Annotated in this window: 47 protein-coding genes (1 of these 47 cut by a window edge); 24 read left to right on the top strand and 23 right to left on the bottom strand. The window is 71.8% G+C overall.

Annotated elements, in window-relative coordinates:
• The 4 genes from ACWEN6_RS07465 to ACWEN6_RS07450 all read left to right on the top strand — a co-directional run.
• On the top strand, positions 1-1,326 hold the end of the coding sequence (locus tag ACWEN6_RS07465; RefSeq protein WP_452569420.1) for an AfsR/SARP family transcriptional regulator. 1,530 nt of this gene lie to the left of the window's left edge; only the last 1,326 of its 2,856 coding nucleotides appear in the window; its start codon lies beyond the left edge, outside the window; it ends in the stop codon at positions 1,324-1,326.
• Positions 1,327-1,391: 65 nt separating this feature from the next.
• The gene (locus tag ACWEN6_RS07460) at positions 1,392-2,111 is read left to right on the top strand and encodes a hypothetical protein (RefSeq protein ID WP_452569419.1); all 720 of its coding nucleotides are present in this window, start codon (positions 1,392-1,394) and stop codon (positions 2,109-2,111) included.
• A gap of 16 nt (positions 2,112-2,127) precedes the next feature.
• A complete protein-coding gene (locus tag ACWEN6_RS07455) occupies positions 2,128-2,799 on the top strand; it encodes a response regulator transcription factor (RefSeq protein ID WP_452569418.1) in 672 nt (223 codons plus the stop codon).
• Positions 2,796-3,854 (top strand): HAMP domain-containing sensor histidine kinase, encoded by a 1,059-nt coding sequence (locus tag ACWEN6_RS07450; protein WP_452569417.1) that lies wholly within the window; start codon positions 2,796-2,798, stop codon positions 3,852-3,854. Before ACWEN6_RS07455 ends, ACWEN6_RS07450 begins: the two co-directional genes overlap by 4 nt.
• Before the next feature lie 104 nt (positions 3,855-3,958).
• On the opposite strand, the gene ACWEN6_RS07445 is transcribed toward ACWEN6_RS07450, so the two are convergent.
• Positions 3,959-5,299, bottom strand: a complete 1,341-nt coding sequence (locus ACWEN6_RS07445) for an FAD-dependent oxidoreductase (RefSeq protein ID WP_452569416.1) — start codon at positions 5,297-5,299, stop codon at positions 3,959-3,961.
• Positions 5,300-5,400: 101 nt separating this feature from the next.
• Between ACWEN6_RS07445 and ACWEN6_RS07440 the strand changes: the two genes are divergently transcribed.
• From ACWEN6_RS07440 to aceE, 3 genes are all read left to right on the top strand, one after another.
• Positions 5,401-5,892 (top strand): MarR family transcriptional regulator, encoded by a 492-nt coding sequence (locus tag ACWEN6_RS07440; RefSeq protein WP_452569415.1) that lies wholly within the window; start codon positions 5,401-5,403, stop codon positions 5,890-5,892.
• A gap of 192 nt (positions 5,893-6,084) precedes the next feature.
• Positions 6,085-6,723 (top strand): GntR family transcriptional regulator, encoded by a 639-nt coding sequence (locus ACWEN6_RS07435; RefSeq protein WP_354915058.1) that lies wholly within the window; start codon positions 6,085-6,087, stop codon positions 6,721-6,723.
• A 328-nt stretch (positions 6,724-7,051) separates the two neighbouring features.
• A complete protein-coding gene (aceE, locus tag ACWEN6_RS07430; protein WP_452569414.1) occupies positions 7,052-9,721 on the top strand; it encodes a pyruvate dehydrogenase (acetyl-transferring), homodimeric type in 2,670 nt (889 codons plus the stop codon).
• An 81-nt stretch (positions 9,722-9,802) separates the two neighbouring features.
• Here aceE and ACWEN6_RS07425 read toward each other — a convergent pair whose 3' ends face one another.
• Positions 9,803-12,928, bottom strand: a complete 3,126-nt coding sequence (locus ACWEN6_RS07425; RefSeq protein ID WP_452569413.1) for a glycosyl hydrolase family 95 catalytic domain-containing protein — start codon at positions 12,926-12,928, stop codon at positions 9,803-9,805.
• A gap of 645 nt (positions 12,929-13,573) precedes the next feature.
• Here ACWEN6_RS07425 and ACWEN6_RS07420 point away from each other — a divergent pair.
• The gene (locus ACWEN6_RS07420; protein WP_452569412.1) at positions 13,574-15,094 is read left to right on the top strand and encodes a M1 family metallopeptidase; all 1,521 of its coding nucleotides are present in this window, start codon (positions 13,574-13,576) and stop codon (positions 15,092-15,094) included.
• A gap of 89 nt (positions 15,095-15,183) precedes the next feature.
• Here the strand turns inward: ACWEN6_RS07420 and ACWEN6_RS07415 are convergent, their stop codons facing one another.
• Together ACWEN6_RS07415 and ACWEN6_RS07410 are read right to left on the bottom strand one after the other, a co-directional pair.
• Positions 15,184-16,104: an SAM-dependent methyltransferase gene (locus ACWEN6_RS07415; protein WP_452569411.1), complete on the bottom strand. Its 921-nt coding sequence runs from the start codon at positions 16,102-16,104 to the stop codon at positions 15,184-15,186.
• Positions 16,105-16,220: 116 nt separating this feature from the next.
• Entirely contained in the window at positions 16,221-16,700 is a 480-nt protein-coding gene (locus ACWEN6_RS07410; protein ID WP_452569410.1) for a pyridoxamine 5'-phosphate oxidase family protein, read from the bottom strand.
• 346 nt (positions 16,701-17,046) lie between these two features.
• Between ACWEN6_RS07410 and ACWEN6_RS07405 the strand changes: the two genes are divergently transcribed.
• Entirely contained in the window at positions 17,047-19,113 is a 2,067-nt protein-coding gene (locus ACWEN6_RS07405) for a hypothetical protein (RefSeq protein WP_452569409.1), read from the top strand.
• Positions 19,114-19,168: 55 nt separating this feature from the next.
• On the opposite strand, the gene ACWEN6_RS07400 is transcribed toward ACWEN6_RS07405, so the two are convergent.
• Positions 19,169-20,029 (bottom strand): aldo/keto reductase, encoded by an 861-nt coding sequence (locus ACWEN6_RS07400; RefSeq protein WP_452569408.1) that lies wholly within the window; start codon positions 20,027-20,029, stop codon positions 19,169-19,171.
• A gap of 106 nt (positions 20,030-20,135) precedes the next feature.
• Between ACWEN6_RS07400 and ACWEN6_RS07395 the strand changes: the two genes are divergently transcribed.
• The 3 genes from ACWEN6_RS07395 (at position 20,136) to ACWEN6_RS07385 (ending at position 22,920) form a co-directional block, all read left to right on the top strand.
• Positions 20,136-21,050, top strand: coding sequence for a LysR family transcriptional regulator (locus ACWEN6_RS07395; protein WP_452569407.1), 915 nt, complete (start codon positions 20,136-20,138; stop codon positions 21,048-21,050).
• A gap of 123 nt (positions 21,051-21,173) precedes the next feature.
• Positions 21,174-21,608 carry a Fur family transcriptional regulator gene (locus ACWEN6_RS07390; RefSeq protein WP_354834730.1) on the top strand — a complete coding sequence of 145 codons (435 nt, stop codon included), beginning with the start codon at positions 21,174-21,176 and terminating at the stop codon, positions 21,606-21,608.
• A 124-nt stretch (positions 21,609-21,732) separates the two neighbouring features.
• Positions 21,733-22,920, top strand: a complete 1,188-nt coding sequence (locus tag ACWEN6_RS07385) for a VIT1/CCC1 transporter family protein (protein WP_452569406.1) — start codon at positions 21,733-21,735, stop codon at positions 22,918-22,920.
• Between the two features lie 31 nt (positions 22,921-22,951).
• On the opposite strand, the gene ACWEN6_RS07380 is transcribed toward ACWEN6_RS07385, so the two are convergent.
• The 3 genes from ACWEN6_RS07380 to manA form a co-directional block, all read right to left on the bottom strand.
• Positions 22,952-23,689 (bottom strand): sulfite exporter TauE/SafE family protein, encoded by a 738-nt coding sequence (locus ACWEN6_RS07380; RefSeq protein ID WP_452569405.1) that lies wholly within the window; start codon positions 23,687-23,689, stop codon positions 22,952-22,954.
• Positions 23,690-23,851: 162 nt separating this feature from the next.
• Positions 23,852-24,373 carry a hypothetical protein gene (locus tag ACWEN6_RS07375; RefSeq protein WP_452569404.1) on the bottom strand — a complete coding sequence of 174 codons (522 nt, stop codon included), beginning with the start codon at positions 24,371-24,373 and terminating at the stop codon, positions 23,852-23,854.
• Positions 24,374-24,385: 12 nt separating this feature from the next.
• Positions 24,386-25,471 (bottom strand): mannose-6-phosphate isomerase, class I, encoded by a 1,086-nt coding sequence (gene manA / locus ACWEN6_RS07370; protein ID WP_452569403.1) that lies wholly within the window; start codon positions 25,469-25,471, stop codon positions 24,386-24,388.
• Positions 25,472-25,916: 445 nt separating this feature from the next.
• On the opposite strand from manA, the gene ACWEN6_RS07365 reads away from it, so the two are divergent.
• A complete protein-coding gene (locus ACWEN6_RS07365; protein ID WP_452569402.1) occupies positions 25,917-26,960 on the top strand; it encodes a DUF2293 domain-containing protein in 1,044 nt (347 codons plus the stop codon).
• Positions 26,961-27,082: 122 nt separating this feature from the next.
• On the opposite strand, the gene ACWEN6_RS07360 is transcribed toward ACWEN6_RS07365, so the two are convergent.
• The 3 genes from ACWEN6_RS07360 to ACWEN6_RS07350 all read right to left on the bottom strand — a co-directional run bounded on the left by ACWEN6_RS07360 (position 27,083) and on the right by ACWEN6_RS07350 (position 28,553).
• Positions 27,083-27,676, bottom strand: a complete 594-nt coding sequence (locus tag ACWEN6_RS07360; protein ID WP_452569401.1) for a TIGR03086 family metal-binding protein — start codon at positions 27,674-27,676, stop codon at positions 27,083-27,085.
• 92 nt (positions 27,677-27,768) lie between these two features.
• Entirely contained in the window at positions 27,769-28,215 is a 447-nt protein-coding gene (locus ACWEN6_RS07355) for an SRPBCC family protein (protein WP_354834751.1), read from the bottom strand.
• The gene (locus ACWEN6_RS07350) at positions 28,212-28,553 is read right to left on the bottom strand and encodes an ArsR/SmtB family transcription factor (RefSeq protein ID WP_452569400.1); all 342 of its coding nucleotides are present in this window, start codon (positions 28,551-28,553) and stop codon (positions 28,212-28,214) included. Before ACWEN6_RS07350 ends, ACWEN6_RS07355 begins: the two co-directional genes overlap by 4 nt.
• 518 nt (positions 28,554-29,071) lie before the next feature.
• Here ACWEN6_RS07350 and ACWEN6_RS07345 point away from each other — a divergent pair.
• Positions 29,072-31,099 carry an N-acetylmuramoyl-L-alanine amidase gene (locus ACWEN6_RS07345; protein ID WP_452569399.1) on the top strand — a complete coding sequence of 676 codons (2,028 nt, stop codon included), beginning with the start codon at positions 29,072-29,074 and terminating at the stop codon, positions 31,097-31,099.
• 133 nt (positions 31,100-31,232) lie between these two features.
• On the opposite strand, the gene ACWEN6_RS07340 is transcribed toward ACWEN6_RS07345, so the two are convergent.
• Positions 31,233-32,621: a glycine--tRNA ligase gene (locus tag ACWEN6_RS07340; protein ID WP_452569398.1), complete on the bottom strand. Its 1,389-nt coding sequence runs from the start codon at positions 32,619-32,621 to the stop codon at positions 31,233-31,235.
• A gap of 190 nt (positions 32,622-32,811) precedes the next feature.
• Positions 32,812-33,096, bottom strand: coding sequence for an antibiotic biosynthesis monooxygenase family protein (locus ACWEN6_RS07335; protein WP_354834763.1), 285 nt, complete (start codon positions 33,094-33,096; stop codon positions 32,812-32,814).
• Between the two features lie 80 nt (positions 33,097-33,176).
• Here ACWEN6_RS07335 and ACWEN6_RS07330 point away from each other — a divergent pair, with 80 nt between their 5' ends.
• On the top strand, positions 33,177-33,635 hold the full coding sequence (locus ACWEN6_RS07330; RefSeq protein WP_354915103.1) for a DUF6703 family protein: 459 nt from the start codon (positions 33,177-33,179) through the stop codon (positions 33,633-33,635).
• Positions 33,636-33,652: 17 nt separating this feature from the next.
• Here the strand turns inward: ACWEN6_RS07330 and ACWEN6_RS07325 are convergent, their stop codons facing one another.
• The 4 genes from ACWEN6_RS07325 to ACWEN6_RS07310 form a co-directional block, all read right to left on the bottom strand.
• Entirely contained in the window at positions 33,653-34,033 is a 381-nt protein-coding gene (locus tag ACWEN6_RS07325) for a Fur family transcriptional regulator (RefSeq protein WP_452569397.1), read from the bottom strand.
• 79 nt (positions 34,034-34,112) lie between these two features.
• The gene (locus ACWEN6_RS07320) at positions 34,113-34,946 is read right to left on the bottom strand and encodes a metal ABC transporter permease (protein WP_452569396.1); all 834 of its coding nucleotides are present in this window, start codon (positions 34,944-34,946) and stop codon (positions 34,113-34,115) included.
• Positions 34,943-35,782 (bottom strand): metal ABC transporter ATP-binding protein, encoded by an 840-nt coding sequence (locus ACWEN6_RS07315; RefSeq protein WP_452569395.1) that lies wholly within the window; start codon positions 35,780-35,782, stop codon positions 34,943-34,945. Before ACWEN6_RS07315 ends, ACWEN6_RS07320 begins: the two co-directional genes overlap by 4 nt.
• Positions 35,773-36,765 (bottom strand): metal ABC transporter substrate-binding protein, encoded by a 993-nt coding sequence (locus tag ACWEN6_RS07310; protein ID WP_452569394.1) that lies wholly within the window; start codon positions 36,763-36,765, stop codon positions 35,773-35,775. The genes ACWEN6_RS07315 and ACWEN6_RS07310 overlap by 10 nt, the downstream gene beginning before the upstream one ends.
• A 208-nt stretch (positions 36,766-36,973) precedes the next feature.
• Between ACWEN6_RS07310 and ACWEN6_RS07305 the strand changes: the two genes are divergently transcribed.
• The gene (locus tag ACWEN6_RS07305) at positions 36,974-37,522 is read left to right on the top strand and encodes a CGNR zinc finger domain-containing protein (protein ID WP_452569393.1); all 549 of its coding nucleotides are present in this window, start codon (positions 36,974-36,976) and stop codon (positions 37,520-37,522) included.
• A gap of 64 nt (positions 37,523-37,586) precedes the next feature.
• On the opposite strand, the gene ACWEN6_RS07300 is transcribed toward ACWEN6_RS07305, so the two are convergent.
• Positions 37,587-38,360 carry an isoprenyl transferase gene (locus ACWEN6_RS07300; RefSeq protein WP_452569392.1) on the bottom strand — a complete coding sequence of 258 codons (774 nt, stop codon included), beginning with the start codon at positions 38,358-38,360 and terminating at the stop codon, positions 37,587-37,589.
• Positions 38,361-38,458: 98 nt separating this feature from the next.
• The gene (gene recO, locus ACWEN6_RS07295; protein ID WP_354834783.1) at positions 38,459-39,187 is read right to left on the bottom strand and encodes a DNA repair protein RecO; all 729 of its coding nucleotides are present in this window, start codon (positions 39,185-39,187) and stop codon (positions 38,459-38,461) included.
• A gap of 302 nt (positions 39,188-39,489) precedes the next feature.
• Here recO and ACWEN6_RS07290 point away from each other — a divergent pair, with 302 nt between their 5' ends.
• Together ACWEN6_RS07290 and ACWEN6_RS07285 are read left to right on the top strand one after the other, a co-directional pair.
• Positions 39,490-41,067, top strand: a complete 1,578-nt coding sequence (locus tag ACWEN6_RS07290) for a CDP-alcohol phosphatidyltransferase family protein (RefSeq protein WP_452569391.1) — start codon at positions 39,490-39,492, stop codon at positions 41,065-41,067.
• Positions 41,064-41,783: a DUF5941 domain-containing protein gene (locus ACWEN6_RS07285; protein WP_354834789.1), complete on the top strand. Its 720-nt coding sequence runs from the start codon at positions 41,064-41,066 to the stop codon at positions 41,781-41,783. The genes ACWEN6_RS07290 and ACWEN6_RS07285 overlap by 4 nt, the downstream gene beginning before the upstream one ends.
• 159 nt (positions 41,784-41,942) lie before the next feature.
• Here ACWEN6_RS07285 and ACWEN6_RS07280 read toward each other — a convergent pair whose 3' ends face one another.
• A complete protein-coding gene (locus ACWEN6_RS07280) occupies positions 41,943-42,668 on the bottom strand; it encodes an ABC transporter permease (protein ID WP_452569390.1) in 726 nt (241 codons plus the stop codon).
• Positions 42,665-43,426, bottom strand: a complete 762-nt coding sequence (locus ACWEN6_RS07275; RefSeq protein ID WP_452569389.1) for an ABC transporter ATP-binding protein — start codon at positions 43,424-43,426, stop codon at positions 42,665-42,667. Before ACWEN6_RS07275 ends, ACWEN6_RS07280 begins: the two co-directional genes overlap by 4 nt.
• A 93-nt stretch (positions 43,427-43,519) precedes the next feature.
• Between ACWEN6_RS07275 and ACWEN6_RS07270 the strand changes: the two genes are divergently transcribed.
• On the top strand, positions 43,520-43,987 hold the full coding sequence (locus tag ACWEN6_RS07270) for an Lrp/AsnC family transcriptional regulator (RefSeq protein WP_354834798.1): 468 nt from the start codon (positions 43,520-43,522) through the stop codon (positions 43,985-43,987).
• Between the two features lie 24 nt (positions 43,988-44,011).
• On the opposite strand, the gene ACWEN6_RS07265 is transcribed toward ACWEN6_RS07270, so the two are convergent.
• Positions 44,012-44,665, bottom strand: a complete 654-nt coding sequence (locus ACWEN6_RS07265) for a hypothetical protein (RefSeq protein WP_452569388.1) — start codon at positions 44,663-44,665, stop codon at positions 44,012-44,014.
• Between the two features lie 470 nt (positions 44,666-45,135).
• On the opposite strand from ACWEN6_RS07265, the gene ddaH reads away from it, so the two are divergent.
• Positions 45,136-45,936 (top strand): dimethylargininase, encoded by an 801-nt coding sequence (gene ddaH / locus ACWEN6_RS07260; protein ID WP_354834804.1) that lies wholly within the window; start codon positions 45,136-45,138, stop codon positions 45,934-45,936.
• Entirely contained in the window at positions 45,933-47,201 is a 1,269-nt protein-coding gene (gene rocD / locus ACWEN6_RS07255; RefSeq protein WP_452569387.1) for an ornithine--oxo-acid transaminase, read from the top strand. Before ddaH ends, rocD begins: the two co-directional genes overlap by 4 nt.
• Before the next feature lie 54 nt (positions 47,202-47,255).
• Here the strand turns inward: rocD and ACWEN6_RS07250 are convergent, their stop codons facing one another.
• Positions 47,256-47,450, bottom strand: coding sequence for a hypothetical protein (locus ACWEN6_RS07250; protein WP_452569386.1), 195 nt, complete (start codon positions 47,448-47,450; stop codon positions 47,256-47,258).
• Between the two features lie 104 nt (positions 47,451-47,554).
• On the opposite strand from ACWEN6_RS07250, the gene ACWEN6_RS07245 reads away from it, so the two are divergent.
• The 3 genes from ACWEN6_RS07245 (at position 47,555) to ACWEN6_RS07235 (ending at position 57,373) form a co-directional block, all read left to right on the top strand.
• Positions 47,555-47,731: a hypothetical protein gene (locus ACWEN6_RS07245; RefSeq protein WP_452569385.1), complete on the top strand. Its 177-nt coding sequence runs from the start codon at positions 47,555-47,557 to the stop codon at positions 47,729-47,731.
• Positions 47,732-47,838: 107 nt separating this feature from the next.
• Positions 47,839-47,982, top strand: a complete 144-nt coding sequence (locus ACWEN6_RS07240; protein ID WP_452569384.1) for a hypothetical protein — start codon at positions 47,839-47,841, stop codon at positions 47,980-47,982.
• Between the two features lie 730 nt (positions 47,983-48,712).
• Positions 48,713-57,373, top strand: coding sequence for a DNRLRE domain-containing protein (locus ACWEN6_RS07235; RefSeq protein WP_452569383.1), 8,661 nt, complete (start codon positions 48,713-48,715; stop codon positions 57,371-57,373).
• Positions 57,374-57,505 lie beyond the last annotated feature (132 nt).

Here is a 57,505-nt window from a genome sequence, read left to right as displayed (position 1 = left end):
GACGAGCTGCGCGACGAGCGCGGGCGGCTCGACCTGCTCAGCGCCGGTGACGAGGCCGGCGAGGTCCGGGCGGTGCTGTCCTGGTCGTACCGCACGCTGAGCCCCGCCGCGGCGCGCATGTTCCGCCTGCTCGGGCTGAGCGCGGGGGCCGACATCGCCACGGCGGCCGCGGCGAGCCTCGCCGGCCTCACCCCGGGCAAGGCGCGCGCCCTGCTGGCCGAACTGGCCCTGGCGGGGCTGGCCGTCGAGCACCGGCCGGGCCGGTTCACCTCGCACGACCTGCTCCGCGCGTACAGCGCCGAACTCGCCCGGCAGGACGACGCTCCCGAGGGGTACGCGGCGACGCGGCGGCTGCTCGACCATTACCTGCACACCGCGCAGGCGGCGGCCATGTCGCTCAACCCGCACCGCGACCCGGTGGTGGTGGCCGAGCCCGGACCGGGAGTGACCCGCGGCGAGGTGCCGGACGCCGAGCGGGCGGCGCGATGGTTCACCGCCGAGCACCAGAACCTGCTCGCGGCCGTGCGGCACGCCTACCGGTCGGGCCTGGACGTCCATGCCTGGCAGCTCGCCTGGACCGTGGCGGAGTTCCTGGAGCGCCGCGGGCACTGGACCGACCGCATGGCCGTCCAGGGCGTGGCGCTGGAGGCGACCAGGCGTCTGGGCGACCGGTCCGGCCAGATCCGAGTGCTCCGCGTCCTCGGCACCGCCTGCGCGCAGCTCGGCCGGTTCGGCGAGGCGCGGGCCCACCTCGGGGAGGCGCTGGAGCTGGCCGCGAGCCACGGCGACGACGGCGTCCGCGCCAACGTGCACATCAGCCTCGCGCTGGCCCTGGAGGGGCAGGGCGACTACCGCACGGCGCTGGAGCACGCCTCGCAGGCCCTGCTGCTGTTCCGGTCGGCGGGCCACGTCACCGGGCAGGCCAACGCCCTCAACATGATTTGCTGGTGCCGCACCCGGCTGGGCGACTACGCCGAAGCGCTCGCCGCGGGCGAACAGGGGCTCGTCCTGCAGCGGCAGATCGGTTCGCGGTACGGCCAGGCGGGCACGCTGGACAGCATCGGCTACGCCCGCCACCATCTCGGCCACCACGACCAGGCGGTCGACTGCTTCGAGCAGGCCCTCGCCCTGTTCCGCGAGCTCGGCGCCCGCTCGTTCCAGGCCGCCGCCCTGACCCACCTCGGCGACACGCACGCCGCGGCGGGCGACCCCGACCGGGCGCGCGAGCGGTGGCGCTCCGCGCTGACGATCCTCGACGAGCTCAACGACGCCGACGCCGCGGCACTGCGCGAACGCATCCGCCACTTCGGCAGCGCGACCGCCTGAGACGCGCCGGGGCCCGCCGGGTCCGTTCACATCAGGTTCGCAGGGACGTCCGTACGGTCGCTCGCATGAACAAGTCGTGTGTCACATCACTGGCGGTCGCGGTGGTGGCCCTGTGCGTGGCGTGTGGCGCTCATCTGAGCATGCCGGGAGGCGGATCCGCCACGCCCGCCGCGGCCGGCGCCGACCGGACGGGCGCGGCGGGCGCGGCGGGCGCGGCGGGCGCGGCGGCTATGGTCGGAACCTACGCGCTGGACACGGGAGGTCGGTTCGACGTGAGCGCGACCGGCGGCCGGCTCGTGATCTCGGCGAGGGGCGCGGACGCCGTCGCGGCGCTGTTCCCGCCCCGAGGTGTTCCCGCCGCCGAGCTGCGGGCGAACGAGCGGCGCGTGCTGGCGCTGCTCAACGGGCGTACGAAGCAAGGGCGCGAAGAGCGCGCGGGCATCGAGCGGGCGTTCGGGCCGATCAGCGGTCTCACGCTCGGCGGAACGGCCGCCATCGGCGGTGACGTGCGCACGTATGTCGCCATCACCGCGAGGGACAGGGTGCTGACCGGCTGGTACTCGGTGAACGAGGAGGGCGGCGTCCGGGCGGCGGAGCTCCCCTCCGGGCCACCGGCGCTGACGCTGGCCCCGTCCGGCGACGGTCGTCACCACCCGGACGGTCCCACCGGCGCCGCCCCGCAGGTGACCGTGGAGGTCGAGGCGGGTCGCCTCACCATCTCCGGACCGGCAGGGGCCACCAGCGCCCGCCCCACCAGGGCGGCGACCCCGCCGGCAGCCGGGTGAGCTGGGGGGACCGGTCATGCGCATCCTGCTGCTGGAGGACGACCCCGACCTGGCGGAGGTCGTCGCGCTCGGCCTGCGCAACGAGTCGTACGCCGTCGACGTCGTCGGCACCCGCGTCGGTGCCGAGGAGGCGCTCGGGACGACCGAGTACGACGTCGCCTGCCTGGACCTCGGCCTGCCCGACGGCGACGGGCTGACCCTGGTCCGCCGCCTGGCCGGAGACCCGGGCCTGCACCGGCCCGGACGCCTGCTCATCCTGACCGCGCGCGACGCCGTCGCCGACCGGGTCGCCGGGCTCGACGCCGGGGCCGACGACTACCTCGTCAAGCCGTTCCACTTCGCCGAGCTGGTCGCCCGGCTCCGCGCTCTGGCGCGCCGTGGCGACCAGCACGGCTCGACGCTGCGCGTGGGCGAGCTGGCACTGGACCTCACCGCGCACCGCGCGTGGCGGTCCGGAGCCGAGCTGCGCCTGACCGCCCGGGAGTTCTCCTTGCTGCGGTACTTCATGCGCCACCCCGGCCGGGTGCTGTCGGCCGAGGACCTGCTGGAGCACGTGTGGGACGCCAACGCCGACCCCTTCACCTCCTCGGTGCGGGTGATCCTGAGCCGGCTGCGCAGGAAGCTGGGCGAGCCGCCGCCCATCGTGACGATCACCGGCGCCGGCTACCGGCTGACGGACCCCGCGTGACCCGCGCGCGCGGATCGCTGCGGGTGCGGCTGGCGGCCCTGGGATTCCTGGCGATCTACGTGCCGGTGCTGCTGCTGTTCGGCGTGATCCTGCTGACCGACGACGAGACGGCCGCGAACGCGGTCAACGGCGTCGAGACGATCAGGCGCACCTCCGTCCACCACTCCGCGTGGGTCACCTGGACGATCGTCGCGCTCGGCCCGGCCGCCGCCGGCCTGGCCTGGTGGTGGGCGGGCCGGGCGGTGCGTCCCATCGAGCGCGTGCGCGAGGTCGCCGAGGACATCGAGGGCACCGACCTCGGCCTGCGCATCGGGCTGGACCACGGCCCGGCCGAGGTCGTGTCGCTCGCGGCGAGTTTCGACGCGATGCTCGACCGGCTGCAGCTCGCCGCCGAGACGCAAAGGCGGCTCGTCGAGGAGACCAGCCACGAACTGCGCACGCCGCTGTCGGTGCTGATGACCAACACCGAGGTACTCCTGGCCCACCCGGCCCCCACCGTCGAGGTGTACCGGCAGGGCCTCGAACGGTCCCGGAAGGCGATCGCCCGGCTGGAGACGACGATCGGCGAGCTCCTCGTCGAGGCCCGCGGAAGGGCACGGGTCATCGAACGGCGCCCCGCCGACCTGACGGCCATCGTCCGGGACGTCCTGGACGAGGCGCGGGTGCCGGCGGCGGCGAAGGGCATCTCCCTGGAGCTGACCGGCCCGCCGTCCGCCGCCTGCTCGGTCGACGGACCCACCGTGCGACGGGCGGTCGCGAACCTGGTGGACAACGCGGTCAGATACGCCCCCGCCGGCTCGGCCGTCGAAGTGGACGTCGCGCTCACCAGGCCGATGGCCGTGGTCACCGTCACCGACCACGGCCCGGGCATCCCCGCCGACCAGCGCGAGCGCGTCTTCGAACGCTTCTGGCGCGGCCGCAGCGACCTTCCCGGCACCGGCCTCGGCCTCCCCATCGCCCTCCAGATCGCCCAAGCCCACGGCGGCACCCTCACCGTCCACTCCCCCACCCCTGCGGGCAGCGGCAGCGCCTTCCGCCTGACCCTCCACCGCTGAACCCGGCCGTATCTCAAAGCGCCGTTCCCCCGCGACGGCGCGGAGGGGCCAGCGGCCTTCCGGCGAGGCGGCGCGAAACTCCGTCCGCCGCTCCCCGCACCGCCTCAGAGGGCGGGGGCTTCGTCGCCGCCCCGGTAGGTGTGCAGGTCGGTGAGGAACTTCTCCCGCAGGGGCGGGATGCGGCTGCTGAGGAAGAAGTACGTGCGGGTCAGGGCGAGGACGGCGCGGCCGATCACGGGTCTGTGGAGGGGGTCGTGGCCGCTGGTGCCGTTCTGGGCCAGCGAGTCGGCCACCCGGGCGAAGCCGTAGGGGATCATCTCGGCCTCGTAGGCGCGGAGGGCGTCCAGCAGCGGTTTGGCGGCGTTGTGCGCGGCGGTCAGTTCCCGGCACAGCAGGGAGGCATCACGCAGGGCGGTGTTGGCGCCGACGCCGTGGCCGGGGGTCATGGTGTGGATCGCGTCGCCGAGCAGGGTCACCGTGGTGGTCTCCCATGGCTCGACGGGAACCGAGGTGCGAATCTTGATCGGGAAGCAGCTCCCGGGGTCCGCCAGGGCGAACAGCCTGCGCATGTCCGGATGCCAGCCGGTGGTCATGCCGAGGGTCAGCCGCATCAGCTCCTCGCCGCGCATCTCCATGACGTTCCCGGGGAACCTGCCGGCCGCGGCGGAGAAGCCCCAGTTGATGTAGTCGCGGGTGTTGTCGTACAGCAGGCCGGGCCGGCGCTCGATGAGATCGGCGTCGTTCCCGCCGACGCCGGTCCCGGCGGTGTCGTGCCGGTCGAACTCCATGACGTGCCAGACGCAGAACCCGCCCTTGGGGGCGAAGACAAGGGAGATGCCGTGGAACGCCTCGCGTGGCAGCAGGGCCCGGGTCTCCTCGTTGACGGGGACCTTGGCCGAGATCGCGATGACTCCGGCGTCCTTCACCTCGGCGTGCGGGAGGTACTGCCGGCGGACCCGGGAGTTGGTGCCGTCCGCGGCGACGAGCACGTCACCGGTGGCGGAGGTGCCATCGGCGAAATGGGCGGTGACCGTGCCGTCGGCGTGCCGTTCGTAGTGGGTGAAGGTCTTGCCGAACCGGACGACGTCCTCCATGCCGGTGAGGAGCACCCGGCGGAGGGTCATCCGGGACACCGACCGCTCGCTGTTCACCGGGTCGGTGTCCTGGCGAAGCGGGAAGGACGCGGTCCGCTTCAGGTGCTCGGTGAACACGTTGAAGTACCTGGGCGGTCGCGCGCAGGTGGCGGCGAAGGCGTCGAACAGATCGGGCGGCAGGCATTCCTTCAGCGCGCGGTTGCCGGTGGGGTCGATGCCGACTCGGTAGCCGTGCAGGCCGTCGGCGCGCGTGCGGTCGCGCTCGTACACCTCCACCGGGACGCCGGCGCGTTTCAGGCCGTGGGCGAGGCACATTCCGCCCGTACCGGCCCCAATAATGATCACCTTCATGAGACGCTCTCCTCCGGCAACGAACAGGCGGGCAGTGTTCCTTGGACGTCGACTATCTTGATGTTCAAGGGGAATATTAGCTTGATAGTCGAGGTACTTGAATGTCAAGGGAAAATCCGGACCGTCTGAGAGAGCGGCTCGGCGCGGAGTCGCAGGCGCACCAGTCGGCCGTCGACGCGCTGGACGACGCGGCGGCCGCCTGCCTGGGCGTCAACCGCACCGACCTGCGCTGCCTGGAGTACCTGATGCAGCGGGAGATGGCGGCGCCCAGCGAGCTGGGCTCGGCCCTCGGGCTCACCACGGGCAGCGTCACCGCGATGCTCGACCGGCTGGAGAGGCTCGGCTACCTGACCCGCTCCCCCGATCCCACCGACCGCCGCAAGGTCGTCGTACGGGTGACACCTGACGCGACGCGCCGAGGCCGCGACATCTACGGGCCGATCGCCGAGGAGGGCGCCCGGTCCATCGCGGCCTCCTACACCGCCGACGAGCTGGAGCTGATCATCGGCTTCCTCGCCGGCTCGCGGGAGCTGTACGAACGGCATCTGGACCGCGTCCGCGGCATGCCCCAGGCCGGGCGGCGCGTCCGTTGACCCGGCGCCGGCGGCGGGCCGGCGGCGCACGGTGCGGCTCGCGCCTGGCCAGGGGGGCGGGGCGTACTAGTCTTTTGGGCAGATGACCGCTCACCGATCCCCATCGGCCGGGCCGCCGGTACGGACGCCGGCGCGACGGTGCGAGTCCCGGGCACACGGACCGGGCGGGCGGCGATCTTCCAAGGAGCACTCATGGCCTCGCCCGTCGTCCACTCGCTGCGCGAGCAGATCCGCGAGTACATCGTGGAGGGCATCGTCAGTGGACGCTGGAAGCCGGGCGAGCGCATCGTCGAACGGCGGGTCGCCGTCGAGCTCGAGGTCAGCCAGACCCCCGTCCGGGAGGCGCTGCGGGAGCTGGAGGGGCTGCGGCTGATCGAGTCGGCGCCGAACAAGGGGGTCCGGGTGCGCGACCTCACCGTGGCGGACCTGGAGGAGATCTATCCGGTGCGGGCGGGGCTGGAGCAGATCGCCGCCGAGTTGGCCGCGCCGCGGCTGGGCGAGGACGTCTCGGTCCTCGAGCCGCAGGTGGCCGCGCTGTACGAGGCCGACCGCGGGCGCGACGCGGAGGCCCAGGTGCGCCACACGGTCGCCTTCCACCGGGAGCTGGTGCGGGCCTCGGGGAACGCCGTCCTGCTGCACACCTGGGAGTCGCTCGGCATCGAGGTGTGGACCGCGCTCTCCATCCGCTGGCTGGGCACCCACCAGCAGTCCTACGCGGAGGAGCACGAGGCGGTCGTCGCGGCCTTCCGGCGGCGCGATCCGGGGGTGGGCCGGCTGGTCAAGGAGCACGTCCTGGCCTGCGCGCCGCGCCGCCCCTCCCCTGGGGACTGAGGCCCGTCCCCGACGGCGGCGGCCGCCGGCACGGCCGGGACCGTGACACCGAACTCAGACGCCGCATCATGACACCAGACCTGGACACCGAGTTGTGACACCGAACCCAGACGCCGCACCGTGACGCCGGAGCCCCGCGCCGGGCGGCGATGGTAAATATCGCTTTCCTTTCGTTTAGCGAAAAATGGACCCCCTGTTTTGATCGATCATCGATCAGTCGTACAGTGGTCCGCGAGCTCACCTGCTCCTCCGCCCTGTCCGGCCGGCAGGGCCCTTTCTCACCGTCTCGTCCTCCACCGAGGTGCGGGCCACTTGGAAGGCGACCCCCATGAGCGATCCCCTGCGTGACCAGCGGAGCCCTCTCGACCAGCTCCCCGACCGCGACGCGGAGGAGACCGCCGAGTGGGCGGCCTCACTGGACGCCGTCACCGAGGCCGCCGGGCCCAGCCGCGCCGCCTACCTCCTGCGCCGCACGCTCGAGCACGGCGAGCGGGCCGGTCTCGCGCTGCCGCATCTGCTGGAGACCGACTACCTCAACACGATCCCCACGGCGGCCGAGCCGGAGTTCCCCGGCGACGAAGCCATGGAACGGCGGATCACCGCCTGGAACCGCTGGAACGCGGCCGCCATGGTGACCCGGGGCAGCCGCCTGGGCCTCGGCGGCCACATCGCCACCTTCGCCTCCGCCGCGTGGCTCTACGAGACCGGTTTCCAGCACTTCTTCCGCGGCAAGGAGGCCGACGGCTCGGGCGACCAGCTCTTCATCCAGGGCCACGCCTCCCCCGGCATCTACGCCCGGGCCTTCCTCGACGGACGGCTCACCGAGGAGCACCTCGACCGCTTCCGGCGGGAGACGGGCGGCGACGGCCTGCCCTCCTACCCCCATCCCCGCCGGCTGCCGTGGCTGTGGGAGTTCCCGACCGTCTCGATGGGTCTGGGTTCGCTGGCGGCGATCTACCAGGCGCGGTTCAACCGCTATCTGCAGCACCGCGGCATCAAGGACACCTCCGGCTCGCACGTGTGGGCGTTCCTCGGCGACGGCGAGATGGACGAGCCCGAGTCGACCGCGGCGCTCGCCCTGGCCGGGCGCGAAGGGCTCGACAACCTCACCTTCGTGATCAACTGCAACCTGCAGCGGCTGGACGGGCCGGTACGCGCCAACTTCAAGATCGTCCAGGAGCTGGAGGCCCAGTTCCGCGCGGCGGGCTGGAACGTGGTCAAGTCCCTCTGGGGCTCGGCCTGGGACGAGCTGTTCGCGCTGGACACCACCGGCGCGCTCGTACGCCGGCTGCGCGAGGTGCCCGACGGCCAGTTCCAGACGTACGCGACCCGTGAGCCCGCCTACATCCGCGAGCACTTCTTCGGCGCCGAGCCCGCCCTTGCCGAGATGGCGAAGGTGCTGACCGACGCGAAGATCGCCGAGTGCTTCCGCACCTCCCGGGCGGGCCACGAACCGCGCAAGGTGTACGCCGCCTACCGCGCCGCGGTCGAGCACCGCGGCGCGCCCACCGTGATCCTCGCCCAGACGGTCAAGGGCTACACCCTCGGCGCCGGCTTCGAGTCGCGCAACGCCAACCACCAGATGAAGAAGCTGACCGGCAAGCAGTTCCGCGAGATGCGCGATCTACTCGAACTGCCCATCCCCGACAGCAAGCTGGACGAAGAGGTGGTCCCCTACGTCCACCCGGGCGCCGACTCTCCGGAGGTGCGCTACCTCCAGGAGCGCCGGGCCGCCCTGGGCGGCCCCGCCCCGGCCCGCAGGGTCCACGCGGTGGCGTTGCCCGAGCCGGCGGCCAAGCCGTTCGAGGCCCTCGCCAAGGGGTCGGGCAGCCAGGAGATCGCGACGACGATGGCGTTCGTCCGCCTGGTCAAGGACCTCATGCGCGAGAAGGAGACCGGCAGGCGCTGGGTGCCGATCGTCCCGGACGAGGCGCGCACCTTCGGCATGGAGTCGCTGTTCCCGAGCGCCGGCATCTACTCCCCGCTCGGCCAGACCTACGATCCGGTCGACCGCGACATGCTCATGTACTACAAGGAGGCCGCGGACGGCCAGATCCTCAACGAGGGGATCACCGAGGCCGGCTCGATGGCGGACTTCACGGCGGCCTCCACCTCCTACGCCACCCACGGCGAGCCGATGATCCCGTTCTACATCTTCTACTCGATGTTCGGCTGGCAGCGCACGGCCGACCAGATGTGGGCGATGGCCGACCAGCTCGGCCGCGGTTTCCTCATCGGCGCGACGGCCGGCCGCACGACCATGACCGGCGAGGGCCTGCAGCACGCCGACGGCCACTCCCACCTGATCGCCTCCACCAACCCGGCGGCGCTGGCCTACGACCCGGCCTTCGCCTACGAGGTGGCAGTGATCGTCCGCGACGGCCTGCGCCGGATGTACGGGCCGGACGCGGAGGACGTGTTCTACTACCTGACGGTCTACAACGAGCCGAAGGTCCAGCCCGCCATGCCCGAGGGGGTGGAGGAGGGCATCCTCAAGGGGCTCTACCGCTTCCAGCAGGCGCCGAGCCTGGCCGAGGACGCCCCGCGCCTGCAGCTTCTCGCCTCCGGGACCGCCATTCACTGGATCCTCGAGGCCCAGCGGCTCCTCGCCGACGACTGGGGCGTGGCCGCCGACGTGTGGTCGGCCACCTCCTGGAGCGAACTGCGCCGCGACGCGCTGGCCTGCGACGAGGCGCAGCTCAGGGGCGAGGACCACCTTCCGTACGTCACCCGCGCGCTGGACGGCGCGCCCGGGCCGGTGCTGGCCGTCAGCGACTGGATGCGGGCCATCCCCGACCAGATCAGCCAGTGGGTGCGGCAGGACTGGCACTCGCTCGGCACCGACGGCTTCGGCCTGTCCGACACCCGCGAAGCGGCCCGCCGTCACTTCGGGGTCGACCCTGAGTCGATCGTGGTCGCGGCGCTCGCGGCGCTGACCCGGCGCGGCGAGGTCAAGCCGGAGACCGTCCAGGAGGCCCGCGCCCGCTACGGGCTGTGACGCGGGGCGGCTCGCGCCGGTCGGGGCGACCGTCCCGCCGGCCGGGGCCGGCCGGCGGGACGGTCGCGGAGGCAGGGCGGGTCAGGTCGTCACCAGGTCGAAGGACTCCCAGGCGCCGACGGCGTCGCGGTTGGCGATGAGGGGGGCGGCTCCGCCGTTGTCGGCGCAGACGTACCTGCCGTTGGCCTGGGCGCGCAGGCTGATGGTGCCGTCGGAGTTGGCCACCTGCTGGAAGGTCTCCCACGGGCCGATGGCGTCCCGGTCGGCGACGAGAGGGTCGGCGCCGCCGTTCTCGGCGGTGACGTACCGGTTGTTCGACCTGGCGCGCAGGGCGATGCCGCCGTTGCCGAGGTCCACGCGCTCGAACTGCTCGCCGGTGCCGGCGCTGGAGGCGCCCGCGATCAGCGGGGAGCCGTCCACGGCCGTCACGAACTTGCCGTTGGCGCGGGCGCGCAGGCTCACCGAGGGCGTCCCGCCGGCCTGGGTGCGGACGCGCAGGGCGTCGACCATGCCGACGGAGGTCGCCTTGTTGACGATCTTGATGGTGTGCTGCCCGTTGGACAGGCCGGTCTTGCTGTAGACGACCTGCTGTGCCTGGCGGGCACCCGCGGCGTACAGGGTGACGTTGGCCTGGAAGACGTTGTCGAGGTACACGTCCACGTTGCCCATGTCGCCGTTGCGCTCGGACAGGTAGTCGATGCCCGTGCCGGTGAAGGTGTACTGGGCGGTGGCGCCCACCGTGGTCGTGTGGTGGGTGTCGTCGTTGTAGTCGCCGTAGCCGCGGCCGGTGGTCTGGTACCAGTTCGCGTCATAGGTCAGCTCGGTGTCGTTGACCAGGCCGCCGCTCTGGCCGGGGGCGCCGAGGCCGAGGGTGGAGGCGGTGTTGCGCAGGGTCTTGACGCCCTGGTTGGCGGCGCCGGTGAGGCGGGCGGAGGTGTAGGAGCCGAGCGGCTTGGCGGTGCGCTCGACCACGTACACCGCGCCGGATGCGGTGGCGAAGGTGATCTCGGCGGCCGAGCTCGTCGTGATGACCGCGTTGTCGGAGGTCCGGCGGACGCGCATCTGCTGGCCGCTCCACGGGTTGACCACGGTGGCCTGCTTGCCGTAGAGGCTCTTCAGCCCGACGTACTTGGTCTCGCCCCCTTCGCGTTCGGAGCTGACCAGGAAGCCGTCCTTGGCGAGCAGCGTGAACTTCCCGGCGAAGGAGGAGTCACCCGGGACGGCCGGGAAGACCCGCACCTTGCCGTTGTAGCTCTGCAGCAGGGACTCGTTGAGCGCGGTGAGGTGGACGCCGAGGTACTCGAAGACGCCGTTGGTGTTGGCGGTCATGCCGTTGGGGTAGTTCTGGTACTTCTGCAGCATGGTCTTCATGCCGTTGTAGGCCTGGTCGCCGAGGCCCAGCCGGGCCGCCTGCACCGCGTCGTTGGACCAGACGTTGCCGTAGGGGAAGGGCCGCTGGTTCCAGGTGTTCACGGCGGTCTGGTAGTCGGGGTAGCCGATGCCGGTGAGGTCGTAGGGCCAGATCAGCTCGGCCGAGACGTTCTCGTTGTTGCGGGTCTGGGAGATCGGCGGCTGGTGCGGCTGGTAGGCGCCGTTGGAGACGACGTAGGGGGTCAGGTGGTCCACGACGTTCTGCCACCCGGCGCGCAGCCCGCCGTCCACGCCGAGCTGCTGGCTCACCTGGATGGTGAGCGGGAAGATGCCGCGCACGGCGGCCAGGTCGGTGATGGCGTTGCGGACGTTCCAGTACGTCTCGTGCGAGTTGGAGTTGGCCATGTAGTACGTGCCCGTGCCGCTGTCGTAGGACAGCATGGCCGAGTAGAACTTCGCGGTCTCGCGCATGAACGGGTAGGCCACGTCGCGCAGGTAGGTCGCGTCGTTGGTGTACCGGTACCGCATGTACATGCTGTAGGCGGCCTCGTACCCGGTGGACAGGATGTTCTTGGTGTAGTCGCTGCCGACGGTGCCGCGCGCGTTGCCGTCCCAGCCCATGGTCTCGGGCACCCACAGGCCGTCCACGCCGTACCGCGTCTGCGTGTAGGACTTCAGCGCGTTGTAGTTACGGCTGTAGAGGTTGTTGTGCCGGTCGACCAGCTCGGCGTGGTTGGCCGCCAGGAAGGACAGATACACGTCGCGCTGGTTCCAGTACCAGTAGGCGTTGCTCCACTTGGTGTTGTCCTGCGTGGCGCGGAAGACGCCGTTGATGAAGTGGGCCGGGTAGGTGCCGTAGCCGGCGGCGGCGATCATGTAGGTGGACAGGTAGTAGAGGTTCTCCAGGTAGTCGGCGTCGCCGGACAGGCCCGAGTACTGGACGAACGACCTGGCCCAGAACGCGTGCCACCAGTTGCGGTAGTTGTTCAGCGTGGTGGAGTACCCGGTCGACTTGACCGACGAGAGCTGGCTTCTGGCCTGAGTGACCGAGTCGCGGTTCGGCGCGTTGATCCGGCTGGCCGCGGTGAACCAGATCGTGTAGCTCGAGGACGGCGTGATGGTCAGCCGGACCGTCCGGGAGTCGACCACCTGGGTCGCGTACCCGGCGCCCTCGACCGTGGCGGCCAGCGTGTAGCCGAAGCCGTTGGGGTCGGCCTGCCCCCGGCTCAGGCCCGCGCCGGCGGCGTCGGCGAAGGTCGAGACGGTCTTCCAGGTGGTCAGGTCCGGGACGTCCGCGCTGTTGGTCACGGTCGCCGGATCCCACATGCTCAGCGTGAGGGCGATGCTGGAGACGCCGCCGCGCGTGTCGTCCACGTGGATGCCCATCACCTCGGAGTTCGGCGACCCGAGGACGGTGACGGTGCGGTTGGCGTCGTACTTGGTGACGAGCGTGCCGTCGTACAGCGAGAGCCGCTGCTGGAAGGTGGTGTAACCCGACTCCATGCTCGGGGTGGTCGCCAGGTTCACCAGCCCGGCCGCGTACGCGGACTGCTCGGACAGGTCCACGCCCGAGGTCTGCATGGTGAGGCCGTTCTGGCTCCAGGCCATGGCGCCGGTTCTGCCGTTCCCCACGGTCAGGCCGTACAGGGGGTTGGTGTTGGGCCGGTTGTAGACGACGTCGTGCTTGGCGAGGTAGCTCGCGTAGTCGACGTTCAGCGCCCCGGCCGTCTGGTCGAAGGCGGCGTCGGTCGTCGAGGCCGCCGCCGGCGCGGCCGGCGTCCCGGCGAGCAGGCCCGCGGCGAGCGCGAGCAGCGGCAGCGAACGTAGGAACCTCATCACCATGATCACCCTTTCTCGGTGTTCTCCTGGTGGTGGTCGCCGCCCCTCGTTTCCTCGGGTGGACGCATCGCGGCATGGTCGATCGTCACGCGGCCGGGTTCCGGCCGGTGATGGGGGGTGGTGGTGCGCGGTCAGGGGGAAGGATCGCAAGGTCGCCGGTGGGAGAGGCCCGGACGTGCACGCCGGTGATCGGCGACCGGCGATGCACGCCGCGGGCCTGTTCCACAGCGCGGCCCTGTGGAGGGGGTTTCCATGCGCCGCCTCGGCACCAGGCGGTGCACAGCCCCTCCCTCAGAACCGTTAGGCGCAGTTAACATCGGATGAATTTCCCCGTCAATAGGGTCTCGCGAGATTCGTGCATGCACATCCCGGACATGCCGTCCCATGCCACCACGCTTCCTGGGCGTTTTAGGGCTATAAATCCAAACAAGTAGGCGAACGTCCGGATTCAGAGAGATCCGATGTGTCTGGCTCGACTTTCGCCCGCCCCGACGCATCACCAGGCCGGTCCGTCGGCCGGTACACGGTTGATACACGGCTGAGCGGCGGTGAAGGCCGTGCTCCGACGGGCCGGACATGTGTCTCGCCCAAAGTGGTCCGAGCGCGCCGGAAGCGGCGCCCCGACACCCCGAAGGCGGTCCTTTGTCCTCCAGCATCAACCCCCAGCTCACCAGACGGTTCACCAGGCTCACCAGGCTGACCGCCGCGTCGGCGCTGACGCTGGCGATGTCCACCGCGCTCTCCCCCGCCTGGGCGGCGGGTCCGGGCCGCGAGGCGCCGAAGCCCGGAGCGCACACCGCCGGCGACCCGCTCTTCACGTACCTGGGGAACGGCGGGTACGACGTCGAGTCCTACGACATCCGGTACGACTACCGGCCCGGCACCCTGAAGATGGACTCCTCCGTCCGCATCACCGCCACGGCGAAGCAGGCCCTGTCCGGCTTCAGCCTGGACTCGGCGGTGGAGCACGTCGGCTCGGTCTCCGTGCAGGGCGAACCGGCCGCTTTCAGGGTCTCCGGCGAGAAGCTGCTGATCACTCCCAGGCACGCGCTGCGCGAGGGACGGCGCTTCCGCGTCGAGGTCTCCTACCGCGTCGACCGGGGCCAGAACCCGCCGTCGCCGTCCTATCCCCCGGGCACGCACATCATCGACCACTGGATCAACAAGCCCGACGGGTTCGCGCTCATGGGCCAGCCGGACCGGGCCCACGTGTTCTTCCCGTGCGACGACCGGCCGAGCGACAAGGCCCGGTTCACCTTCCGCATCACCACGCCGAAGGACCTGCAGGCCGTCGCCATCGGAACCCTGCGATCACGTGTCACGACCGGGGACCGCACCACCTCCACCTACGCCGGCCGCGACCTGGTCCCGACCCACGTCGTGCAGGCGGCCGTCGGGCATTTCACGATGACGACGGGGCGCGGCCCGCACGGCCTGCCGATCCGCAGCTACATCGCGACCGATCGGTACAAGGCGGCCAAGCCACGGGTGGACGACATCCCCGGCCAGGTCGCGTGGATGGAGAAGCGGCTCGGCCGCAGGTTTCCCTACACGGCCTACGGGGTGCTCGGGGTGCCGGGGGGCTACGACGGGGTCGCCCTGGAGTCGGCGACGCTGTCGACCTTCAGCGTCGAAGGGCTGACGCGCCCGGCCCCCGACATCGCCCCGACGATGATCCACGAGCTGGCCCACCAGTACTTCGGCGACGCCGTCTCGGTCCGGAACTGGAACGACATGTGGATCAGCGAGGGTCACGCCGACTACTACCAGTTGCTCTATTCGGTGGACAAGGGCTATCACCGGCTCGACGACATCCTCAAGCAGCGGTATGAGTTCGAGTTCGGCAAGCGGCTGGAATCCGGCCCTCCCGCCCGCCTGAAGACGGCGGCGGACGTGCTGACCGGCGGGAACAACGGAGGGCTGCTGATGCTCGCGGGACTGCGCCACCAGGTCGGCGACGCCGTCTTCACGCGCATCGAGCGCGCGTTCTTCGACCGGTACCGCGGCACGTCGGCGACCACCCGGGACTACATCGACATGGCCAACAAGATCAGTGGGCGCGACCTCACCGCCTACATCGAGGGGTGGCTCTACAGCGACAAGGTGCCGCCCATGCCGGGGCATCCGGACTGGACGGCGCCGCAGGCCCAGAAGACCTCCTGACACCTCCTGACACCTCCCGAGACCTCCTGACACTTTCTGAGCCGCACCGCCGCCCGGGACCGCGCACGCCGGCCGCCGGTGCGGCCGGCTCACTTGCGGCCGAGCGCGCAGAACTCGTCCATCTCGGGGAGGCCGTGGAGGGAGATCAGGTCCGGGCGCCACCGGGGGCAGGAGACGATGCCCGGGTCCAGCAGCGTGAGGCCGTCGAAGAAGCCCGCCATCTGGCCGGGGGTGCGCAGGTGATAGGGGGCCGGCGCGACCGCGTTCCACTGGCGGACGGCCTCGATCACCCGGTCGCCGGTGACGGCGCTCGTGCTGTGGGTGATGGCCAGGTGGCTGCCCTCGGGCACGGCGTCCAGCAGGCGGGTGACGATCGACCTGGCCTCGGCGTCGTCGCCGATGAACGGCAGCACGCCCAGCATGATCACAGCGACCGGCCGGGTGAGGTCCAGCGTCGCGGCCGCGGCCCGCAGGATCGCCTCCGGGTCGCGCGCGTCGGCGTGGACGTAGCCGGTCATGCCCTCGGGAGTGCTGGTCAGCAGCTCCTGGGCGTGCGCCAGCACCAGCGGGTCGTTGTCGACGTAGACGACCCGGCATTCGGGCGCCACCCGCTGGGCCACCTCGTGGGTGTTGTCGACGGTCGGCAGGCCGGCGCCCACGTCGAGGAACTGGCGGATGCCCGCCTCGGCGACCAGGTAGTGGACGGCCCGTTCGAGGAACGCCCGGGAGTGGCGGGCGATGTCCACGATCTCGGGCAGCACCCGCATGGTCTGCTCGCCGGCCGCGCGGTCGACCGGGTAGTTGTCCTCGCCGCCCAGCCAGAAGTTCCAGATGCGCGCCGCGTGCGGCACCGAGGTGTCGACCCCGGCCGGCGCCGCGCCGGGGGCCCCAGGGGCCCCCGCGGCCCCGGGCCGCTCCGCCGGCCCGCCGGAGGACACGGCGACCTCGTCGAGCGCGGTGTCGCAGGAAGGGGGCCGGGGCCGGTCGAAGGGCGTCGCGTGGTCTGTCACCGGGCACTCTCCTGCACTGCGGCTACGCGACGTCCGCCGGCGCGTACCCGAGATCATCGCACCCGGCCCCGCCCGCCGGAAGGGCGACGGCGGCCCGGCGGCCCCGCGCACCGGGATCATTCGCGGCGCACGACGCGGTGGCCGGTGGCCTCGTGCCACATCTCGATCACCAGATGCCGCCCGTCGGCGTCGACGCGGGTGAAGACGACTTCGGTGACCTCGACGCGGAACAGGTGGAAGTCGTGCTCGGGCGGCGCGCCGTACGCCTCGCGGACCCGTTCGTCGGTGATCTCGACGGCCTTCCCGGCGAGCTTGGCCTCACCGCTCCAGCGCCCCGGATCGGCCTCGTCGGGATCGCTGGTAGGGCTGTGGATCGCCACGCGGGGGTCTCTGCGCAGGTCGAGGGCCTTGACGGCGCCGAGCATGGAACCGAGCCACACCTGACCCTGCTTGAACTCGACCTCGATGCCGCTGATGCGCGGCGAGCCGTCCTTGCGGAGGGTGGCCATCGTCTTGTGCTTGCCCTTGCCCATGACCTCGGTCACGCGGGCGGCCAGTTGGGGGACGGCCTTCTCGATCTCCTGCCATGAAGCCATGCCTCCCATCGTGCCGAGCGGCACCGACAGTTCTCTCTTCTGGCGTTTCCCGCCCAGGCATCACTCTCCGGAGTGAACATGTAGGCCGTGCGTGACATCCGGCGCGGCGGTGCTCGCGTCCAACAGGAACGGGGGACCTGGCCGTACCTTTCACCATTGACCGACCGAAGGGCAGACAGTGGGGTCCACGACACGGCTGTACCAGGCTGTACTGCGAGACGGCGCGAGGCCCATCTGGGTCCGGCTGCATCGCACCTTTTCGCGGTGGGGAGAGGAGAAGGGCTTTCCGGCCGCCGACGCCGCGCGGCAGCGGACGCGGCACGAGGTGGGCGGGGCGCGGCTGACCATGGAGCGTCGTGACGAGTGCGGCCGGTATGTCCTTGAGGAGCCGTGCGACGGCGGCGCGCTGCGCACCGAAGCCGTCTTCCTGGACGGGACCGACCGGGTGCCGGGGTGGGTCGTGGTGACCGTGGAGCGAAGCGGCGGCGGGCATTCGGGGACGGCGCACGCGCCGGGGTTCCTCCCTGCCTACCTGCGCACCCATCGCATCACCGACGGCGCGATCCACCTGGAGGACGCGCCGGTCGTCCTGGCCGAGCAGGAAGTGTCGCACTTCGTCCACATGCTCACCGAGCCGCGCCGTCGCGTGCCCATCGCCGTGGTGACCCCCGACCCCGGCAGCGCCGGGCGCGCGGAGTGGCTGGCGGCCGCGGTCGCCGGCGCCGGGGTGGTGGTACGGCTTGCCGACAAACCCACCGAAGACCTGTTCAACCAGGCAATCGGCCGGGACCTCGGGGTGTACGGCGGGGCGATCCGCACCTACGCCGCGCCGTTCGATCCGGCCACCGAGCGCCACAGCTACCGTCATCCGCCGATGCGCCCGGCCAAGCTGCGCGAGGAAGGGGAGGCGGCGCTCGGCAAGATCGTCGAGGGCATGATCGGCCGGTCCGCGGGCGCCGACCTGCCCGAGGAGGTGCGGCGTGCCCTGCCGGTGGTCCACCGGGTGCTGGTGGGGCGCTCGCCGTCCGGCGACCTGGCGGGCGCGCTGGACCCCCGCCTGGCGCCCTCCGGGCCGGCGCGCGAGGAACTGCGGCGCCGGCTGATGTCGCCGCCCGCGCGTCCCGGACCGGCGGGCGGGTCTTTCCCGCCGAGTCCCGGCTCAGCGGCCACGCCCCTTCCCCGTCCCGGCGCCGGGCCCATCCCCGGCGCCGCGCCCATCCCTGGCGTCGCGCCCGCCCCCGGACCAGGTGGCACGCCCGTGCCGGGGCCCGGGGCCGTCCCGGCGCCCCGGCGTCCCGGCGTGCCGCCGCCCCCCTCGGCCGCGCCGGACGCCTCACCCGCCCACGCGGCCGGACAGGCGCCGGCGGCAGGACGCGCGGGCGAGGCGACCGGGCCGGACGCGAGCGGGGAACCGGCGGCGAACGCGAGCGGAGAGGCGGCGGCGGGCGGCAGCGGGAAAGCGGCGGCGGACGCGGGCGGGGAGGCAGGGGCGGACCGGCGCGCGGACGAGGGCACGCGGGCGGGCGAGGGTGTACGGGCGGAGATGAACGCGCCCGGGGAGGCGCCCCCCGGGCTGGCGTACGAGGTGGCGGAGCTGGTGGTCAAGGAGGTGCGCGAGGAACTGGAGACGGCACTCGGGCTGGCGGCGGGCATGGACACCGGCCAGCGGCTCCTGCGCGAGGTGCGCACGCTGGGCCTGCGGCTGGACGCCCTGCGCGACCTGGTCATCGACGACCCGGCCCCGCCGGACGAGCCGGAGGACCCGCGGGTCGCCTACCGGCTGCTGCAGGAGGAGTACGCCGACGCGGTGGACTCGGCGCGCACGCTCGCCGAGCGGGTGCGCTGGCTGGAGGGCGCGCTGGCCGCGCTCGGCCACCCGATGTACGGCGTCGCCGTCCCCGAGGAGGTGTTCCAGCCCGGCAGCCTGGCCGAGGCGCTGGTCGAGGCCAGGTCCCGGCTCACCCACGTGGTGATCGGCGACACCGACTCCCCCGCCGCGCGGCTGGACGTCGTCTACCCGGGGCTGCGCCGAAGCTGGGCCGGCAAGGCGTGGGACGCGCTGCACGCGCTGAACGACTTCGCCCGCGCCCGTTCCAGCGGGGAGTTCGCCGGCGGGTTCTACGACTGGTGCGCCGTCGGGGAGCCCGGACGCTACACGGTGCCGACCGGGATGCTGGTCATGCGCGAGTCCAAGAGCGTCACCAGCCGCGACAAGTTCCGCGACCCGCGGACCTTCCCCGTGCCGACCGAGGTCGACCCGCGCGGCGAGATCCTCATGGAGGCCCACATCAAGCTGCGCGCGGTCGGGTACCCGGCGCCGCGCATGCACTTCCACGACGACTCGGGAGGCGCCACGGGCAAGGTCTACGTCGGCTACCTCGGCGCGCACCTGCCCAACACCCGGACCAACTGACCGCGCGCGCCCGGGTGGCGTCCATCGTCGGACGGCCACCCGGGACCGCTCGCGGTCAGGCCGCGTCGAGGCGGGACAGCTCCTCGGGCGACAGCTTCAGGTCGACCGCGGCGGCCGAGTCGCGGATGGTCTCCGGACGCGAGGACCCGGGGATCGGGATGACGACCGGGGCCTTGGCGAGCATCCACGCGAGGCAGACCTGCTGAGCGCTGGCGCCGTGCTCGCGCCCGATCTCGGCGAAGACGTCGAATCGCGAGCCGAGCTCCCCTGCCCGGGCGATGCCGCCGAGCGGGCTCCACGGCAGGAAGGCGATGTCCATCTCGGCGCACAGTTCGAGCTCGGGATCGCTGGAGCGGAAGGCGGGCGAGAACTGGTTCTGGACGCTCACCAGCCGCCCGCCCAGGATCTCGTTCGCCTGGCGGATCTGGCCGGGGTCGGCGTTGGAGATGCCGGCCATCCGGATCTTCCCGGCGTCCAGCAGGTCGCGGACGGCCCCGACGGAGTCGGCGTAGGGCACGCGCGGGTCGGGCCGGTGGAACTGGTAGAGGCCGATGGCCTCCACGCCGAGCCTCTGGAGCGACGCCTCGCAGGCGCTCTTGAGGTAGTCGGGCGAGCCGTTCAGCGTCCAGGAGCCGTCGCCGGGGCGCAGGTGGCCGCCCTTGGTGGCGACCAGCACGTCGGAGGTGTCGCCTCCGTAGCTCGCGAGGGCGCGGGCGATCAGCGCCTCGTTGTGGCCCACGTCGTCGGCGAGCAGGTGGTAGGCGTCGGCCGTGTCGATGAGCGTGACGCCGGCGTCGAGCGCGGCGTGGATGGTCGCGATGGAACGCTGCTCGTCGGGGCGCCCCTCGATGGACATGGGCATGCCGCCCAGACCGATCGCGCCGACCTGGACGTCGCCGATGCGGCGAGTCTGCATGAGAGTTCCTCCTCGGAGATGTCTTGTCCTTCGCAGTCTCCTCTGCCCACGATTAAGCTGTCCAACAGAAGAAACTGATCTCATTGAGCAGCGATGGTGATAGATCATGGAGCTTCGGCAGCTCGAGTACTTCGTGGCCGTCGCCGAGGACTGCCATTTCACCCGGGCCGCCAAGCGGCTGCGCGTCGCCCAGTCGGGCCTGTCCGCCTCGATCCGGTCGCTGGAGCGCGAGCTGGGCGCCCCGCTGTTCCTGCGCAGCACCCGGCAGGTCGAGCTGACCCCGGCGGGCCGGGCGCTGCTGGTGGAGGCCCGGCGGGCGCTCGCGGCGACCGGCGCGGCCGTGGACGCCGTGGCGGCGGTGCAGGGCCTGCTGCGGGGCAGCCTCGCCATCGGCTCGTTGCAGTGCCTGCACGTGGTACACCTGCCGGCGGTGCTCGCCCGGTTCGTGGCCGCGCATCCCGGCCTGGAGGTCAGCCTGCGGCACGGCGGTTCCGGCGAGCTCGTCGAGCAGGTGCGGACGGGCCGGCTGGACGTGGCGTTCGTCGCCCGCCCGGCCCGGTGCCCCGGCGACGTCGTGGCCACGCCCCTCGCCGGCGAGCCGCTCGTCCTGGCCTGCCCATTGGACCACCCGCTGGCCTCCCGCGCGGAGGTCGGCCTGGCCGAACTGGGCGCCGAGCGGTTCGTGGACTTCCCCGCCGACTGGGTCAGCAGGAACCTGGCCGACAGCGTGCTGGCCGGCGCGGGGGTGGAGCGCCGGGTGGCGCTGGAGGTGACCGACGTGCACTCGCTGCTGGACCTGGTGACCTTCGGGCTCGGCGTGGCGCTCGTACCGCGGTCGTTCTCGGCGAAGACCGACCGCGTGCGGTTCGTCCCGCTCGCCGGCGCGGTGCCGCCCTGGGAGATCGTCACCGTCACCGGCGACCCGACCAGCGCCGCCGCCGCGGCCCTGCTTCGCGAGGTCGCGGCGGAGGGCTCCCCCGCCGCTCCCGCCGTTCCTGTCGTCTCCGTCGCCGCCGGCTGACGGCATACGGCCGGCCGGGCCGGCGGCGGACGCCGTAGGACCGGCATACCGGCACTTGTACCGGCGATGTAGACTTATTTGCACAACATCCATATAAGACTGGGCCGATGGCCGGAGGAGCCGGTGGGTGAGTTCGCCGACGACACCGTGGCGTCGCTGCGGGCGTCCGGGCTGCGGGCGACGCGGCCCCGCCTCGCCGTGACCGAGGCGCTGCGCTCGATGGGCGGGCACCGCACGGCCGACGACGTGCACGCGCACCTGGCGGGGCGCGGGATCACGCTGCCGCGCACCAGCGTCTACAACTCGCTGGTCACGCTCGCCGAGCTCGGGGTCGTGCTGCGCGCCGACGTCGGGCCGGGCGCGGCGGTGTACGAGGTGGCCGACCGGTGGCACCACCACTTCGTCTGCCGCCGGTGCGGGAAGGTCAGCGACGTCGCCTGCGTCGTGGACGCGAAGCCCTGCCTCACCCCGGGTGACGACATGGGCGAGGTGGACGAGGCGCAGGTCATCTTCCGCGGGGTCTGCCGCGCCTGCCTCGGCGGGAGCGCACCGGACTGAGCGCCGCGCCCGGCGCCCCAGAGCCCTGGAGACGAGCGGGTCCTCCTGCGGCGACCGGACCTGGACCAGTGATGATCGGCGCCGCGTGGTCGGACGCGCGGTGACCGGGCAGGAGACGTGGACGATGAGCGCCGAGACCGGCAACACCCGAAACCAGCCCCGGGGCGCCCGCGGGGACCGGCAGGCCGCCGCCCGCTACCGCGGCGCCCTGGAGGCCGAGCGGCAGAGCGCGGTCCTGTACCGCGGGCTCGCCGCCGGCGCCGAGGGAGAGCGGCGCGAGGTCTTCCTGCAACTGGCCGCCGTGGAGGAACGGCACGCCGCGCACTGGGCCGGCAAGCTCGCCGGCCTGGGCGAGAAGGTGCCCGACCCGAGCCGGCCCAGCCTGCGCACGCGGGCGCTGTCCTGGCTGGCCCGCCGGTACTCCGTCGACGCGGTGCTGCCGTTCGTCGAGCGCGCCGAGCACGCCGACGCGGGCCTGTACGACGCCGACCCCGACGCCGACCCCGGCATGGCCGTGGACGAGCGCTCGCACGCCCGCGTGCTGACCCGGCTGCGCCAGGGGGAACGGGCGGACGCCGGGGAGGGCCTGCCGGTGGTGGGCGGCCGGGGCGTGGCCCGGCGCGAACGCTGGCACCGCAGCGACCGGTCGGGCACGCTGCGCGCGGCCGTGTTCGGCGTCAACGACGGCCTGGTGTCCAACACCTCCCTGGCCATGGGGTTCGCCGGTTCGGGAGCCGCCGGGCACACCATCCTGTTCGCCGGGCTCGCGGGACTGCTGGCCGGCGCGTTCTCCATGGCCGTCGGCGAGTACATCTCGATGCGCAGCCAGCGCGAGGCCTACGAACGGGAGATCGCGCTGGAGGCGGAGGAACTGCGCGACGATCCCGAGGCCGAGGAGGAGGAGCTGGCGCTGATCTACCGGGCCAAGGGCCTGGACGCCGAGGAGGCGGAGCGCGTCGCCAAGACGATCATGAAGGACCACGACACCGCGCTGGAGACCATGGCCCGCGAGGAACTGGGACTGGATCCGGAGGAGCTCGGCTCGCCGTGGTCGGCGGCGCTGTCGAGCCTGGTCGCCTTCGCCCTGGGAGCCGTCGTGGTCGTCATCCCGTACCTGTTCGCGGACGGGACGGCCGCGCTGGTGACCGCGGTGCTGCTGGCGGGGCTCGCCCTGTTCGCCGTGGGCGCCTTCCTGGGCCTGCTCAACGGCAGACCCGCCCTGCGCACGGGCGGCAGGCAACTGCTCGTCGGCGGGGGCGCGGCCGTCGTCGTGTACGTCATCGGCCACGCCATCGGCGCCACAGGCGCCTGACCCTCCGGGGCCGCGCGCCGGTCGCGGGAGGTCAGAACATCAGGCGGACTGCGGCCAGGAAGGTGAGGGCCAGGGTGATGCGCTCGAACCAAGTCCGGTTGATGTGCCGGACGACCACGCGCCCTGCCACGCCTCCCGCGACGACGGCGGCGGCGGTGGCCGCGGCGAAGACCAGCGTGGCCGGGGTGATCAGGCCGAGCGCGACGCTGAACGGCACCTTGAAGGCGTTGATCGTCAGGAAGAACCACGCGGTCGTGCCGAGGAAGCCGAGCATCGGCAGGCCCGCCGCCAGGAAGTACAGGGCCATGATCGGCCCGGCGGCGTTGGCCGTCATCGTGGTGAAGCCGGCGAACACTCCCGCGAACGCGGCCACCGCGGGCCGGTTGGCGAGCGAGGCGTCCGATCCGCGCCGCCGGTTCCACAGGCTGAGCGCGATGATCACCAGCAGGATCCCCCCGATGATCCGCCGCATCTGCGCGTCGTCGACCCAGCGCACCACCACGGCGCCGACCAGCACTCCGGCGGCCACCCAGGGGAACAGCTTGAGCAGCCTCGGCCAGTCGGCGTGCCTGCGGTAGGAGACCACGGCCACCACGTCGCCGACCAGCAGCAGGGGCAGGAGCATCCCCGTCGAGCTCTTCGTCGGCAGGACCAGCGCGAACAGCGCGACCGCCACCGTCCCCGCGCCGGAGATCCCGGTCTTGGAGAAGCCGACCAGGACGAGCGCGAGCACCAGCACCGCCCACTGGGCCAAGTCGAGCGCCGGCATCAGCCCCGTCTCCGGCCCGCGCGCCGCACGGTGCGCGGAAGGTGGTGGGTGCGAGGCATCGGCCTTCCGCGGCCGGGCGCCGCGGCTTCCAGTCTGAACTCCAGCACCACGGCAGAATACGGGCAGGTGCGGATCTGTCGGGCGGCGGGCGGCGAGTCGCGGTCAGCCGGAGAACAGTTCGTCGGGGTGGGGGTCGAAGCAGACCAGGTCGTGCCGGTCGGCGAGGCGCAGGACGGTGCGGCACACCTCGGCGGCACGGGGGAAGACGATGGACATCACGACGAACTCGTCGCCGACCGTCAGCGGCGTCGCCCACGGCGAGGTCGCGTAGTCGCCGTCGGTCAGGTCGGGGAACTCCTCGGTCAGAGCGTCGTAGAAGGCGGCCACCTCCGGGACCGGCTCCGAGACCCGTTCAGGGACCGGCTCGGGGGCTGGTTCTCGGACGGGATCCGGGACCGGCTCGCGCACGAGGTCCGGGACCGGCTCCGGAATCAGCTCCAAGGTCGCCTCGGCGACCGGCTCCGGGATGAGCTCCAAGGCCGGCTCGGATACCGGCTCAGAGGCCGGTTCCCGGGCGTCCGAGGCGGGCGTGGTCCCGCCGGCGCGCCAGGCCGCGTACCTGCGCGCCGCCTCCTCGGGCGTGAGCGGGGGACGCGCGTACCAGACCCCGAGGTCGACGCTCATGGCCTCCTCGTCTCAGGTGCCGGGTTCGGCGACGAAGACGGTGCCGGTCGTGCGGACGGTGAGCGCGGGCCCGGCGGCCGGGACGAACACCGACTCGCCCTGGCGCAGCTCGGTCGTCCCGGCCGTCGCCGTCCCCTCGGTGACCAGCAGGATGCGCGGCACCCCGGCGGGAAGGCTCGGCTCGGCGCCCGCGCCGTCGATCCGGCGCAGGCGGAACTCCGGGCTCGGGGTGTCGTACACCCCGCCGGGACCGGCCGCGAGGGCCAGCGGCGCGGTGGCGGGGTCGGTGATGCGCAGCAGTTCGGCGACGTTGAGCGGCTTGGGGGTGAGACCGGCCCGCATCACGTTGTCGGAGCTGCCCATGATCTCCACGCCGAAGCCCTTGAGGTAGCAGTGGAGCACGCCGGCGCCGAGGAACAGGGCCTGGCCGGGGGCCAGCTCGTGCCGGCGCAACAGCAGCGGGGCCAGGCACGCGGGGTCGCCCGGGTAGCGCCTGGCCAGGCGAACCACCAGCTCGTAGTCGGGGTGGTGCACCGCCGAGGCGGCCCACACGATCTGCTCGGCGGCCTGCCGCTTGCCGAGCAGGGCCTCCAGCGCTCCGAGCGACTCCCCGCCCTCCAGCAGGGACACGACGTCCTTCAGGTCGGGCACGCCGAGCCGGTCGACGAGCATCGCGGCCTGCTCCGGCGGGCGGAACCCGGCGAGCGCGGTGAACGGCGTGAGCGCGCACACCAGCTCCGGCTTCGGCCACGGGTCGCCGTAGACCCCGCGGGCGTGGCCGTCGACGGCCTGCTCCGCGGAGGGATGGACCTGAAGCGACAGCGGCTGGGCGACGGCGATGAGCTTCAGCAGGTACGGCAGGCGCTCGCCGAACGCCTCCAGCGTGGCATCGCCGAGTCCGGCACGCGGGTCGGCCCCGATGAGGTCGGCGAGGGTGCGGCCGTCGTCGCCGCCGAGGCGCGACGGGCCGGAGGGATGGGCACCGAGCCACATCTCCGCTTCAGGACCCGGCGCGGGGACGGGCCTGCCGGTGAGCTCGGCGATGTCCGTGCGCGATCCCCACGCGTAGTCCTTGACGGGGTTGGTCAGCAGGTGCACATGTGCTCCTCGGTCGGATGCGGGCGCCGCGCGGCGGCGCCCTCGGCCTGGTGCCCGATCGAGCCCGGCGGCGACCCGTATGAGCACGGCCGACCCGGGGGACGCGTCCGAACTCCAACGGGCGGAACGTGGTGGGCCCGCCCGCATCATTTCACCCTTCGGGGACATCGAGGTGACCGCCCCTCGAATGTCAATGGCCCTCCCGGCCGCGATGCGCCGCTCACACTGCCCACCGCTCCCGGCACCCCGCAGGGCTCCATGGGCGGCGCCGGCCCGGTCGGGCTCGGCCGCCGGCCCGTGAGCCCGCGGGTCCCCCGGCCGCCGGGACGAGACACGGCGAGCCGAGGCCGGAAGGCCGCGGGCCGGGCGCCCGGAGCACGACCGGGACGACCCGAGAGCGGCGAACCGGCACACGCACGTGCCCGCGTGCGGCAGGGTTGGACGCGTGCGCAGCAAGCTCGGCGGCCGGGTGGCCCAGGCGGCGGAGGTCGCCCTCGCCACCCGCCGGCACGTGACCGCCATCGACGTCCTGACCGGCCTGGGGTGGCTGGCGGTCCGCCACGTCGAGACGTGGCGGCAGGGCCGCGCCGACAGCCTGGAACGGCTGGCGCCCGTGGACCGCCCCAGAATGGAGCAGGCCCTTTCCCACCTGCGCGAATGGGCCCTCGCCCGCGGCCTGGTCGAGAGCGAGGCGGCGTACGCGGCGGCCGGCCGCGACCGGCGGCCGTTGCGCTTCACCACCGACGGCGACGAGGACACCGAGCGCCGGTTCCGCGTCCACTGGATCTCGCCGGAGCTCAGCGAACCGCGGCGCAGGCAGATCGAGGAACGGCACAACAAGGCCCCCGACCTGGTGGCCGTGGTGCCGGAAAAGGAGTGGTCCTGCGCCGGATGCGGGGACACCGGGCCCTACCTGATCATGGAAGACGAGCAGCCGCACTGCCTGACGTGCGTGGACATGGATCATCTGGTCTTCCTTCCCGCAGGCAACGCCGCGCTGAGCCGCCGCGCGAAGAAGGCCAGCGGCCTATCGGCCGTCGTCGTCCACTTCAACCGGCGGCGCAAGCGGTACGAGCGGCTCGGCGTGCTGGTCGAGGAAGAGGCCCTGGCACGCGCTGAGGAGCAGTGCCTGGCCGACGAGGAGGTGCGGCTGCGCCGACGCGAACGCGACCGCGAGCGGCGGGCCGGCGAGGACGCCGACTTCCAGGCGAGGATGGCCGAGGAGATCCGCCGCCTGTTCCCCGGCTGCCCGGCCGAGCGGGCGAGCGCCATCGCCGGCCACGCCGCGGTGCGCGGCAGCGGCCGGGTGGGACGCACCGCCGCCGCCCGCGTGCTGGACGAGAACGCGATCACCCTGGCCGTGGTCGCGAGCGTGCGCCACCTGGACACCGACTACGACGAGCTGCTGATGTCGGGCGTCCCGCGCATGACCGCCCGCGAGCGCATCCGCTCCCGCGTCGACCAGGTCCTGACCACCTGGCGCCCCTGACCACCCACGCCCCCGCCGCCCCACCGCCCTGTTCCCGGCCGCCCGTGACCATCCCCTGGTCGCCGAGGCCCGTCCCAGCCCGTCCGGGCCGTCCGCGGCCGTCCGCGGCCGTCCGCGGGACGTCAGGGGCGGCGTCCGGTGAAGCAGAGGAACGCGGTCTGCGGGTCGGCGTCGCCGGGGGGCGTGACCTCCCCCTGGAAGGCGCCGGTGCTCTGCAGGGCGGCGTAGTGCGGGCGCAGCCTCTCGTGCGTTTTGACGACGGCGTCCCGGTCCAGGGTCTCGTCCCCGCCCACGGCGCGGGCCAGGTCCCAGGTGTGGACGAGCAGTTCCATGGCCCCCACGCTGTCGGCCGCCTCCGCCACCGCGACCGGTCCGATCGGGCTGTAGGGCAGGGGCGTCGCGGCCAGCTCCGGATCGGTGAGGACGGCGCGCAGTTCCGCCCGGGCCTCGGCGTAGGCGGCGGCGAGGTCGGCGTCCGGCTCGATCCGCGGCGCGTCGGCCATGCCGGACACGCCCACGCCGTGGGAGGGCCGGGGCGGGGTGCCGCGGACGACCGCGATGATGCCGCGGTGCCCGTTGACGACGTGCCCCACCAGGTCGCGGGCCGTCCAGCCCGCGCAGGGCGTGACCCGGTCCCATCGGTCAGCGGGCGTCGCCTCGACGCGTGCCAGGAAGTCGCCCGCGAGGCGATCGAACCGCTCGACGATCTCGGACATAGGTGGATCCAATCGTTGGCATCGGGATGAGAGAGAGCTTTCGAGGTCGTGGCCTGCACCACGGTCGGGGATCTCACCGACGGCCGGGGGCTTCACATGCGGTCGAGGACGGCTCGCAGGCCGCGCAGGACGCCCGATCGCCAGCCGCCGCCCATGATCCGGCGGGCGCGCTGCTGGAGCGGGTTCCCTGGGTCGAAGCCCTCGTGCAGGAGGAACAGCCGGGTGCCCCTGCCCTCCGGCTCCAGCGTCCAGGTGATCGTCCAGTCGGCGTCGTTACCGGGGTCGGCGTCCCGCCAGCCGATGCGGAGCATCCTGCCGGTCTCGAAGGCGAGCACTTCGGCCAGGACCGTGCCGGAGAAGCCGGTGCCCGGCATGGGAACCGCTCGCATGGTGTACCGATGGCCGACCTGGAGCCGGAAGTCGCCGGGCATCAACCACCGGGCGAGCAGGTCGGGCTCGGTCAGGGCCCGCCACACCTTGGCGGGCGGATGCGGCAGGAACTCATCGAGGTGGACGACGGCCGGGTCGTCGCCGGTCATCGCTCGTCGTCCATCTGGTCGAGCAGGTCGCGCAGCCCGGCGAGCCGCTCGCGCCAGAACCGCTCGAAGGGGCTGAGCCACTGCTGCACCTCGTTCAGCGGCACCGCTTCGAGCCGGTAGAGCCGCTGGCGGCCGACCTTACGCTCGGCGACCAGCCCCGCCTCGCGCAGCACCCGCAGGTGTTCGGAGAAGCTCGGGCGGGCCATCGTGAAGTTCCCGGCCAGCCGCTGCACCGGCTGCGGCCCCTCGTCCCTGAGCAGCCGCAGCACCTGGCGCCGCACCGGGCTGGCCAGCGCGGCGAAGACCAGATCCTCCGCTGAAGCGTGTGTGGGTGGCATGCACCCCACTATACGTAGGAGATTTCCTACCTGTCATCCCGGCCCGCCGCGACGTCTCCGGCGTCGCCGTAAGCGCCGTGGCGCTGGGCCGCGTTCGGGCGAACGCCAGTCCGGCGGGCGATCAACGCGACGGCCATCACGGCCGACCCTTCTCCTGTCATTTCACCGCTCCACGCGGTTTGTCTCGACCGGACGTTTTCCGCATGCTCCACCGGTCGACAGGAAAGCGATATTCGCGCGCACCTCTTTCGGCGAGGACCGTCCCGCAGGACATGAAAGCGTCACTTAGCCAAATAAGCGGCCGACGGTACGACCGGCCGACAATGCCGCCAGCGGCGCATGAACGGCGCACAGGCCGACAGAAGACCGCGTCATGAGAAGGCGGTCTTTGACACGCCGCATGACAAGCAGTGGATCGGGCGACGGCAAGTCGTAAGGTGACCGTCGATATCCCGGGCTCACGCAGTCCCGCAGGAGCGTTCGCACTGCCCGCGTGACTGCCTGAGAAAGGGTCCTCCATGCGCAGAACGCCGGCCGCCGCCGTCCCGCTGGCGGCCTCGCTGATCCTCGCCGGCCCCGCCTCCCCACCCGCCTGGAGCGCTCCGGCGCCCGCGTGGTCCCGGCATCAGGCCTCCGGGGCCACGCCTGCCCGGTCCCAGCAGGAGCCGTCCGTAGCCGCACCCGCCCTATCCGGACAGAAGGCGTCCGTAGCCGCACCCGCACCCGCCCTGTCCGGAGAGAGGGCGTCCGGGGCCACGCCCACCCGGTCCCGGCAGGAGGCGTCCGGGGCCGCGCTGTCGCGGCAGCGGGCGTTCCAGGTCGCGGCGGCCAGGTACGGCGTCCCGGAGCAGATCCTGCTCGGCGTCTCCTACCTGGAGTCACGCTGGGACGCCAACCAGGGACTGCCCAGCACCTCCGGCGGATACGGGCCGATGCACCTCACCGACCCCCGCCTCGCCCTGCACGGCCGTCACGGACCCGGGACGGCCGAGCGGGCCGCCCGGCTCACCGGCATCCCGGCCGACCGGCTCGTCCGCGACCCGGACGCCAACGTGCTGGGCGGCGCCGCGCTGCTCGCCCGCCACCAGAAGGCGCTCGGCCGGTCCGCGGGCCGCGACCCGGCCGGTTGGTTCGACGCCGTCGCCCGGTACTCGGGCGCCACCGAGCCCGGCAGCGCCCGCCGGTTCGCCCGAGAGGTCTTCGCCCTGATCGAGCGGGGCGCGGGCCGGGTCACCAACGACGGCCGGCAGGTTTGGCTGCCCGCCGCACCGGAGATCGCTCCGCGCATGGAGCACGTCGAGCGCGAGGGGCCGCCCGAGGCCGGGGCCGGGAGGGCCGAGTGCCCGAAGAGCCTCGCCTGTGAGTGGCTGCCGGCGCCGTACCGCGAACTGCCCGGCGGCGGCTACGGCAACCACGACCGGTCCGACCGGCCGCGCCGGCACCGCATCGACTACATCGTCATCCACGACACCGAGGAGACCTACGGCAAGACGCTGCGGCTGGTGGACGACCCGGCGTACGTGAGCTGGCACTACACCATCCGCTCCTCCGACGGGCACATCGCCCAGCACGTCCGCGCCCGGGACGTCGCCTGGCACGCCGGGAACTGGTACTTCAACGCCAAGGCCATCGGCATCGAGCACGAGGGGTTCATGGCCAAGGCGGGCGCCTGGTACACCGAGGCGATGTACCGCGCCTCCGCCCGGCTCGTGCGCTACCTGGCCCGCCGGTACGGCATCCCGCTGGACCGCGCGCACATCCTCGGCCACGACAACGTCCCGGGCACCGTGCCGGGCACGGTCGCCGCGATGCACGTCGACCCCGGGCCGTACTGGGACTGGGGCCATTACTTCGAGCTGCTGGGCAGCCCGATCAGGTCCACCGGCGGCGACCGCGGCGGCCTGGTGACGATCAGGACCGACTACGCGCGCCACCGCCCGCGCTACACCGGATGTGCGGAGCCGGGCGAGCCGTGCCCGCCGCACGGGTCGTCGTCGGTCTGGCTGCACACCGCGCCCAGCGACGACGCCCCCCTGGTCAGGGACGCCGGCCGCAGGTCAGACGGCGCCTCGACCCACGACGTCCACGACCACGGCGCGCGGGCGGCCACCGGCCAGCAGTTCGCCGTGGCGGGTCGCAGCGGCGACTGGACGGCCATCTGGTATCTCGGCCGGCGCGCGTGGTTCCACGACCCCGACGACGCGCCGACCGCCGTCAACGCCACCGGGCTGGTCGTCACGCCCGGACCCGGGCGCGCGAGCGTGCCGGTGTACGGCAGGGCCTACCCCGAGCCCCAGGCGTACCCGAAGGGCGTGCCCGTGCAGCCCATCGTGCCGTTGCAGTACACCATCCAGCAGGGGCAGCGGTACGCGGTCGGCCTGGCGACGCACGGCGAGTACTACCACTCGACCTCCTTCGACGAGAAGGCCCACCGGCTGGTCCGCGGCCGCACGATGTACTACCAGGTGCAACTCGGCCACCGCGTGGCCTTCGTCAAAGCCGACGACGTGGAGATCATGCCTTCCACCACCGACCTACCGGGCTGACGCGTCACACCAGGACGCGCGCCTCCGCCGATCTCCCGCGGGTGTCCGCCGGCACGCGGGAGCCCCTGGACCGACGCATCCCCGGAGGCGGCCGCCGCGGGGGCGGCCACCATGCTCGGGCGTGCGGGCGGGGTCAGTCGTTGAGGTGCTGGCGGAGGTAGGAGTCGACCTGGTCGAGGGCGATGCGCTTCTGGGCCATGGAGTCGCGTTCGCGGATCGTCACGGCGTGGTCTTCCAGGGTGTCGAAGTCGACGGTGACGCAGAACGGCGTGCCGATCTCGTCCTGGCGGCGGTAGCGGCGGCCGATCGCCCCGGCGTCGTCGAACTCGACGTTCCAGCGGCGGCGGAGCTGGGTGGCCAGGTCACGGGCCTTGGGCGACAGGTCGCTGTTGCGCGACAGGGGCAGCACCGCCACCTTGACCGGCGCGAGGCGGTGGTCCAGCCGCATGACCGTGCGCTGCTCCATGACGCCCTTGGCGTTCGGGGCCTCGTCGACCGTGTACGCGTCGATCATGAAGGTGAGCGCGCAGCGGTCGACGCCGGCGGCCGGCTCGATGACGTACGGCACGTAGCGCTCGCCGCTGTCCTGCTCGAAGAACGACAGGTCGGTGCCGGAGGCCGCGGCGTGCGTGGTGAGGTCGAAGTCGGTGCGGTTGGCCACGCCCTCGAGCTCACCCCACTCGGAGCCGGTGAAGTTGAAGCGGTACTCGACGTCCACCGTGCGCTTGGAGTAGTGCGACAGCTTGTCCTTGGGGTGCTCGTACAGCCGCAGGTTGTCGCGGTTGATGCCCAGGTCGATGTACCACTGCAGGCGCGTGTCGATCCAGTACTGGTGCCACTCCTCGTCGGAGCCGGGCTTGACGAAGAACTCCATCTCCATCTGCTCGAACTCGCGCGTGCGGAAAATGAAGTTGCCCGGGGTGATCTCGTTGCGGAACGACTTGCCGATCTGGCCGATGCCGAACGGGATCTTCTTGCGGGACGACTGCTGCACGTTGAGGTAGTTGATGAAGATGCCCTGCGCGGTCTCGGGGCGCAGGTAGGCGAGGCCCGAGTCGTCCTCGACGGCGCCGAGGAAGGTCTTGAGCAGGCCGTTGAACATGCGCGGCGCGGTGAAGGCGCCCTTGGTGCCGCAGTTGGGGCAGGTGAGGTCGGCCAGGCCGTTCTCGGGGGCCCTGCCGCCGTGCTTCTCGGCGTAGGCCTCCTCGAGGTGGTCGGCGCGGAAGCGCTTGTGACACGACTGGCACTCGGTGAGCGGGTCGACGAACTCCCTGACGTGGCCGCTCGCCTCCCAGACCTCGCGCGCCAGGATGACCGAGGAGTCGAGGCCCACGACGTCCTCGCGGCCCTGGACCATGGACTTCCACCACTCGCGCTTGACGTTGTTCTTGAGCTCGACGCCGAGCGGGCCGTAGTCCCAGGACGCGCGCAGACCCCCGTAGATCTCGCTCGACGGGTAGACGAGCCCGCGGCGTTTGGCGAGGCTGACGATCGTGTCCATGATGTCGGTACGGCGGGCCATCGAGGATCTCCATCCGGCTGGCGGTCGGGGTTGGGTTGGTCGATCAGAGGGCGCGTCACCTGCCCGATCACTCCAAGCTTAGGGGAACCGCCGACGCGACCAGCCCACAATCCCCCGCGCGCCCCGGGGAGCCTGCCCGCGGACGGCCCCGGCGGCCCCAGGCGAGGCTTCCCGGGCTACCGCAGGACGGTCATTCCGGGCTGCTGGCGATGATCTCGAACGCGCTGGGCTCGTTGATCATCAGGGTCATGAGCGGGTACATGTCCATGCGCGCCGCCGACAGGGCGCGCCGGTAGTAGCCGGCCCCCTCCCACTCGCTGACCAGCGCCCACAGGTCGGGCTCGTCCACCGACCTGCCGATGTGCCCGCCGAGGAACCCGGTCTGGGCGGCCAGCGTGGCGAGGATCGTCCTGGCGCCGTCCACGAACTCCCCGGCCTGCGAGCCGGGCACCGAATACCTGATGAGCGCGAGCATGCCGCCCAGCATGCCAGCCGCCGCGGGATGCGGTGGACGGCGGCCTGCAGGTCGGGGGCGTTCGCCGTTAGGCTCGAACCGTGGCCGACAAGCACACGCGCGGTGACTCCTCGCGCTCCTCGTCTTCTTCGGCGTCCTCTCCGGCGTCATCTTCGGCGGCGCGCGGGCGTGCCGTCCCCGCCCACCCCCTGGCGCGCGACCGGCGTCCCGCGCCCCGGCCGCTGCCGCCGGGCGAACAGTTCCTCACTCCCGGCGCGACGGGCCTGCGCAGAGCGGTCGAGCGCAAAAGCGCGGTGCCGCTGGTGTTCCTGTACGGACTGCCGCGCTGGATCATCCCTGTCGTCCTGGTGATCCTGCTGCTGGTGGGCTTCGCCGTCGCCGACTGGCGCGGCGGCGTCGCCGTCCTGCCCGTGCTCGGCTTCGTGGTCTGGCTGGCGTACATGTCGTGGCCGTCACTCGGGCACTGGGCACGGCTGATGCGGGTGGCCATGGCCGCCTTCCTCATCGCCATGGCGGCCAGCCGCTTCGGCCTCTTCTGACGCGTCTCGGGGGACGGTCAACCGGTGGGGGCGCAGGAGGCGCAGGTGCCGAAGATCTCCAGGGTGTGGGTGATCGCCGTGAAGCCATGCTCGGCCCCGACGACCTCCGTCCAGCGCTCGACGTCCGGGCCGGCCACCTCGACCGTGCGGCCGCAGCCGCGGCAGACCAGGTGATGGTGGTGTGTGCCGGTGGCGCACGCCCGGTACACGCATTCGCCGTCGTCGGTGCGCAGGACGTCGACCTGGCCGGACTCGGTCAGCGTCTGCAGCGTCCGGTACACCGTGGTCAGCCCGATCTTCGCGCCGGCGGCGCGCATCTGGGCGTAGATGTCCTGGGCGCTGCGAAAACCGTCGCTGTGGCTGAGGATTTCCCGCACAGCGGCCCGTCGGGTGGTCATCGGCGCGCCTCCTCCTCTCGCGTGTGCCTTGTCCGCCTCACCCGTGTCTTCGCGCGCGGTGAGCACGCGCGGCCGCCGGTCATGGAGCGGCCTCACGGCCGCGGCTGCGCCGGAGCAGCCGACCGGCGCCGAGCGCCAGGATGAAGCCGGCGAGGGCCAGCAGGACGATCGCCGCGCCCGGCGCGACGCTCGCGTAGAACGCCGAGGTCAGCCCGCCGACCGTCGCCACGACGCCGAGGACCATCGCCAGTGCCATCGTCGTGCGAAAGCCGCGGGTGAGCTGCTGGCTGGTGGCCACGGGGACCACCATGAGGGCGCTGACCAGCAGCAGCCCCACCACGCGCATCGCGATCACGACGGTCAGCGCGGCGGTCACGGCCACGAGCAGGCTGAGGAAGCGCACCGGCAGCCCGTTGACCTTGGCGACCTCCTCGTCCTGGCACAGGACGAACAGTTCGCGGCCGAACGTCGCCACCACGCCGAGCACGAACGCGGCCAGCACGGCGATCACCCACACGTCCTCGGTGGTGACGCTGCTGATCGACCCGAACAGGTACGACGTCAGCGTGGCGTTGCTGCCGCCGGGGGCGAGCCCGATCAGCATCACGCCGCCCGCGATGCCGCCGTAGAACAGCAGGGCCAGCGCCACGTCGCCGGTCGTGCGGCCCCGGGCGCGGACCAGTTCGATCGCGACGGCCCCGAGGATGGAGACCAGCACCGCGGTGAGCACCGGGGCGGTGCCGGTGAGGAATCCGAGCGCGACGCCGGTGAGCGCCACGTGGCCGATGCCGTCGCCGAGCAGGGCGAGCCGCCGCTGGACGATGAAGGTGCCCACCGCCGGGGCGGCGAGGCCGACGAGGAGCGCGGCGATCAGCGCGCGCACCATGAAGTCGTACTGGAAGATCTCGATCATTGCGCCGTCCCCGAACCGATCGGGCCGCCGGCCACGTCGTAGGCGGGCGGGCGCTCCCGCTCGTGCCCCGGACGCGGGTGGCACCCCGTGCCGCCGCCGGTCGCCGGCCCGTCGTGGGCGACCCTGCCGTCCCGCAGGACGATCGACCGGGTGATGAGCGGGGCCATCGGGCCGATCTCGTGCGCCACCAGCAGGACGGTCTTGCCCTGCCGCACCAGGGTCGTGAGCGTGCCGGCCAGGTCCGCCTGGCTCTCGGCGTCCACACCGGCCGTCGGCTCGTCCATGACGAAGGCGTCCGGCTCACCGGCCAGCGCGCGGGCGATGAGCACCCGCTGCTGCTGACCGCCGGACAGCCAGGCCACCGGGTCGCCGGCGCGGCCGGTCAGGCCGACGGCGTCGAGCGCGCCTGCCACCGCCGCGCGGTCCTGCCGGCCGGCGGGACGCAGCCGCCGTTGCCGGGCGACGCGGCCGGAGGCCACCACCTCGCGAACCGTGGCGGGGACGCCGCCGCCGACCGAGAGCCGCTGCGGGACGTACCCGACGCGCCACCATTCGCGGAAGCGGCCGGGCGGCACGCCGAACAGCTCGGCGGAGCCGGCCGACAGCGGGGTCAGCCCGAGCAGGGCGCGGACGAGCGTCGACTTACCTGAGCCGTTCACGCCGAGGATCGCGACCACCTCCCCGGCCTCGATGCGCAGGTTCACCCCGCGCAGGACCGGACGCCCGTCCAGATGGACGTGCCCGTCGGTCATGGCGAACGCGGCGGGCGCGCCGGCGGTCTGCGGCGCCGGCCCGGAGACGCCGGCCGCCTGTGCTGATCGGGTTATCATGAGCATCCAAGCGCGGTGCGGAGGACGGAGAGGTTCTGGCGGGCGGCGGACAGGTAGTCCCCCGACGCCGGGCGGCTCTCGATGGGGTTGAGGACCGCGGTCGTGGCGCCGACCTCCTTGGCGAGGACCGCGGAGACCTTGGGGCTGAGGAGTTCCTCGGTGAAGATGGTGGTTACCTTCTCCCGCCGGGCCGCCGCGGCCACCTCGGCGATGCGCGCCGGGGAGGGTTCGGCCTCGGGGTCGAGGCCGCTGATGCCCACCTGCTTCAGGCCGTACCGGTTCGACAGGTAGCCGAACGCGGCGTGCGAGGTGACGATCGTGCGGCCGGCGCAGGTGGCGAGCCCCTTGCGGAACTCCTCGTCCAGGGCCCTGAGCTCCCCCGCGGTGGTGTTCGCCCTGCCGGTGTACGCGGAGGCGTGCGCGCCGTCCGCCTGCCCGAGCCTCTTGCCCAGGTCGGCGGCCACCGTGGCCAGGCGGTCGGGGTCGAGCCAGAGGTGGGGGTCATAGGGCACCGGCTCGTGCGCCTCGCCTCCCCCGGCCTGCTCCTGGTGCTCCTGCTCACCGGTGCCGGTGAGGACGGGAACCAGGGAGGCGGCGTCGAACGCCTTGTCCGGCGCCTGCTGCTGGACCGCCTCGTCGACGGCCGGCTGGACGCCCTTGATGTAGACGACCAGGTCGGCCCGCTGGATGTCGGCGATCTGGCGCGGGGTCAGCTCCAGTTCGTGCGGCTCGACGCCGGGCCGCGTGAGGCCGGTGACCGCGGCGTCCGGCCCGCCGACGCGCGTCGCCAGCCATTCGAGGGGATAGAAGGCGGCGAGCACCTTGGGGCCGCCGGAAGTGCCCGCGTTCCGCGTGGAGGCGGAGTCGGCGGGAGCGCACGCGGCGGCGGCGAGAAGGGCCGCCAGGGCGGCGAGGACGCTCAGGAAGGTGGTGGGGCGGCGGGGATATGTCGATCGTGCACAGTGATCGTACCTGGACGAAAAGGGCATCACACTGCCGAGTATCGCGCAAAATGAAAACCGTTGTCAAAACCGTCCGCCACCTTCGCGAGTCCACCCACCCCGCACGCCGGGACTGTCCCCGTGGTGGCGGGTCACGGGATACGCTTCCCTGGCGGTGGAGACCGGGATGTGATGCCGTCCGCGCCGCGCCCCGGCGACCCGCGCCCTGTCCACGACCGGCCCGGCAGGAGACGACATGCCGTTCAGCCATGACATGGTGTGCTCGCTGGCCGCCGTGGCCGACCTGGTCAACACCGCTCCCGAGACGGGCGGGCTCGACGGGCTCACAAGCGTCGCGGAGCTGGACGCCTACGTACGGCGCCACGAGCTGAGCGGCGTCGAAGGCGTCGGCGCGGGCGACCTGCGAGAGGTCCGCGCCCTGCGCGCCACGTTCCTCGCGATCTTCGCCGCTCCCGACTCCGCCTCGGCGGTCGCGCTGCTGAACGTGCTGCTCGAGCGCACGCGCATCACCGCCCACCTGACCGAGCACGACGACTACCCCCTCCACGTGCACTACTTCGCCAAGGGGGCACCGGTGGCCGAGCACCTGGCCGCCGAGCTCGGGGTGGCCCTGGCCCACCTGCTGGTCGACGGCGAGTGGGAGCGGCTGCGCACCTGCGCGGCCCCCGACTGCGGGCGGGTCTTCGTGGACGAGTCCCGCAACCGCTCGCGCGTCTACTGCGACAGCCGCACCTGCGGCAACCGCATGCACGTCGCCGCCTACCGGGCCCGCCGCCGGGCCTGATCGCGGCGGGCCCGGGCGGCACGGCCAGACCCGGTCGGAGGCGGCCAGACCTGGTTGGGGAAGGTCAGACCTGGTTGGGGAGGGCGCCGCCGTAGCGGCGGTCGCGCTTGGCGTAGATCTCGCAGGCCTGCCACAGGTCGCGGCGGTCGAAGTCGGGCCAGAGCTGGTTGAGGAAGACCATCTCGGCGTAGGCGGACTGCCAGAGCAGGAAGTTCGAGGTGCGCTGCTCGCCGGAGGAGCGCAGGAACAGGTCGACGTCCGGGATCTCCGGCTCGTCGAGGTAGCGGGCGAAGGTGCGCTCGGAGACCTTGTCGGGCCTGACCCGGCCGGCGGCGATGTCCTGGGCCAGCCGCACGGCGGCGTCGACGATCTCGGCCCGGCCGCCGTAGTTGACGCAGAACTGCAGGGTCAGCGTGCGGTTGTCCCGCGTCATCTCCTCGGCGTCCTGCAGTTCCTTGATGACGCTCTTCCACAGCCGCCCGGGACGGCCGGCCCAGCGCACCCGCACGCCCATGGCGTGCAGCTCGTCGCGGCGGCGGCGGATGACGTCCCGGTTGAACCCCATGAGGAAGCGGACCTCGTCGGGCGAGCGCCGCCAGTTCTCGGTGGAGAAGGCGTAGGCGGAGAGGTTCGGGATGCCGAGCTCGATCGCGCCCTCGATCACGTCGAACAGCGACGCCTCGCCCGCCTTGTGCCCCTCGGTCCGCGGCAGCCCGCGCGCCTTGGCCCAGCGCCCGTTGCCGTCCATGACGATGGCGACGTGCCGGGGGACCAGATCGCGGGGGATCGGCGGCGGGACGGCGCCTGAGGGGTGCGGGGTCGGCGGGCGGACTCTCACGGTCTGCTTCTCCTGTGGGTGTGTGTCGGAAAGGCGCGCGTCCGCGGAGCCGGCCGTCGTGCCGGGCCCGGCGGCGGCGCGCCCGGGCGCGCCGGCCTTCAGACGCGTTCGACGTGCCGTAGCGAGCGTATTCCGTGTTCCAGGTGCCATTGCAGATAGGCGGCGACCAGCCCGCTGCACTCGGCGCGGTGGCGGGACTCCGAGGCGTCGGCGGAGGCCCAGTCGCCGCGGGTCAGCGCGATCATGAGGCCGATCGTCTCGGCGGCCGGGACGGCGGCGCCCGGCGGGCGGCACCCGCCGCACACCACGCCGCCCGCGGCGATGGCGAAGGCCCTGATCGCGGGGGTCGAGCAGCGGGCGCAGGACTCCAGGGCCGGCGCGTACCCGGCCACGGCCAGGGAGCGCAGGAAGTAGGCGTCCAGGACGAGCCTGGCCTCGTGGCCGCCCTCGACCAGGGTGCGCAGGCCGCCGAGCAGCAGCAGGAACTGCCGCAGCGCGGGCTCCTTCTCCCCCACGGTGAGCCGGTCGGCGGTCTCGAGCATGGCGGTGCCGGCGGTGTAGCGGGGGTAGTCGGAGACCAGCCCCTCCCCGTACGGGCGGAGCGTCTCGGCCTGGGTGATCACGTCGAGCGAGCGCCCGGTGTGCAGTTGGAGGTCGACGTGGGTGAAGGGCTCCAGCCGCGCGCCGAACCTCGACTTGGTGCGCCGCACGCCTTTGGCGACCCCGCGCACCTTGCCGGTGCGCTTGGTCAGGACCGTGACGATGCGGTCGGCCTCGCCCAGCTTCTGGGTGCGCAGCACGATGCCCTCGTCGCGGTACAGGTTCACCCGCCCAGTCTAGGGACGACGCGACACCTCCGATGGACGAATCGGACGCGCTCGCCGGCCGCCGGCCGGCGCGTGGGAGGGTGGAACCGAACGGTCGCGGGGCGGGAGGCGGCGCATCGCGCGGGCAAATCGGGCGAGTGCCCATGAGACTCGTAAATCCGGATGCGCCTCCCGGAAGCGACGAATCGATCTCGGGTCAACCCTGGATGGCATCCTTAGGAAGAACAGTCACTAAACTTTGCCCCCTGGCGACACCCCCTGAAAATCGCCTCCGCCCCCTGCACGCTGCCTGAAAGGGTGACATGACCCGCGTGGTCCTGCTGGGCGCCTCGCCCGGCCCGATCGGTTCCCCTGAACCACACGTCCCGCCCGGTCGCCTGGCGCTGACGTCGCTGCCCGGTTCGCCCACCGTCCTGGACCGGCTGTACGGCCAGGTCACGGCGATGGACCCCGACCCGATCGCCATCGTGCGCCCCGAGGAGGCCGGCGACCATCGCCGCTTCCCCGGCCAGGTCGTGGAGTCCGCCGACCTCGCGGCCGACCTGCGCGCGCTGGCGGACGCCGCCGAGCAGGCCACCGACAACCTGTTCCTCATCCCGGCCGGCGTCGTGATCCACGACGAGCTGATCTACCAGATCACCAAGGCCAAGCGCGGAGCGCTGGCGCTCATCGCCAGGGAGCCGCGCCCGGAGGACGAGAACGGCGAACGCATCGGGTACGAGATTCCGATCGAAGAGGCCGAGCCCGAGATCGGCGACCACATCTACGAGGGGCTGCCGGTGCGCGCGCGCGTCGGCCGCTCCCGGATCATCTCGGTCGGCTCGGCCCACCACGCGGTCACCCGCCCCAACGCGGTGCTGCTCGGCCCGCTCCACCTGCACCAGCGCCACGCGGCGACGCTCGCCGAGGCGGCCCGCGAGCTGGCCGACCTGGCCCACCTGTTCGGCCCCGAAGACGACCTGGTCCAGCTTCTGGCGCTCGGCCTGGTGCGCAAGGGCGTCTCGCTCGGCAGCCGCGGCCGCAGAGACCTGTTCTTCAGCCGCGTCGGCACGCAGGCCGAGGCGGACGAGGCCGTGGCCGTCATGGCGACCTACGACGAGGACCGCGCGCGCCTGAACAACGCGGTCAAGGGCGCCGACGGGTTCTTCACCACCTACTTCGTCAGCACGTACTCGCGCTTCATCGCCCGGTGGGCGGCGCGGCGCGGCCTCACGCCCAACCAGGTCACGCTCATCTCCATCGCCCTCGGCGTGCTGTCGGCGGTGGCCTTCGCCACCGGCACGCGGGCCGGTGCGGTGACGGGCGGCCTGCTCATCTACTTCGCCTTCGTCTTCGACTGCGTGGACGGCCAGGTCGCCCGGTACGCCCGCAAGTTCGGCGTGCTCGGCGCGTGGCTGGACGCCACCTTCGACCGCGCCAAGGAGTACGTCGTGTTCTTCGGCCTGGCCGTCGGCTCGGCCGTGGCCGGTCAGGGCGACGTGTGGACGCTGGCGCTGATCGCCCTGTCGGTGCAGTCGGTGCGGCACCTGCTCGACTTCTCCTATGGCGCGGCCAGCAGGCGCAGGCCGCCGAACCCGCTGCCGACCCTCGCGCTGACCGTCGCCGACGACCGGCCGCTGCGCGACGCGCTGGAGAAGCGCAAGGCCTCGCGCACCGGCGGCGTGCGCGGCCTGCTGAAGATGTGGACCAGGGCCGGGCGGTTCCGCGCCGTGCACTGGGCCCGCAAGATGATCGTCTTTCCCATCGGTGAGCGGTTCGCCGCCATCGCGATCACCGCGGCTCTGTTCGAGCCCCGGGTCACGTTCCTCACGCTCGTGATCTGGGGTTGCGTGGCGGCCGCCTACACCCTCACCGGACGTCTCATGAGGTCGCTCGCATGATCACCCACCCGCAGGCCGCATCCGTTCCCGTCCCCGACCCCGACGAGGAGCGCCGCCGCATCCAGACGGCCCGCCTGCTCGCCTACCGTGACGACGGCCCGCTGGTCGCGCTGGTGCGCGGCAAGCTCGGTCCTGGCCTGCCGCCGGTCCCGGCCGGGCTGGCCACGCTGCTGGCGGTGGCGGCCATCGGCGCGACGGGCGTGCTGTCCGCCGGCCGCGGCGCGATCATGCTGCTGCCGGTGCTGGTGATGGTGCTGCTGATGGTGCCCACCGCCCCGCGCGACCACCTCGGGCGCTTCGACTGGCTGGTCCCGCCGCTGATCAGAGGCACCGAGTTCCTCGCGATCATCGTCCTCGGCCTGGCCTCCGGCATGCCCAAGTGGCTGCTGTTCGTGCTGATCTACGTGATCGGCTACCACACCTACGACACGGTGTACCGGACGCGGCAGAGCATCTGGCCGGCCCCCTGGGTGTTCCAGGCCGGGCTCGGCTGGGAGGTCCGGCTGCTGCTGCTCGGCGTGGGCGCCGCTCTCGGCGTGCTCACCTGGGTGGTCGCCGTGATGTCGGTGTACCTCGGGGTGCTGTTCGCCATCGAGAGCATCACGAGCTGGGTGCGGCTGGACAAGCAGACGGCGCTCGCCCAGGCGTCCGACGACCTGGAGGCCTCCCCCGAGGACGCTCTGGAGCAGGCCACCGGCGAGGCCGAGAAGGCCTAGCGGCGCGGCGCCCGCCCCGCGAGGCGGGCGCCGGTCATGGGCCGGGCGTTTCCGGCCCGGCAACGGGCTGAGGCGCCCTCGGCCCGGCAGTGGGCCGAGCGTCTTCGGCCCGGCCGCGGGCCGGATGTTCCCGGCCCGGTCGCGGATCGGGCGGTGCGGTCAGGCGTTCTCGGCCTGGAAGCGCCGGGTGCCGACGATGAGGCACACGATCGTGAACAGCGCCGTCACGCCCGCGCCGAGCAGCGCGGCGCCCGAGGTGTAGGACCCGGCGAAGCACGCGCGCAGCCCCTCCACGGCGTAGCGGAACGGGGTGAGCCGCGACAGCGCGTCCAGCCACGCCGGCGCCAGCGACATGGGCAGCAGCGCCCCCGACAGCAGCAGCAGCGGCACCAGGACGGTGCTCATGATCGGCGCGAACAGGTCGGGGTGCAGCGTCAGCGCGAGCGCGTACGACAACGCCGACAGACCGGCCGCGAGCAGCAGCATGAGCGTCAGGCCGAGCAGCACGCCCGGCAGCGGCGCGCGCAGCCCGAAGGCCCATCCGAGGGTGACCAGCGCGACGGCCTGGACCAGCAGCACCAGGACGTCTTTCAGCACCCGGCCGAGCAGCAGCGACATGCGGCTCGCGGGCGTGACGCGCAGTCGTTCGAGCACCCCCGCGCGCTGGTCGAAGACCACGCCGAACCCGCTCATACCGGCGCTCAGCAGCCCGAGCTGCACCAGCAGGCCCGGGACGAGCACCTCCCACGAGCCGACGCCGCTGCGGGCGAACAGCGGGCCGAACAGCACCAGGTACAGCACCGGCTGCAGCGCGCCGAAGACCAGGGCGAGCTTGGTGCGCATGACCTCGCGCACGTAGTGCCGGGCGAGGATGAGGCCGGTCACGCGGCGGCCCCCTGTTCGCGCAGCGCGCGGCCGGTGACGGCGAGGAAGACCTCGTCGAGCGTCGCCCCGGGGCCGATCTCGGCCTTCAGCGCCGCGGGCGCGCCCTCGCGGACGATGCGCCCGCCGTCGATGATCAGGACGCGGTCGCACAGCGCGTCCGCCTCCTCCAGGTAGTGGGTGGACAGGAACACCGTCAGGCCGTGCTCGGCGCGCAGGCGCCTGACGTGATCCCACAGGCCGGCCCTGCTCTGCGGGTCCAGGCCGGTGGTCGGCTCGTCCAGGAACAGCAGCGCGGGCTCGTGGAGGAGCCCCATCGCGATGTCGACGCGCCGCCGCTGACCGCCCGAGAGCGACGCGGCGGGACGGGCGTCCATGCCGGCCAGCTCCAGCCGGCCGAGCAGCGCCTCCACCCGTGACCGGGCGGCCGCCGCGTTCATTCCGTACAGCCGCGCCTGCAGCCGCAGCTCGTCGCCGACCCGCGAGGCGGGGCCCACGGTGCCGCCCTGGGGGACGTAGCCGATGCGCCGCCTGACCTCGGCGGGCTCGGTGAGCAGGTCGCGGCCGGCCACGGTGGCCGTGCCGCCGGTGGGGCGCAGCAGCGTGGTGAGCATCCGGAGGGTCGTGGTCTTGCCCGCGCCGTTCGGGCCGAGGAAGCCGACGATCTCGCCCGGGGAGACGTCGAGGTCGACGCCGCGCACGGCGTCCACCGTGGCGGCCTTGGAGGTGTAGGTCCTGCGGAGACCTCTGGCGTGAATCATGTCGAGCACAGTAACACCAAACTTGGTGTCACTTAAAGATTGGAGTGACCCCGGACTGTGTGCGGAATACGGTCCGGCTGTATACAGGTCTCCGTGGAGTTGGACGCGCTTGATCGAGCGATCGTGGGGGCCCTGGTCGAGGACGCCCGGTCGACCTATGCCGAAATCGGGCATCAGATCGGCCTTTCGGCCCCCGCGGTCAAGCGGCGCATCGACCGGCTGCTGAGCAGCGGCGCCATCACCGGCTTCACCGCCCGCGTCGAGCCGTCCGCCCTGGGCTGGACCACCGAGGCGTACGTGGAGCTGTTCTGCCGGGGCAAGACCTCCCCCGCCGAGATCGGCCTGGCCGTCTCCCGCCACCCCGAGGTGATCTCCGCCTGCACGATCACCGGCGAGGCCGACGCCCTGCTGCACATCCGCGCCAAGGACGTCCGGCACGTCGAGCAGGTCATCGAACGGGTGGCCGCCGAGCCGTTCGTCATCCGGACCAAGAGCGCGATCGTGCTGTCCCGCCTGATCGACACCCCGCACGCCCGCGACGCGATGCCGCAGTCCTCCTGACCGTCGTCCGGCGGGCCGGGGTGCCTATGAGGTGCCGGTGTACAGGGTGGCGAGGCTCCCGCACATGACGTTCGACGAGCCGATCCACAGGATCGTGAAGCGCTCACCCTTGACTCTCCTGGTGACGGCCTCGGCGCAGAACGCGGGGCTCATCTCCTCGGGCGCGACCTGCGTGGGGACGTCGAACGGCAACCTCTTCAGCAGCCAGCAGACTCCGCTGTCGACCAGCGCGTCGATGTCCCCCCGGACGACCGCGACCATGCCGATCGACCACGGGGTGGCGTCGTGGTGGTACACCCCGACCGCCAGGTGGTCGGTCTCATAGGCGCACTCCGCCGCGTCGTTGACCGCGTTCACCCGGGAGATGAACCGTTCGAGCCCACCCCGGAACTGTTCGAACTTCTTCGACTCCTCCCCTTCGGGGATGAAACCGACGACCTCTTCCGCCAGGCCCGCGATGCTGACGCAGGGGTTCTGCGTGATCACACTGACCCCGTCCGCCGACGGGAAGTCGGGGAGCTGGGACCGCGTGAGCGGCCCCGGCTGCGGGCAGACCGGCCCCTTGGGCTTCTTGCTCTTCTTCGGTTTCTGGACCTGCCCCTGCTCGGTCTCCGTGGCGTTCGCGCCTCCCGCGGAGTCCTCGCCCGGACATGACGTGGCCAGAAGGCAGAGCGACACGAGAACGATCAGAAAGCTGACCGTGACCGAACGGCCGGCCGCGAACACGGATATACGAGATCGACGACGCATCAGGCTTCCCCCACCGATGTCCGGCACTCACCCCTACCTGCCTATCGTCGACACATCCTCGTCCGGGCCGGGCGGCGGAGCGACGTCCCGGTCCGCTCAGCGGACCGCCGCCCGCCGGCCATGCGGTCGTGGACGTGACCGCAGCGCCAGGACGGCCCGCGCGAGGTCACACCACCGACATCGTGCCGACACGGCGGCGAAACATAGCAGGCCCCGGAGGACGGAACGGAGAGGGGATCTAAAACGGAGCACGCGGATCGCCGCAACGGATCGCCGCGAACCGGCCCGAGCACGCAACCGATCGACGCGGGCGCGCAAGCTCCGCACCTGGTTCACGGCGATCGTCGTTTCTAGGCTGATGCCATCCCTGACCAGCCGTTTTCCCGACGGAGTGATAGATGGCGCACAGCCGGCACTACCTCATGTGTCGTCCCGACCACTTCGCGGTCGAGTACGCGATCAACCCTTGGATGGACCCCGAGGCCGGCGCCGACGCCGCCACCGCCGTGCGCCAGTGGGAGGGGTTGAAGGACGCCTATGAGGAACTGGGGCACAAGGTCAGCCTGATCGACCCGATCGACGGCCTGCCGGACATGGTGTTCGCCGCCAACGGGGCCCTGGTGGTCGGCGGGCGGGTGTACGGGGCGCGGTTCGCGAACGCCGAGCGCGCCGCCGAAGGCCCCGCCTACCTGCGCTGGTTCACCGACAACGGTTTCGCGACGGCCATGGAGCCCACCGAGACCAACGAGGGCGAGGGCGACTTCCTCACCCTCGACGAGGTGATCCTGGCCGGCACCGGCTTCCGCACCGCCATCACCGCGCACAAGCAGGCCCAGGAGTTCCTCGGCCGCCCCGTGGTGACCCTCCAGCTCGTCGACCCCCGCTACTACCACCTGGACACGGCGCTGTTCCCGATCGACGGGCGCAACGTGGCCTACTACCCGGGGGCGTTCTCGGCGGGCAGCCGCGAGGTGCTCCGCCACATGTTCCCCGACGCCGTGCTCGCCTCGGCGGAGGACGCGGCGGTGCTCGGCCTCAACGCCGTCAGCGATGGGCACAACGTGGTGATCAACGTCGAGGCCGGCGAACTGGCCCTTGAGTTGAAGCGCCGCGGCCTCAATGTCATCCCCGTCGACCTCAGCGAACTGCGCAAGGCCGGCGGCGGTCCGAAGTGCTGCACCCTGGAGATCCGCGTATGAGCACCACCGACGAGATCATCGAGCTGAGCGAGCGGCGCAGCGCGCACAACTACCACCCGCTGCCCGTCGTGGTCAGCGAGGCGCGCGGCGCGTGGGTGACCGACGTGGAGGGCAGGCGCTACCTCGACTGCCTGGCCGGCTACTCCTCCCTCAACTTCGGCCACGGCAACCCGGCGATCCTCAACGCCGCCCAGGAGCAGCTCCAGCGGGTGACGCTGACCAGCCGCGCCTTCTTCCACGACCGGTTCGCCGACTTCTGCGCGGGCCTCGCCGACCTGTGCGGCAAGGACATGGTCCTGCCGATGAACACCGGCGCCGAGGCCGTCGAGACCGCGGTCAAGGTCGCCCGCAAGTGGGGGTACGAGGTCAAGGGCGTCGCCCCCGGCCGGGCCGAGATCATCGTCATGGCCGGCAACTTCCACGGCCGCACAACGACGATCGTCAGCTTCTCGACCGACCCCGACGCCCGCGACGGCTTCGGCCCCGCGACGCCCGGCTTCACGACCGTGGAGTACGGCTCCGCCGAGGCGGTCCGCGAGGCGATCACCCCCGACACGGTCGCGGTGCTGCTCGAACCCATCCAGGGCGAGGCGGGCGTGCTGGTGCCCCCGGCCGGCTACCTCACCCGGGTCAGGGAGATCTGCACCGAGAACAACGTGCTGTTCATCGCCGACGAGATCCAGTCGGGCCTCGGCCGCACCGGCGACACCTTCGCCTGCGAGCACGAGGGCGTGGTCCCGGATATGTACGTGCTGGGCAAGGCGCTCGGCGGCGGCGTCGTCCCGGTGTCCGCCGTCGTCGCGGACGCCTCCGTCCTCGGGGTGATCAAGCCGGGGCAGCACGGCTCGACGTTCGGCGGCAACCCGCTGGCCTGCGCGGTCGGCGGCGCCGTCCTTGACCTGCTGAAGACGGGCGAGTACCAGGCGCGGGCGCGCGAGCTCGGCGCGCTCCTGCACGAGCGGCTGCGCGCCCTCATCGGGCCCGCCGGCGAGGGCGGCCACGGCGTCGTCGCGGTGCGGGGACGCGGGCTGTGGGCCGGGGTGGACATCGACCCCTCCATCGCCACCGGGCGCGAGGTCTGCGAGGCGCTCATGCGGCGCGGAGTGCTGGCCAAGGACACCCACGGCTCCACGATCCGCCTCGCGCCGCCGCTGGTGGTGTCGGAGGAGGACCTCAACTGGGCCGTCGACCGGCTCGCCGACGTCCTCACCGAACTGTCCGGTTCCACCGAACCCGCCAGGACGCCGGAACTGTCCGGCCGTTAGCCCTTCCGGACACCTCCCGGGTGCGGCACCGCGCCGGCCGCACCCGAGCGGGGGTCACCCGAGCAGCGTCACCTCGCCGTACAGCAGCTTGTGGTCGGAGCAGTCGCCGCCGCCGGCGCTGGAACAGGTGCCGCCGTGGACGACCCTCGACGTCATCTGCGCATCGAAGCGGCCCTGGTTGGCGAAGATGTAGTCCAGCTTGCCCTCGCCGTGCGTCGGCTCCCCCTTGTTGGGCTGCTGCCAGGCCACCTCGCAGAACTTGCCGCCGCCCCCCACCGGGGGCGTACATCCGCTGCAGGTGCCGGCCGGGGGTGGCGTTGAAGTCGCCGGCCAGGATGTAGTGCCGCTGGTCGATGTCGGCGGAGAACTTGCTCGCGATCGCCGCCGCCTGGGCATGGGCGTTGCCGTCGTTCGGATCGGTGTGGATGGAGCAGGTCCGCACCGGGCGGGCGAAGGCGGCGGTCAGGCAGGTGAAGCCGCGGGTCTCGGTGGTCCGGCTCTCCACGATGTTGTTACCGCTGAACCAGTAGTCCTTCTCCTGGCTGATCGCCGCCTTGGTGAAGATGGCGTTGCCGGCCCAGATGTCGGCGCCGATCCAGCCGTTGCACGGGGGCTGTTCGTCCCGTTCCTGCGCGAGATGGAGGAGATCCGCCACCAGTTCGTCCGGCCGTTCGTCCTGGACTGCTCGGCCTTCGAGTCCACCTTCGGCGTCGCGCCGACCCCGGCGGACCAGGCGCTCAAGGAGACCCTCGCCTGGTGGCGCGCCGAGAAGGCCGCCTGAGATGGTCCGGCGGTACCGGAGGGCAACGCTTCCCCGCCCCACCGGATTGTGCAGAAATCGACAAATGCCGTGCACATTACGACATGTACAAGGTGATGGTTCGTTGGCATCTTGAGTGCGCGGGAGATCAGCACGCCGACGGGTGGCGCGAAACGGCGGTGCCAGGACCTCCCACTACGCGGATCGACCAGACGGGGGAGAGGTCTCGGGGGCCGGCTTCCTTCGTTCTCGAATGTTCGAAGGGTAGTGGCGCATGCGTCGATCAGGGGTTCCGTCGTTCCATCGTGCGAGTCTCTCAAGGGCTCGCCGTCTCCTGGTGGCGCTGGCCGCGGTGCCGGGATTACTGCAACTGCAGTCCCTCCCGGCGGCGGCGGATCCGGTGGTCATCCGGCTGGACATTCCCCGTTCCCCGGGCACGGGGGCGGCGACGGAGATCCCGGTGCAGAACTCCAGGTCCGTCCGGGGGCTTTCCCACTCGGTGGGCTCGGAGGCGACGCGGGCCACCGGAGGCGTCGCATCCGTCCCCGGCGGTCCTCGTGCCAAGCAGAGTGACCGACGACCTCCCGGCACCCTGCCCCTGGAGGTTCGGCATGCCGGCACCGGGAAGCCGGCGACGGGAGGCCTGAAGCAGCCGCCGCCGACGGAACAGGTGGCCACACCACCGGATCCGCCGGCCCGGCCGACCGAGCGTGCGTCGGCATCCCTCAAGGCCAGGGAGACCGGCAAGCGGGTGCCTATCTCCGGGGAGACCACCGAGTCCACTCTGGTCTTCGCCAATCCCGATGGCACGTTCACCGCCGAGATCAGCAGCGGCGCGGCCCGTGTCCGGCGATCGGGCGGGTGGCTCGATGTCGACACCGGCCTCGTGCCGGCCGACGGTGTGCTGCGCGCCAAGGTCGCGGTGGCCGACGTGGAGTTCTCCGCGGGCGGCGCCGGCACCCCGATGGTGCGGCTGCGCCACTCCGGCGGCAGGTCACTCGAACTGACGTGGCCCACCGCGCTGCCGAAGCCGGTGGTCAAGGGCAACACCGCGACGTACGTTGACGCCGCGGGGCCGAACGCCGACCTCGTGCTGACGATGACTCCCCGAGGGTTCAGCGAGGACATCGTGCTCAGGAAGAAGCCGGTGGACCCGCTACGCGTGGAGATCGGCGTCGAGGGCCAGGGACTCACCCTCGGCAAGGGGAAGAACGGGCGTCTGGAGGTCAAGGGCGCCGATGGGGACATCGTCGCCGCGGCGCCGGAGCCGTTCGTCATCGACGGAACGCGGGCCAAGAACGCGGGCCGGGACAAGAAGGCGCACCCCGCCGGCCTGCCGGCCCGCGCCGTGACCCCCGGCAGGATCGAGACCAGGCTCACGGCGGACGGCAATGGCCGCCAGAAGCTGTCGCTCGCCCCGGACGCGGCGTTCCTCAACGCCCCGGACGCCGTCTATCCGATGGTGGTCGACCCGACCTTCTCGCTGTGGGCCACCACGGACACGTACGTGATCAGCAGTTCGCCGAGCTCCTCCTATGGCGGGTCGTCATTGCTGTACGTGTCGAACGCCGGATACGGCGAGGAGGCCAGGTCCTTCATCAACTTCTCCGGGGCCAACGTCAACGGCGCCACGATCTCATCCGCCACGCTCACCCTGACCCACGATTACGACTCCAGCTTCAAGTACATCGATGCGCAGATCAGCCGGGTGACCTCGTCCTGGGGAAACAGCACGACCTGGCGCACCCAGCCGAGCTACACCAGTGAGGGCGCCGTCTGGGCCGACGGCACCGGCACGGCCAACGTGAACGTCAAGAGCATCGTCCAGGCGTGGGCGGCGGGCGCGCCCAATTACGGCTTCGCGCTCACCGACTGTTTCTCCTGCCTGATCTACTCGGCGGAAAGCTACGAGGGGGACCCGCCGGAGCTCTCCATCACCTACAGCTACCCGCCGGTTCTGGGCACCATCAACGGCGGACCGAAGGCGATCAAGGACAACACCACCTATTACTACAAGACGACTCCCACGCTGAGCGCGGTGGTGAGCGACGCCGACGGCGGCACCGTCTCGGCGCGGTTCGAGATCGAGCACGACCCGGCGGCGACGAGCCAGGGCAGCGGAACGATCTGGTCCGGCGCGGGGAGCACGGTGAACGCCGGCTCGCCCTCGGTGGTGACGATCCCCGCGGGAAAGCTGAACGACGGATGGAAGATCCGCTGGCGGGCCGCCGGTACCGACGGCTCGACCACCACGGCGTGGTCGGCCTGGCAGTACGCGACGATCTCGACGGCGGCGGCGAACTACGCACTGCCGTTCGCGTCGGTCTTTTCGCCGATCAACAACACCCAGGTGGGCACCCTCACGCCGGTGCTGGCCGCGCACGCCGATCCGTGGGCGGGCGGCATCGCCTCCTACTGGTTCCAGGTCTGCTCCGGCACGCCGGGCACTTCCTGGGCGTGGTGTGAGAGCTCGCCCTCCTGGACGACGTCCGACAACTGGACGGTGCCCGCGGGGAAACTGGCCTGGGGCAAGACCTACTGGTGGTACGCCATGGCGACCTTCCAGGATGCCACCGTCACCTCCTCCTGGCGGTCCTTCACGGTCGTGCCGGAGCAGGCCACGATCAACTCCTTCCTCGCCTCGGGCGTGGAGGACCGGGAGTTCAACCCCGAGGTGGGCAACTACACCCACACCGAGACCGACCTGGAGGTGGCGGCCGTCGGCCTGCCCCTGTCGGTGCGGCGCACCTACAACAGCCTCGACCCGCGCACCGACGGCGCGTTCGGCCTGGGGTGGTCGACCCGCTGGGACACCAAGCTCACTTCCGAGCCGGCCACCAAGACCCTGCTGATCACCCACCCGGACGGCCGTCAGTTGCGGTTCGCGGCCAAGGGGGACGGCACATACGCCTCGCCCTCCGGCGTGTACGCCACGCTCTCGGCGCTCCCGGGCGGCGGCTGGCGTCTGATGGACAAGTCGGCCACCTCGTACTGGTTCGACGCCGGCGGCCGGCTGACCAAGGTGAGCGACCACCGCGGCCGTACCCAGGACCTGGTGTACGGCACGAACGGCAGGCTGGCCAGGGCCACCGCCACGGGCGGCCGTTCCCTGTTCTTCACCTGGACCGGCAACCACGTCACCGCGGTTTCCACCGACCCGGTGAACGGCGCGCCGATGACCTGGACCTACGCCTACGACGGCGACAAACTGACCAAGGCGTGCCCGCCCGGCACCTCGTCCGCCTGCACGGCCTACAGCTACGGCACGCCGTCGCGCTACCAGAGCCAGGCGATCGACGGCGGCCCGGTGGGCTACTGGCGGCTGAACGACTCGTCGGGCGCGATCGGCTCCAAGATCGTGAGCTCGGTGGGCTGGGACGGTGGCGCCAGCGACGCCAAGATCGCCGGCGGCTCCGCGGACGCCACTCTGCGGATGCTCGGCGCGCTGGACGGCAGCGGCAACACCGCCATGCGGTTCAAGGGCACCGCCAACTCGGCGTACGTGTCCCTGCCGCCCGCCACGATCAGCGGCAAGGGCGGTGACCTGGCGGTGGAGGCATGGTTCAAGACCGCCGCATCGGGCACCGTGGTGGGCTACCAGAACTCCGCGGGATCCCCCACGTCGTACACGCCGGCCATCTACGTCGGTACCGACGGCAAGCTACGCGGCCAGTTCTGGACCGGCACGGCCAACCCCATCACCAGCACCAAGGCCGTCAACGACAACACCTGGCACCACGTGGTGCTGGAGGGCGCCACCAACACCCAGACCCTGTATCTCGACGGCGCCGTCGTCGGCACGCGGACCGGGACCATCACCCACGCGGGCCAGTGGGACGCCAGGATCGGATACGGCTACGCCGGTGGCAGCTGGCCGGCGACGGTCTCCTCCCCGGGCCCGTTCCCCTTCGCCGGCGACATCGACGAGGTCGCCGTCTACCGCAACGCGCTCGGCCTGCCGCGGATCGCGGAGCACGTCGCCGCCAAGATCACGCAGCCGCAGATCGTCAAGGTGGTCAGCCCGGAGGGCCGGGTGGTGGCCGAGAACACTTACGCGACCGACGGCGGACGCCTGCTCACGCACACCGACGACGACGGCGGCACCTGGAAGCTCTCCGCCCAGGAGATCAACGCCATCTCCGACACCCAGTCGACGAGCAAGACCACCGTGACCGATCCGCTGGGCGGCACCATCACCTACGTCGGTGACGCCCTGCGCGACTACCGCGTCATGTCCCGCACCGATCAGCTGGGCAAGACGGCCACCGTCGAGTACGACACCGGCGGATTCCCCGCCAAGACGCTCGACCCCAACGGCAACGTGGAGGAGACGCTGCACAACGCGCGGGGCAACATGATCGGCCGTAACCGCTGCCGCATGGGGACCACCTGCTACTGGGAATGGTTCGGCTACGAGGAGCCGGCCGATCCGTTCGACCCGCGCAACGACCAGATGCGCAGCTTCCACGACGCCCGCTCGTCCAGCTACCTGGACGACACCTACGCCTGGCGCTGGTCGTTCAACGCCTTCGGCGAGGTCACCGGCAAGACCGTCCCCGGCGGGCACGGGACCCCGACCGTGATCGGGGAGGACTGGGACTACACCGACGGCACCGAGGCCGCCGTCGGCGGCGGTACCACGCCTCCCGGCCTGGTGAAGAGGTACCGCGACGCCAAGAAGAACCAGACCACCTACGCGTACACGGCGGCGGGTGACCTGGCCAAGGTCACCGGACCCACGGGCCTGGTGACCACATACACCTATGATTCCCTGGGCCGGGTCACCGGTGAGACGAGGGTGTCGTCCGCCTTCCCCGACGGGGTGACGACGACCACCGCCTACGACGCCCAGGGCCGGGTCGCCTCGGTCACGTCCCCTGGGGTGAAGAACGAGATCACCGGGGTCACCCACACGGCGAGGAAGACGCTCACCTACGACTGGGACGACAATGTCCTGACCACGACGGTGGCCGACCTCACCGGTGGTGACGCCGCCCGGGTCACGACCTCCACCTTCGACGGCTTCGGGCGGCTGGCCACGTCCACCGAGCCGGAGGGCGGGGTCGAGACCTACGGGTATGACGTCATGGGGCGGAAGGTGAGCGTCACCGACGCCGTCGGCGCCAGGTACGCCTACGCCTACACCGCGCGCGGCGAGCACGCGACCACAACGCTCAAGGGCTGGACGGGCAGCCCGGTCGCGCCGCAGCCGGCCACGGATGTCGTGCTGGAGTCCTACGCCTACGACCCGGCCGGGCGGCTGGCGTCGGAGACGGACGCCATGGGGCGCACGACGGCCTACACCTACTTCAACGACGACCTCACCGCACAGGTCACCGCCAAGGGGGCGAAGCTCAACGGCTCGACGACCGGTCGGGACGTGGTGCTGGAGTCCAGCACCTATGACCCGTCAGGACGCCTGACCGCCCAGGTGCTCGACGGCGGCCTGCTGCGGGTGGAGGTCACCTACGACGCCAGGGGGCGGCGTATCGGCCAGGTCTCCGATCCGGCCGGGCTCGCCCGCACCGAGACCCTCACCTACGACGACAACGACCTGGTGGTCAAGGTTGCGCAGGGCGCCGCGGGCAGCGATCGCGTCGAGGTCACCGATTACGCCTACGACGCCGCCAACCAGCCGATCAGGGTCACGACGCGCAACGACGACCAAGATCTGGTCAGCACCATGCGGGTCGACGATCGCGGCCTGGTCACCGCCATCACCGACCCCCGCGGCAACCAGGAGGGCGCGACGGCGGCCGACTACACCACCACGATCCGCTATGACGAGTTCGGCAACCCGGTGGAGATGACCCAGCCGAAGGTCGCGGTCGAGCGCGCCGGCGCCGGCCCGCAAGCCGCCCAGCCGGTGTCCCGCATCGGCTACAACACCTTCGGCGAGCAGACGCACCTCGTCGATCCGGAAGGACGCAGAAGCAGTTCGGCGTTCGACCGGGCCGGACGACAGGTCTCCCACACTTCGCCGTCCTACACCCCGCCGGGTGGCCAGCCGATCACTCCGACCGTCACCGCCACCTACGACAAGGCGGGCCAGCAGATATCGTCGACCGACGCGCGAGGCAACACCACCACCGCCCGTTACGACGCGCTCGGCCGGAAGGTGCAGGTCGTCGACCCCGCCGCGGGCGGCGCGGCCGCGGGCGCCTGGACCTACACCTACGACCTGAACGACGAGGCGTTGTCGCTCACCGATCCGACGGGCGCGCGGATGGAGGCGACCTACGACGACCTCGGGCGTCAGATCACCTTCACCACGTTGGAGCGCAGGCCCACCACGGCCGCGTACGTCACGAAGCTCGAATACGACGACGCTGACAATCTCCTCAAGGCCATCCGGCCGACCGGCGACAGCACAACGCGTGCCTACAACGCGCTCGACGAGCTGACCTCGTACACGGACGCGGCGGGCGACCGCACCACGTTCGCCTACGACCTGGCCGGACGGCCGACCCGCACGACCAATCCGCTCGGCGTCGCCACCACGGCGGCCTACGACCTCGCCGGACGTCAGACCGCGACGGCCGACGTGGACGCCTCCGGAGCCGTGCTGCGCACCCGTCGCTTCGGCTACGACGCGGCCGGCAACCCGACCAGCCGGACCACCGCCTCCGGGCACACCTCCACCAGGACCTACGACGCGCTTGGCCGCCTGGTCGAGCAGCGGGAGCCGGTCTCGGCGAGCGAGACGATCACGACCTCGTTCGGCTACGACGCCTCCGGCCTGCAGACCCGGGCCACGGACGGACGGGGCAACGCCACCTACACCACCTACAACCCCCTCGGCCTGCCGGAATCGGTGATCGAGCCGAGCACGCCCGCACACCCCAGCCCGGCCGACCGTACCTTCACCGCCGTCTACGACGCTGGAGGAAACCAGGTAGGCGGCCTGCTGCCGGGCGGGGTGAAGATCCAGCGGACCTTCGACGAACTCAACCGCCTGGTCAAGCAGGCCGGCAGCGGGGCCGAGGTGGCCACCGAGGACAAGAACTACACCTACGACCTCGCCGGCCGGCTGCTCGGCGCCGACGAGCTGTCCTTCAGCCTCAACGACCGCGGCCTGCTGCTGAAGAGCAGCACATCGGGCAACGACGTCAGCGCCTACGCATACGACGGCTCCAACCGCCTGGTCCAGCGCACCGACGTCAACGGCGTGGCGTCCTTCACCTGGGACGCGGCGGACCGGCTCAGCCAGATGACCGACCCGGTCTCCAACACGACCATCGGCTACGGCTACGACCAGGCATCGCGGCTGACCAGCATGTCCTACGGCGCGGGCGGCGCCCGCCGCACCTACGGCTACGACCCGCTCAACCGGCTGGTCAAGGATGAGCTGAAGACCGACCAGGGCGCGCCCATCGCCTCAATCGCCTATGACTACGACATCGACGACAACGTGACGTCGAAGACCACGGCGGGCACCGCGGGCGCGGGCACCAACAGATACACCTACGACTGGGCCGACCGGCTCACCTCCTGGACGGGCACCGACGGCAAGACCACGACCTACGGGTGGGACGCCGCCGGCAACCGGATCCGCGTGGACGACAAGGTCTACACCTACGACCAGCGAAACCGCCTCACCTCCGGCGACGGAGCCACCTTCACCTACACGGCCCGCGGCACGCTGGCCGAGACCTCCGACGGACGGGTGCGGATCACCAAGTCCGACGCCTTCGACCGGCTGATCCAGGACGACACGGTCACCTACGACTACGACGCCCTGGACCGGGTCTCCACCCGTTCGGAGAACGGGACCACCACCAGGTTCGCCTACGACGGTGTGGGCGACGACATCATCGCCGTCACGGACGGCGACAACCGTAAGAAGGCCGCCTACGGCCGCGACCCGTACGGGCGCACGGTCAGCCTGGCGGACACGGGCAGCGCACAGCTGGCGTTCAGCGACCTGCACGGCGACCTGGTCGGCGCGTTCTCGGCCAACGGCGCCGCACTGCTCGACTCCATCGCCTACAACCCCTTCGGAGAGGTCATCGCGCAGAGCGGCGCGACCCACGATCTCGGCTACCAAGGCGGCTACACGGACCCGACCACCAAGAAGGTCAACATGGCGGCCCGCTGGTATCAGCCGTCCACGGGAAGCTTCGTCTCCCGCGACACCATGTCCCTCCCCGCCGACCCTTCCGTTCAGCTCAACCGCTACATCTACGCCAACGCCAATCCGCTCGCCAACGTGGACCCGGACGGCCACGCGGCGAAGAAGACCACCAAGAAGACCGTCAAGACGGCGAAGAAGACCAAGACCACGAAGACCAAGAAGCAGGAGTACGACGCATGCAAGAAGCAGGGGTTCAAGAACAAGAACGGCCTTAACTGCAATGCGGAGAAAAAGCTCAACAACGAGTCCAAGAAATTCAATGCCGACTGCAGGGACGGGTTCAACGCCAAGGGCGAGACGAAGGCCTGTGCCCAGGGCGCCACTTCCTATGTCGCCTGCCGGCTGGGTGGAAGCGGTCAGCGCAACTGCGAAGGCAAGGGAGTCAAGGAGGCATGTCTCTCATTGGCGGGGGCCGGTCTCTGCGGTGGCTCCGTAGACGCTTATAACGCGTGCCGGGCGAATAGCAAGATCGCCCGCTCGGTCTGCATAGAGAGCAGTTCCCAATATCGCGACTGCATGCACCGGTACACGAACGCTCATGGCACGTGTGTCGGGGCGTCCGTGGCGTACGGACGCTGTCGTTCCGACGGCCGGAACAGCGGTGACGTCAAGCAGTGCACGGTCGTCCGGGAAGTGTATTCCGTGTGCGCCTACCAGGGCAGCCTGTCCGGGCTGGGCGGACGCAACGGATTCAACTTCGATGCCGCCGTCTGTAACGAGGTGGCGAACGACACGATCCGGTGCTTCACCAAGGTGAAGGGCTCGCTGGGCGACTGCTTCTCCGCGGGCGTAGTCCAAATGGACTGCATAAAAGAGGCGAACAATCTGGCCGAATGCGGGAAACTCGCGGACGCCATCTACTGGTGCATGCTGAACCCCCGGTCGGACTACTGTGGAGCCAAGCCGGCGGATCCCAACTGCAAGAAGAGCGAGCGGCGCAGAACGTGCACGACCTATTACTCTGCGGTGCAGTCATGGTTCGCCTCCGGCATCTACAAGAAGTCCGACCTGACGACTCCAGGGATCTGCCAGGCCACCAGCTTCCTGTCGTACGTACCTGGAGCGAAACCGGTGGAGACCGTGGCGAGCACCATATGCGGGCTCATCGACAACGGAGTCAAGATTCTGAACGGGCTGGACAGTGGGAATTCCTTCAACGAGAGCTGGAAGAAGGCGCGCCTGGCACATCCCGGTAGCGGGATCAACTACGTGGAGGACTGCGTCCTCATCTCGGGGGATGTGGGGACCGCCTGCGTCATTTCTGTGAGACGCGCTTAAGGTTCCTGCCACCGGTCCGCGCGGCCCGCTCCGGCGGGCCCGAGCGTTCCCGGAGCACGGCGGCCGGCCGGCGCTCAGTCGCGCGGAGCGGGCACCATCGCGCCGGTGGCGATCCGCGCCTCCAGCACCCCG

The organism is Sphaerisporangium sp. NPDC004334 (assembly GCF_053602655.1).
The sequence above is the reverse complement of the archived record's forward strand: the minus strand, read 5'-3'. Positions and strand labels throughout refer to the sequence as shown.

Bases quoted from the DNA above. Each gene is read 5' to 3' on its own strand.
- ACWEN6_RS07410 (WP_452569410.1), bottom strand. From the start codon at position 16,700: ATGGCTTCATGGCAGGAGATCGAGAAGGCCGTCCCCCAACTGGCCGCC.
- ACWEN6_RS07425 (WP_452569413.1), bottom strand. From the start codon at position 12,928: ATGAGGTTCCTACGTTCGCTGCCGCTGCTCGCGCTCGCCGCGGGCCTG.
- ACWEN6_RS07320 (WP_452569396.1), bottom strand. From the start codon at position 34,946: ATGATCGAGATCTTCCAGTACGACTTCATGGTGCGCGCGCTGATCGCC.
- ACWEN6_RS07335 (WP_354834763.1), bottom strand. From the start codon at position 33,096: ATGCTCGCGCTCATCAGGTATTCGGTGCCCGGCTCGCAGGCCGGGGAG.
- ACWEN6_RS07405 (WP_452569409.1), top strand. From the start codon at position 17,047: ATGGAGCGTCGTGACGAGTGCGGCCGGTATGTCCTTGAGGAGCCGTGC.
- ACWEN6_RS07380 (WP_452569405.1), bottom strand. From the start codon at position 23,689: ATGCCGGCGCTCGACTTGGCCCAGTGGGCGGTGCTGGTGCTCGCGCTC.
- ACWEN6_RS07305 (WP_452569393.1), top strand. From the start codon at position 36,974: ATGCCGTTCAGCCATGACATGGTGTGCTCGCTGGCCGCCGTGGCCGAC.
- aceE (WP_452569414.1), top strand. From the start codon at position 7,052: ATGAGCGATCCCCTGCGTGACCAGCGGAGCCCTCTCGACCAGCTCCCC.
- ACWEN6_RS07445 (WP_452569416.1), bottom strand. From the start codon at position 5,299: ATGAAGGTGATCATTATTGGGGCCGGTACGGGCGGAATGTGCCTCGCC.
- ACWEN6_RS07275 (WP_452569389.1), bottom strand. From the start codon at position 43,426: ATGATTCACGCCAGAGGTCTCCGCAGGACCTACACCTCCAAGGCCGCC.
- ACWEN6_RS07345 (WP_452569399.1), top strand. From the start codon at position 29,072: ATGCGCAGAACGCCGGCCGCCGCCGTCCCGCTGGCGGCCTCGCTGATC.
- ACWEN6_RS07385 (WP_452569406.1), top strand. From the start codon at position 21,733: ATGAGCGCCGAGACCGGCAACACCCGAAACCAGCCCCGGGGCGCCCGC.
- ACWEN6_RS07245 (WP_452569385.1), top strand. From the start codon at position 47,555: ATGTCGGCGGAGAACTTGCTCGCGATCGCCGCCGCCTGGGCATGGGCG.
- ACWEN6_RS07460 (WP_452569419.1), top strand. From the start codon at position 1,392: ATGAACAAGTCGTGTGTCACATCACTGGCGGTCGCGGTGGTGGCCCTG.
- ACWEN6_RS07455 (WP_452569418.1), top strand. From the start codon at position 2,128: ATGCGCATCCTGCTGCTGGAGGACGACCCCGACCTGGCGGAGGTCGTC.
- ACWEN6_RS07360 (WP_452569401.1), bottom strand. From the start codon at position 27,676: ATGTCCGAGATCGTCGAGCGGTTCGATCGCCTCGCGGGCGACTTCCTG.
- ACWEN6_RS07285 (WP_354834789.1), top strand. From the start codon at position 41,064: ATGATCACCCACCCGCAGGCCGCATCCGTTCCCGTCCCCGACCCCGAC.
- ACWEN6_RS07400 (WP_452569408.1), bottom strand. From the start codon at position 20,029: ATGCAGACTCGCCGCATCGGCGACGTCCAGGTCGGCGCGATCGGTCTG.
- ACWEN6_RS07355 (WP_354834751.1), bottom strand. From the start codon at position 28,215: ATGACCGGCGACGACCCGGCCGTCGTCCACCTCGATGAGTTCCTGCCG.
- ACWEN6_RS07350 (WP_452569400.1), bottom strand. From the start codon at position 28,553: ATGCCACCCACACACGCTTCAGCGGAGGATCTGGTCTTCGCCGCGCTG.
- ACWEN6_RS07240 (WP_452569384.1), top strand. From the start codon at position 47,839: ATGGAGGAGATCCGCCACCAGTTCGTCCGGCCGTTCGTCCTGGACTGC.
- ACWEN6_RS07375 (WP_452569404.1), bottom strand. From the start codon at position 24,373: ATGAGCGTCGACCTCGGGGTCTGGTACGCGCGTCCCCCGCTCACGCCC.
- ACWEN6_RS07440 (WP_452569415.1), top strand. From the start codon at position 5,401: ATGTCAAGGGAAAATCCGGACCGTCTGAGAGAGCGGCTCGGCGCGGAG.
- ACWEN6_RS07435 (WP_354915058.1), top strand. From the start codon at position 6,085: ATGGCCTCGCCCGTCGTCCACTCGCTGCGCGAGCAGATCCGCGAGTAC.
- rocD (WP_452569387.1), top strand. From the start codon at position 45,933: ATGAGCACCACCGACGAGATCATCGAGCTGAGCGAGCGGCGCAGCGCG.
- ACWEN6_RS07340 (WP_452569398.1), bottom strand. From the start codon at position 32,621: ATGGCCCGCCGTACCGACATCATGGACACGATCGTCAGCCTCGCCAAA.
- ddaH (WP_354834804.1), top strand. From the start codon at position 45,136: ATGGCGCACAGCCGGCACTACCTCATGTGTCGTCCCGACCACTTCGCG.
- ACWEN6_RS07290 (WP_452569391.1), top strand. From the start codon at position 39,490: ATGACCCGCGTGGTCCTGCTGGGCGCCTCGCCCGGCCCGATCGGTTCC.
- ACWEN6_RS07325 (WP_452569397.1), bottom strand. From the start codon at position 34,033: ATGACCACCCGACGGGCCGCTGTGCGGGAAATCCTCAGCCACAGCGAC.
- ACWEN6_RS07310 (WP_452569394.1), bottom strand. From the start codon at position 36,765: ATGCCCTTTTCGTCCAGGTACGATCACTGTGCACGATCGACATATCCC.
- ACWEN6_RS07315 (WP_452569395.1), bottom strand. From the start codon at position 35,782: ATGCTCATGATAACCCGATCAGCACAGGCGGCCGGCGTCTCCGGGCCG.
- ACWEN6_RS07395 (WP_452569407.1), top strand. From the start codon at position 20,136: ATGGAGCTTCGGCAGCTCGAGTACTTCGTGGCCGTCGCCGAGGACTGC.